The organism is Thermotoga sp. (assembly GCF_021162145.1).
In the GTDB taxonomy this organism is placed as follows: domain Bacteria; phylum Thermotogota; class Thermotogae; order Thermotogales; family Thermotogaceae; genus Thermotoga.
The window spans coordinates 57,672-111,349 of record NZ_JAGGZH010000014.1 but is presented as its reverse complement, the minus strand read 5'-3'; the positions used below and the strand labels follow the sequence as shown (position 1 = coordinate 111,349).

Annotated in this window: 45 protein-coding genes and 1 tRNA gene (1 of these 46 only partly in view); 16 read left to right on the top strand and 30 right to left on the bottom strand. The window is 48.0% G+C overall.

The window, feature by feature from the left end:
* The 5 genes from J7K79_RS01520 to J7K79_RS01500 form a co-directional block, all read right to left on the bottom strand.
* Positions 1-1,307: radical SAM protein (locus J7K79_RS01520; protein WP_296904377.1), on the bottom strand; the 1,307-nt coding region annotated here is incomplete at its 3' end.
* The gene (locus J7K79_RS01515) at positions 1,267-1,689 is read right to left on the bottom strand and encodes a thioesterase family protein (protein ID WP_296904375.1); all 423 of its coding nucleotides are present in this window, start codon (positions 1,687-1,689) and stop codon (positions 1,267-1,269) included. The genes J7K79_RS01515 and J7K79_RS01520, both read right to left, overlap by 41 nt.
* The gene (gene ftsH / locus J7K79_RS01510; RefSeq protein WP_296904373.1) at positions 1,689-3,521 is read right to left on the bottom strand and encodes an ATP-dependent zinc metalloprotease FtsH; all 1,833 of its coding nucleotides are present in this window, start codon (positions 3,519-3,521) and stop codon (positions 1,689-1,691) included. The genes J7K79_RS01515 and ftsH overlap by 1 nt, the downstream gene beginning before the upstream one ends.
* A complete protein-coding gene (tilS, locus tag J7K79_RS01505; RefSeq protein ID WP_296904371.1) occupies positions 3,508-4,776 on the bottom strand; it encodes a tRNA lysidine(34) synthetase TilS in 1,269 nt (422 codons plus the stop codon). Before tilS ends, ftsH begins: the two co-directional genes overlap by 14 nt.
* A 61-nt stretch (positions 4,777-4,837) precedes the next feature.
* A tRNA-Thr gene (locus J7K79_RS01500) sits at positions 4,838-4,913 on the bottom strand.
* Positions 4,914-5,020: 107 nt separating this feature from the next.
* On the opposite strand from J7K79_RS01500, the gene proC reads away from it, so the two are divergent.
* Both proC and J7K79_RS01490 read left to right on the top strand, forming a co-directional pair.
* On the top strand, positions 5,021-5,788 hold the full coding sequence (gene proC / locus J7K79_RS01495) for a pyrroline-5-carboxylate reductase (protein WP_296904369.1): 768 nt from the start codon (positions 5,021-5,023) through the stop codon (positions 5,786-5,788).
* Positions 5,789-6,328, top strand: a complete 540-nt coding sequence (locus J7K79_RS01490) for a GNAT family N-acetyltransferase (RefSeq protein ID WP_296904366.1) — start codon at positions 5,789-5,791, stop codon at positions 6,326-6,328.
* Here the strand turns inward: J7K79_RS01490 and J7K79_RS01485 are convergent.
* From J7K79_RS01485 to J7K79_RS01455, 7 genes are all read right to left on the bottom strand, one after another.
* Positions 6,325-10,437, bottom strand: coding sequence for a PolC-type DNA polymerase III (locus tag J7K79_RS01485; protein ID WP_296904364.1), 4,113 nt, complete (start codon positions 10,435-10,437; stop codon positions 6,325-6,327). The two genes, J7K79_RS01490 and J7K79_RS01485, sit on opposite strands and share 4 nt — an antisense overlap.
* Positions 10,424-10,921, bottom strand: coding sequence for a crossover junction endodeoxyribonuclease RuvC (gene ruvC / locus J7K79_RS01480; protein ID WP_296904362.1), 498 nt, complete (start codon positions 10,919-10,921; stop codon positions 10,424-10,426). Before ruvC ends, J7K79_RS01485 begins: the two co-directional genes overlap by 14 nt.
* Before the next feature lie 81 nt (positions 10,922-11,002).
* Positions 11,003-12,010: a tRNA preQ1(34) S-adenosylmethionine ribosyltransferase-isomerase QueA gene (gene queA / locus J7K79_RS01475; RefSeq protein WP_296904391.1), complete on the bottom strand. Its 1,008-nt coding sequence runs from the start codon at positions 12,008-12,010 to the stop codon at positions 11,003-11,005.
* A 10-nt stretch (positions 12,011-12,020) separates the two neighbouring features.
* On the bottom strand, positions 12,021-13,457 hold the full coding sequence (gene lnt / locus J7K79_RS01470; protein WP_296904360.1) for an apolipoprotein N-acyltransferase: 1,437 nt from the start codon (positions 13,455-13,457) through the stop codon (positions 12,021-12,023).
* Positions 13,450-14,601 carry a DegT/DnrJ/EryC1/StrS aminotransferase family protein gene (locus tag J7K79_RS01465; protein ID WP_296904358.1) on the bottom strand — a complete coding sequence of 384 codons (1,152 nt, stop codon included), beginning with the start codon at positions 14,599-14,601 and terminating at the stop codon, positions 13,450-13,452. The genes lnt and J7K79_RS01465 overlap by 8 nt, the downstream gene beginning before the upstream one ends.
* A gap of 19 nt (positions 14,602-14,620) precedes the next feature.
* Complete coding sequence (locus tag J7K79_RS01460; RefSeq protein ID WP_296904356.1) at positions 14,621-15,877, bottom strand: transposase; 1,257 nt, start codon at positions 15,875-15,877, stop codon at positions 14,621-14,623.
* Positions 15,878-16,058: 181 nt separating this feature from the next.
* Complete coding sequence (locus J7K79_RS01455; protein WP_296904353.1) at positions 16,059-17,441, bottom strand: DegQ family serine endoprotease; 1,383 nt, start codon at positions 17,439-17,441, stop codon at positions 16,059-16,061.
* A 116-nt stretch (positions 17,442-17,557) separates the two neighbouring features.
* Here J7K79_RS01455 and ftsY point away from each other — a divergent pair, with 116 nt between their 5' ends.
* Genes ftsY through J7K79_RS01435 form a run of 4 tightly spaced genes read left to right on the top strand, consistent with a single transcriptional unit; the run spans position 17,558 to position 21,144 of the window.
* Entirely contained in the window at positions 17,558-18,442 is an 885-nt protein-coding gene (ftsY, locus tag J7K79_RS01450; protein ID WP_296904351.1) for a signal recognition particle-docking protein FtsY, read from the top strand.
* Positions 18,439-19,092, top strand: a complete 654-nt coding sequence (locus J7K79_RS01445; protein WP_296904349.1) for a DUF2225 domain-containing protein — start codon at positions 18,439-18,441, stop codon at positions 19,090-19,092. The genes ftsY and J7K79_RS01445 overlap by 4 nt, the downstream gene beginning before the upstream one ends.
* Positions 19,068-20,726, top strand: a complete 1,659-nt coding sequence (locus tag J7K79_RS01440; protein ID WP_296904347.1) for a 3D domain-containing protein — start codon at positions 19,068-19,070, stop codon at positions 20,724-20,726. The genes J7K79_RS01445 and J7K79_RS01440 overlap by 25 nt, the downstream gene beginning before the upstream one ends.
* A gap of 10 nt (positions 20,727-20,736) precedes the next feature.
* Complete coding sequence (locus tag J7K79_RS01435; protein ID WP_296904389.1) at positions 20,737-21,144, top strand: RrF2 family transcriptional regulator; 408 nt, start codon at positions 20,737-20,739, stop codon at positions 21,142-21,144.
* 18 nt (positions 21,145-21,162) lie between these two features.
* Here the strand turns inward: J7K79_RS01435 and J7K79_RS01430 are convergent, their stop codons facing one another.
* From J7K79_RS01430 to J7K79_RS01415, 4 genes are all read right to left on the bottom strand, one after another.
* Positions 21,163-21,357 (bottom strand): hypothetical protein, encoded by a 195-nt coding sequence (locus J7K79_RS01430; RefSeq protein ID WP_296904345.1) that lies wholly within the window; start codon positions 21,355-21,357, stop codon positions 21,163-21,165.
* 242 nt (positions 21,358-21,599) lie between these two features.
* Entirely contained in the window at positions 21,600-21,794 is a 195-nt protein-coding gene (locus tag J7K79_RS01425) for a hypothetical protein (RefSeq protein WP_296904343.1), read from the bottom strand.
* Positions 21,733-23,109 carry an MFS transporter gene (locus J7K79_RS01420; RefSeq protein WP_296904341.1) on the bottom strand — a complete coding sequence of 459 codons (1,377 nt, stop codon included), beginning with the start codon at positions 23,107-23,109 and terminating at the stop codon, positions 21,733-21,735. Before J7K79_RS01420 ends, J7K79_RS01425 begins: the two co-directional genes overlap by 62 nt.
* Entirely contained in the window at positions 23,106-23,657 is a 552-nt protein-coding gene (locus J7K79_RS01415) for a hypothetical protein (RefSeq protein ID WP_296904339.1), read from the bottom strand. The genes J7K79_RS01420 and J7K79_RS01415 overlap by 4 nt, the downstream gene beginning before the upstream one ends.
* 89 nt (positions 23,658-23,746) lie before the next feature.
* On the opposite strand from J7K79_RS01415, the gene J7K79_RS01410 reads away from it, so the two are divergent.
* The 3 genes from J7K79_RS01410 (at position 23,747) to carB (ending at position 29,274) form a co-directional block, all read left to right on the top strand.
* Positions 23,747-24,292, top strand: coding sequence for a hypothetical protein (locus tag J7K79_RS01410; protein WP_296904337.1), 546 nt, complete (start codon positions 23,747-23,749; stop codon positions 24,290-24,292).
* A gap of 510 nt (positions 24,293-24,802) precedes the next feature.
* Positions 24,803-25,975 carry a glutamine-hydrolyzing carbamoyl-phosphate synthase small subunit gene (gene carA / locus J7K79_RS01405; protein WP_296904335.1) on the top strand — a complete coding sequence of 391 codons (1,173 nt, stop codon included), beginning with the start codon at positions 24,803-24,805 and terminating at the stop codon, positions 25,973-25,975.
* Complete coding sequence (gene carB, locus J7K79_RS01400; protein ID WP_296904333.1) at positions 25,975-29,274, top strand: carbamoyl-phosphate synthase large subunit; 3,300 nt, start codon at positions 25,975-25,977, stop codon at positions 29,272-29,274. The genes carA and carB overlap by 1 nt, the downstream gene beginning before the upstream one ends.
* 16 nt (positions 29,275-29,290) lie before the next feature.
* Here carB and leuB read toward each other — a convergent pair whose 3' ends face one another.
* Genes leuB through ilvB form a run of 9 tightly spaced genes read right to left on the bottom strand, consistent with a single transcriptional unit; the run spans position 29,291 to position 40,193 of the window.
* Positions 29,291-30,355, bottom strand: coding sequence for a 3-isopropylmalate dehydrogenase (gene leuB / locus J7K79_RS01395; RefSeq protein WP_296904331.1), 1,065 nt, complete (start codon positions 30,353-30,355; stop codon positions 29,291-29,293).
* A 3-nt stretch (positions 30,356-30,358) separates the two neighbouring features.
* Entirely contained in the window at positions 30,359-30,859 is a 501-nt protein-coding gene (leuD, locus tag J7K79_RS01390; protein WP_296904329.1) for a 3-isopropylmalate dehydratase small subunit, read from the bottom strand.
* Positions 30,860-30,863: 4 nt separating this feature from the next.
* Positions 30,864-32,117: a 3-isopropylmalate dehydratase large subunit gene (gene leuC / locus J7K79_RS01385; RefSeq protein WP_296904327.1), complete on the bottom strand. Its 1,254-nt coding sequence runs from the start codon at positions 32,115-32,117 to the stop codon at positions 30,864-30,866.
* Entirely contained in the window at positions 32,118-33,656 is a 1,539-nt protein-coding gene (gene leuA / locus J7K79_RS01380; RefSeq protein ID WP_296904325.1) for a 2-isopropylmalate synthase, read from the bottom strand.
* Positions 33,637-35,259: a citramalate synthase gene (gene cimA / locus J7K79_RS01375; RefSeq protein ID WP_296904323.1), complete on the bottom strand. Its 1,623-nt coding sequence runs from the start codon at positions 35,257-35,259 to the stop codon at positions 33,637-33,639. The genes leuA and cimA overlap by 20 nt, the downstream gene beginning before the upstream one ends.
* Positions 35,260-35,271: 12 nt before the next feature.
* A complete protein-coding gene (gene ilvD, locus J7K79_RS01370) occupies positions 35,272-36,936 on the bottom strand; it encodes a dihydroxy-acid dehydratase (protein ID WP_296904321.1) in 1,665 nt (554 codons plus the stop codon).
* Positions 36,926-37,936 (bottom strand): ketol-acid reductoisomerase, encoded by a 1,011-nt coding sequence (gene ilvC, locus J7K79_RS01365; protein ID WP_296904319.1) that lies wholly within the window; start codon positions 37,934-37,936, stop codon positions 36,926-36,928. Before ilvC ends, ilvD begins: the two co-directional genes overlap by 11 nt.
* Positions 37,936-38,451, bottom strand: a complete 516-nt coding sequence (gene ilvN, locus J7K79_RS01360) for an acetolactate synthase small subunit (protein WP_296904317.1) — start codon at positions 38,449-38,451, stop codon at positions 37,936-37,938. The genes ilvC and ilvN overlap by 1 nt, the downstream gene beginning before the upstream one ends.
* The gene (ilvB, locus tag J7K79_RS01355; RefSeq protein WP_366932569.1) at positions 38,448-40,193 is read right to left on the bottom strand and encodes a biosynthetic-type acetolactate synthase large subunit; all 1,746 of its coding nucleotides are present in this window, start codon (positions 40,191-40,193) and stop codon (positions 38,448-38,450) included. The genes ilvN and ilvB overlap by 4 nt, the downstream gene beginning before the upstream one ends.
* Positions 40,194-40,420: 227 nt before the next feature.
* On the opposite strand from ilvB, the gene J7K79_RS01350 reads away from it, so the two are divergent.
* The 5 genes from J7K79_RS01350 to J7K79_RS01330 are packed head-to-tail and all read left to right on the top strand — an operon-like array spanning position 40,421 to position 46,426.
* On the top strand, positions 40,421-42,583 hold the full coding sequence (locus J7K79_RS01350) for an aspartate kinase (RefSeq protein ID WP_296904315.1): 2,163 nt from the start codon (positions 40,421-40,423) through the stop codon (positions 42,581-42,583).
* Between the two features lie 5 nt (positions 42,584-42,588).
* The gene (thrC, locus tag J7K79_RS01345) at positions 42,589-43,629 is read left to right on the top strand and encodes a threonine synthase (protein ID WP_366932568.1); all 1,041 of its coding nucleotides are present in this window, start codon (positions 42,589-42,591) and stop codon (positions 43,627-43,629) included.
* Positions 43,626-44,471: a homoserine kinase gene (thrB, locus tag J7K79_RS01340; RefSeq protein WP_296904313.1), complete on the top strand. Its 846-nt coding sequence runs from the start codon at positions 43,626-43,628 to the stop codon at positions 44,469-44,471. Before thrC ends, thrB begins: the two co-directional genes overlap by 4 nt.
* Before the next feature lie 15 nt (positions 44,472-44,486).
* Positions 44,487-45,221 (top strand): ABC transporter ATP-binding protein, encoded by a 735-nt coding sequence (locus J7K79_RS01335; protein ID WP_296904311.1) that lies wholly within the window; start codon positions 44,487-44,489, stop codon positions 45,219-45,221.
* Positions 45,203-46,426 carry an ABC transporter permease gene (locus J7K79_RS01330; RefSeq protein ID WP_296904309.1) on the top strand — a complete coding sequence of 408 codons (1,224 nt, stop codon included), beginning with the start codon at positions 45,203-45,205 and terminating at the stop codon, positions 46,424-46,426. Before J7K79_RS01335 ends, J7K79_RS01330 begins: the two co-directional genes overlap by 19 nt.
* Here J7K79_RS01330 and J7K79_RS01325 read toward each other — a convergent pair.
* From J7K79_RS01325 to J7K79_RS01315, 3 genes are read right to left on the bottom strand one after another with little or no spacing between them, the layout of a single operon-like run.
* On the bottom strand, positions 46,418-47,548 hold the full coding sequence (locus tag J7K79_RS01325) for an NADP-dependent malic enzyme (protein ID WP_296904308.1): 1,131 nt from the start codon (positions 47,546-47,548) through the stop codon (positions 46,418-46,420). The genes J7K79_RS01330 and J7K79_RS01325 overlap by 9 nt on opposite strands.
* Positions 47,549-47,552: 4 nt before the next feature.
* Positions 47,553-48,047, bottom strand: coding sequence for a FumA C-terminus/TtdB family hydratase beta subunit (locus J7K79_RS01320; protein WP_296904306.1), 495 nt, complete (start codon positions 48,045-48,047; stop codon positions 47,553-47,555).
* Positions 48,037-48,855: a fumarate hydratase gene (locus tag J7K79_RS01315; protein ID WP_296904304.1), complete on the bottom strand. Its 819-nt coding sequence runs from the start codon at positions 48,853-48,855 to the stop codon at positions 48,037-48,039. The genes J7K79_RS01320 and J7K79_RS01315 overlap by 11 nt, the downstream gene beginning before the upstream one ends.
* A gap of 44 nt (positions 48,856-48,899) precedes the next feature.
* Here J7K79_RS01315 and J7K79_RS01310 point away from each other — a divergent pair, with 44 nt between their 5' ends.
* Both J7K79_RS01310 and J7K79_RS01305 read left to right on the top strand, forming a co-directional pair.
* Positions 48,900-50,168 (top strand): TrpB-like pyridoxal phosphate-dependent enzyme, encoded by a 1,269-nt coding sequence (locus J7K79_RS01310; RefSeq protein WP_296904302.1) that lies wholly within the window; start codon positions 48,900-48,902, stop codon positions 50,166-50,168.
* A 13-nt stretch (positions 50,169-50,181) separates the two neighbouring features.
* Positions 50,182-51,039, top strand: a complete 858-nt coding sequence (locus tag J7K79_RS01305; protein WP_296904301.1) for a cation diffusion facilitator family transporter — start codon at positions 50,182-50,184, stop codon at positions 51,037-51,039.
* Here J7K79_RS01305 and J7K79_RS01300 read toward each other — a convergent pair.
* The gene (locus J7K79_RS01300) at positions 51,036-53,312 is read right to left on the bottom strand and encodes an AAA family ATPase (RefSeq protein ID WP_296904299.1); all 2,277 of its coding nucleotides are present in this window, start codon (positions 53,310-53,312) and stop codon (positions 51,036-51,038) included. The genes J7K79_RS01305 and J7K79_RS01300 overlap by 4 nt on opposite strands.
* On the bottom strand, positions 53,309-53,678 hold the 3' portion of the coding sequence (locus J7K79_RS01295) for a hypothetical protein (protein ID WP_296904298.1). The gene runs 218 nt beyond the window's last position; only the last 370 of its 588 coding nucleotides appear in the window; the start codon falls outside the window, past its right edge; the stop codon is at positions 53,309-53,311. The genes J7K79_RS01300 and J7K79_RS01295 overlap by 4 nt, the downstream gene beginning before the upstream one ends.

Genomic DNA, 53,678 nt, shown 5'->3' with positions numbered 1-53,678 from the left:
CTGAAACCCCTGAGAAACTCTTTCAGAAACTTCTCTTTTTTTCTCAAAACACCAACAGGTTCCATCTTTCTCTTCTCAAAATCCGTTCCTGGTTTTGGAATGAGGGGGTTGAAACTCATGTGGATCTCCCTGTATCCCATCTGAAGAGCAAGGTCTCCTATCTTTCTGAAAGCCTTGAGGTCCTCCTCTGTTTCTTCCTCCAGACCGTATATGAAGTACATCTTTATTCTATCAAAACCGATATTTCTTGCCATCTTCAGAGCAATCTCGATCTGCTCGTCTGTTATGTCTTTCTTCAATATATCTCTGATTCTCTGAGAGCCGGCCTCCGGGGCTATTGTGAAGGACCTCTGACCCGATTCTTTCAACACTTTCAAGAGTCTATCGGAAAGACGATCGAGTCTCAGGGAGGAAACCGAGATTTTCAAGCGGTACCTTTCAACGACATCGAGAAGTTCGTCGAGCCAGGGATAATCAGTTATGGTGGCACTTATGAGCCCGTACTCTTTCCACGGAATTTTCCTCACCAGGCTTTCAAACCTGTCTGGCCTTACAAATCGGGCGGGTTTCAAGCTTTTTCCAAATATACAGAAGGCGCACCTTCTTATACAACCCCTTCCCAGCTCCACCAGCAGTTTCCCGGGGAAGACACCGGCATTTGGGACAACGGGTGTATGAGGAAGAAACTCGTTTATGTTCACACAGGTTGCTATCTCCGAGTGTTCTTTGCCCAGAGAAGGTACGTTCACCGAAGGTATTTCGACAAGTAGTTTCAGAATATCCTCTTTTCTCTCTCTGGTGAGGGCTTCCACGAACTTCTCCAGGTATTTTTCCAGCTCACCGTAGTAGACGGCATCAGCAACGGGAAGAAGAAACTCAGTGTTCAAATAGGTCACAGCACCGCCCACCACAACGAGTGGATGGTGCTCTTCTCTGTCCTTCCAGAGAAGGGGAATCCCTTTTCTCTTGAGAACATCGAGAAGGTTCAAAAAGTCGTTCTCAAAGCTCACAGAGAAGAGCCAGATAGGAAACTCGTCCAGGGGAGTTTGAGAGTCCAGGGAGTAAAACTTCTCGAACGACTCGTCGTAGAAGAACCTTTCACACCTGATGCGGGGGTGCCGGCTGAGAAGCTTTTGAACGTAATGGAAAGCGAGTCCCGAGACTGCGATTTTATAATCGTTGGGAACAATGAGGGCGACACGAATGTCGCCCTCAAGTTTCAGATTTTCAATTTGTTCTTCCTTCCTTCTGAAACCCAGGACCTTCTCATATTCCAAAAAATCCTGGGGTCTTCTCGGCTTTCTCAAGTGCTACCCTCCGCAAATAATTTCTGGAAACGATCACTCTGATAAACTCTGCCTCCAGAACTTTCTCATCTCCACTCATCACGATTCCCCTGAACTTCACCCGGTTTCCTGTAACCCCGATCACCCTCACTCCGACAGCCACCCTTGTTCCCGTGGGAATAGCTTTTACATGCCTCACACAGCTTTCCACCACAACAGCCGTGTAATCGTCGGGGAGATACCTGCTCAATAGATCGTAGGACACCTTGTGTACTATCCCCATGAGCGCGGAGGTGGAGACAAGGTGAAGATCGAGCATCATTACGTCCTCGTTCCAGGCCATTGTTTCATCGAGGGCCACATCTTCCGTGAGTCTCTTTCCCTCAAGAAAGTCAAATCCCATTATTCCACCACCTTTTCGAACTCCTCGGAAAGGATCTTCCTGAGTTCTTCTCCCTCGATGGTCTCCTTTTCCAGAAGAATTTCTACAATGTTGTCGAGTTGCTTTCTGTATTTTCTTATGATCTCTTTTGCACGCTCATAGCAGTTCGTCACGATCTTTTTCACTTCCTCATCGATTTTGCTTGCTACTTCTTCACTGTAGTTTCTGAGACGTGTGATCTCTTTTCCAAGGAAGACTTCCTGCTCTTCCTTGCCCCACGCGAGGGGGCCGAGCTCTTCGCTCATGCCGAGTTGACATACCATGTTTCTGGCAATTTCGGTTGCCCTCTCTATATCGTTGGCAGCCCCGCTCGTCACATCCCCGAAAACCACTTCTTCTGCTGCCCTTCCCCCGAGCAGAGCGGTGAGTTTGTCCAGAAGTTCGTTCCTCGTGACAAGGTACTTGTCTTCTTCTGGAAGGTGAAGAGTGTATCCGAGAGCCTTGTATCCTCTTGGGATTATCGAGATCCTGTGAACAAGCTCTCCGTTGGGCACGACAGTCGACACCACAGCGTGTCCCGCTTCATGATAAGCAATGATACGCTTTTCTTTGGGGCTGATGAGTCGCGATTTTCTGGCAGGGCCTGCTATCACCCTGTCTATCGCCTCTTCGAAATCCTTCATCGTGATCCTGTCTCTTCCTTCCCTCGCTGCAAGGAGCGCTGCTTCGTTGACGAGATTTTCCAGATCAGCACCCACAAAACCGGGGGTTCTCTTTGCAAGGATCTCCAGGTCGACATCTTCGGAAAGGGGCTTGTTCCTCGTGTGGATCTCCAGGATTTTCTTTCTCCCGAGCATGTCTGGTGGATCCACTACCACTTTCTTGTCGAACCTTCCAGGCCTCAGAAGGGCCGGGTCCAGTATATCCGGTCTGTTCGTTGCCGCCATAACTATTATGCCTTCTTTGGAATCGAAACCATCCATCTCCACAAGTAACTGGTTCAACGTTTGCTCTCTTTCGTCGTGACCTCCTCCAAGACCAGCTCCCCTGTGTCTTCCAACCGCGTCTATTTCGTCGATGAAGACAATACAGGGAGCATGAGCCTTCGCCTGTGCAAAGAGATCCCTTACCCTCGCCGCTCCAACTCCGACAAAGAGCTCCACAAAGTCAGAACCACTGATGTGGAAGAACGGAACGTTCGCCTCACCTGCAACAGCTCTCGCAAGGAGCGTTTTACCAGTACCTGGAGGTCCAACGAGTAGGATTCCCTTGGGCATTCTGGCTCCGATCTTGTTGAACCTCGAGGGGTCCTTCAAGAATTCCACCACTTCTTTCAGCTCTTCTATCGCCTCGTCTGCTCCTCCCACATCCTTGAAAGTAACCCTCTTGCTCCCAGAGGGTTTGTACATCGTTGCCTTGCTCTTTGTGAACGTGAAAGCCTGACTGTTTCTACCGGAAAGACTCCTCATTACGAACAACCAGACGACTATGAAGAGTATCGTTGGTATGAGGGTTCCCAGGACGTTTATCCAGAAAGAGCTGCTGCCGCTTCTTTCACCCGAAACTTTTATTCCTTTTGAGACGAGTTTTTCAATGAACTGAGAATCGTTCACCACCCACGGAGCGTCAACTTCGTATACTCTTCCGTCTTTGGTGTAGACTTTCAACACGCCGTTGTCTCTGATGACCACCTCAGAAACCAAACTTCTGTCATCTTCCACCATTTGTATGAAACTCGTGTAACTCAGCTTGGAAACGGGAGAGCTTTCAATGTAGAAGAACCTCGCAAGCCAGAATAGAGAGACTATTATGAGAATCGTGAACAATAGATTCCAGATACTAGACCTGTTCAAAACTCGTACCTCCTTTCACATAACCGATCGGGAATTCTAAAAGCTCCACACTCACTTCCGGTGGAAATTGGTCTGAAATAGCAATCCCAGGTATCCAGAGAACCCTATCTTTTTCATCAACAAGCAGTGGAACTCTGTCCCTATAAAACGTCGGAATTCTTTTTTCGATGAAAATGTCCTTCAGTTTTTCTTCAGAGCCATTGATTATTATTCTATCACCTCTTCTTCTGTTTCTAAACCAAAGCACACGTTTACTTCTGTGGAGGTCCACCTTTATTTTAAACCCTTCAATGTCGAAAGTGCCATTTCTCACTTCCAGCCTGTATTCCTTTTTGAAGAGAGTATTCCCCACTGCCCCGTATCCGAACGATCTCTCCACGAACACATCCTTCCAAAACTCAACTCTTTTTGATCTCAACGATCCCATCAACTTCTCGTAGTCTGGTGTCCTTCCGTAGAGGGTTTTTAGCACCCACCTTGTGACTTCGAGGAATAAAAACGGGTTCTCCGGTTCTTCGAAGACGGCAAAATCTTTGTAAAAATGGACTTTTTCTTTCACAAAATCCTGGACAGTCTCCTCAACAAAATCTCTCAACATGAAACTGATCGAAACCAATCTGTAGACGGCATCTTCCACATTTGGGTTCAGTTTTTTGAGAAGAGGAACAACTTTGTGCCTTATGAAGTTTCTGGTGTATCTGATGTCGTAGTTCGTTTCATCCACTACGAACGGGATCTTTTGTTTTCGAGCGTACTCTTCTATCTCGATTCTTTTGAACACGAGAAAGGGCCTTATGAATCTTCCTCTCCTTACTGGAATACAAGCGATTCCTAAAGGACCTGTCCCTCTTATTAGCCTGTGGAGCACAGTTTCTAAGAGGTCATTTTTATGGTGTGCAAGAGCGATTTTCGTTGCTCCGACCTTTTCTGCAGCTTTCTCAAGGAAATCGTACCTCACCTCTCTTGCCACTTCTTCCAGGGTTTTTCCAGAGCCTTTCCACAGGGCAGGAACGTCTACGACGGCTGTTTCCACAGAAACGTTCCACCGATGACAGATGTCCTCCACGAATTTTCTGTCCCTTTCCGAACTGTCTCTTATTCTGTGATCCAGGTGGGCGGCTATCGTTTCGATCTTCAGAAGGGGGGAGAGTTTCTTCAGGATGTAAAGGAGGGTCATGGAATCTATTCCACCGGAGACAGCAACAAGAACTCGATCACCCTCTTTGATCAATCGGTTCTCCCTTACGAAATACAAGAACCTTTCCTCGAATTCTTCGGAAATGTTTCACACCCCTTTGACTTCTAACAAAAAACAATGGAGCCAGCGGTGGGACTCGAACCCACAACCTGCGCATTACGAATGCGCCGCTCTGCCGATTGAGCTACGCTGGCCTCCCTCTACGTTCTATTTTACCAGCAGGTGGAAGAATTTCAAGGCCAGGGCAAGTAACAAGAGAACAATTGTATAATATTCACAAATCAGGGCTGGAGGGGAAAATATGAAAATATCCATCATCGGCGTTGGAAACATGGGTTCCATCTTCGCAGAAAAACTGTCTGAGAAGGCGGAAAAAGTACTTCTTGTTGAAAAAGTTCCAGAGAAGCTCGAACGTTTCAAAAGAAAGCCGTTCGAAACGGCTGATGTTGAAGCAGCAAAATTTTCTGATTATATTGTACTTGCTGTAAAGCCACAGGATGCCTCTGATATCTTGGATCACCTGAAAGGATACACCGGTGTTCTGATATCTATAGTTGCAGGGCTGAAGATATCGAAAATCGAAGAGCACGACATTCAAAAGGTTGCTCGCGTTATGCCAAACGTCGGTGTGAGAGTGGAAGAAGGTATTCTTGCTGTGAGCTTCAGCGAAAAAGTTCATTCTGAGGAAAGGGAAAGCGTGAAATCACTCCTTGAAAACCTGGGTCTCGTTGTTGAAATAGAAGAGGAACACTTCCCTGCAATAACCGCTCTCACAGGAAGTGGCCCAGCTTTTGTCTTTATAATGATGGAATCCTTTCTTGATGCAGCTGTAAAGATGGGGCTTTCTTTCGAAGTGGCTAAAAAACTCGTCTGCAAACTCTTTGAGGGCTCTGCAAAGCTTTTGTTTGAAACAGAAGAACATCCGGCTGTGTGGAAGCACAGAGTCTCTTCACCGGCGGGCACAACTATTGAAGGAATCGTCGCGATGGAAAGGTCTGGTGTGAGAGGGGGAATAATCGAATCTCTCCTGATATCGTACAGAAGAGCTCTGGAATTGGAGGGAAGATGAGTGTTTCCCAAAAAAGTCTTGCTCAAAGATGGGTCTGTCCTCACCATACGTGAGGCGAGTGTGTGGGATGCAAGAAAGATCGTTGAATACATGAAAGAGGTCACTTCTGAAACGGACTTTCTCATAACGAGGCCAGATGAAGTGTACGACGTTTCTACTGAAAGGAGCTACATAAAGATGTACAGAGACGATCCAAGAAAACTCATGCTTGTAGGAGTGATCGACAAAGAGATCGTTTCTGTTCTGACCTTCACGGGATTTGGTAGAAAAAGAACAAGGCACGTTGGAGAATTTGGAATAAGTGTTAAAAGAAGGTACTGGGGTCTTGGTATAGGAACAGCGATGATATCGAGTGCGATCGAATGGGCAAAAAGGAATGGTTTCAAAAGGATCCAGCTGGAAGTTTTGAGATCCAACGAAAGGGCGATAAGTTTTTACGAGAAACTTGGGTTCAAGATCGAAGGTGTGAAAAGAAAAGCCGTCCAAAGAGACGACGGCTCTTACGATGACACACTCATCATGGCGCTCTTTTTCGATTAAAAGAGAGTGAATTGTTCAGTTTCTGGAAGGTCTCTTAGAACGCCAAGACTCTTCATCAACTCAACGTGGTTCTTGTTCACTTTCGTTCTACGTACAAGATCTTCTATCGATGTGAACGGCTTTTCCTCACGTGCTCTGACGATTGATTCAGCCACGCTGTTTCCCAATCCAGGGAGTTTGTTGAATGGTATTCTCAACGCACTTCCCTCTATCAGAAACTGCTTCGCATCCGACTTGAATATATCCGGTGGAAGGAACGAAAAGCCCCTCAAAATCATTTCCAGAGCAACTTCAAGCACACTCTCTTCGTTTTTCTTCTGAGCATCCTTTCCGGTCATCATCTTCAGTTCTCTGAGGCGCCTCTTTATGGCCTCTTTCCCTTTCAGTATGAGGGTAGGATCGAACTGGTCACCTTTTATCGTGAAGTACGCCGCGTAGAACTGGAGCGGGTAGTGGACCTTAAAGTAAGCGATCCTGAAGGCCATGCTGACGTAAGCAACCGCATGCGCTTTCGGGAAGAGATACTTTATTTTCTTGCACGACTCTATGAACCATTCCGGTGCCCTCAATTTCCTCATTTCTTTCTCCATCTCCTCCGTGATACCTTTTCCTTTCCTCACGCTCTCCATGATCCTGAAAGCCAGCGATGGTTCCATTCCCCTGTGGATAAGGAAGTTCATAATGTCATCCCTACACGATATGACCTCAGAGAGCCTGGCATAGCCCAGGTTTATCCAGTCTCTTGCATTGTTCAACCACACGTCTGTTCCGTGAGAAAGCCCTGAGATTCTCACGAGTTCTGCAAAGCTTTTTGGTCTTGTTTCAACGAGCATCCCTCTTACGAACTCTGTACCGAACTCGGGGATGCCGTACGTCCCCACATCACTTCCCAGCTCCGTTGGATCCACACCGAGTGGTTTCACCGAACTGAATATGGCGAGTGTATCCGGGTCATCCATAGGAACAGTCATGGGATCAATTCCAGTGAGATCTCGAAGCATCTTGATGAAGGTCGGATCATCGTGACCGAGTGCATCGATCTTCACAAGATCATCGTGAATCGTTTCATAGGCGAAATGTGTGGTGAACACGCCCGCTTCTTTGTCGTTCGCAGGGTACTGTATCGGGGTGAAGTCGTAAACCTCTCTGTCTTTCGGTATGATCATGAGGCCCCCTGGATGTTGCCCGGTTGTCCTTTTCACCCCCGTGATCATGGAAACAAGTCTTTCCATTTCTGCCCTTCTCAGTTTTTTTCCTGTCTTTTCTTCGTAGCTTTTCACATAGCCCACGGCACTTTTTTCTGCTATGGTGTTTATCGTCCCGGCTCTGTACACGTGGTCCTTACCGAAGAGCTCTTCGACGAATTGATGTGCCCGCTCCTGATATTCTCCGGAGAAATTCAGGTCTATGTCGGGCACTTTGTCTCCCTCAAAGCCCATGAACGTCTCGAACGGTATATCGTGTCCGTCTTTCTTCAAAGAGGTTCCACACCTTGGACAGTTCTTGCTTGGAAGGTCATAACCCGCCCCATACCTGTCGTTTTCCACTATCTCAAAGTACTTACACTTGGGGCATCGGTAATGAGGAGGAAGCGGGTTCACCTCGGTGATCCCAAGAAGATGGGCAACCAGCGAAGAACCAACTGAACCTCTCGATCCAACAACGTAACCATCGCTCAAGGATTTCTGAACGAGTTCTTTTGCTATGAGATACAGAACGGCGTAACCATGGTTTATTATCGCGTCGAGCTCCCTCTCTATTCTCTTTTTGACAATGTCAGGAAGCGGGTTCCCATAGAGTTTATGAGCCCTTTCCATGGTGAGATTCCTCACGATCTCGTCGGCATTCTCTATGACGGGTGGATGAAGTTGCTTCTCAAGAGGCTGGATCTCTTCTATCATCTCAGCTATCTTGTTGGGATTTTCTATAACCACTTCTCTTGCTATTTCTTCGTCTTCGAATATTTCCATCGCTTTTTCGAACATCTCGTCTGTTGTTCTGAGATAGAGGGCAGGTTGTTTTCCGAAGTTTCTGTTCTGGGGAGCAAGGAGTGCAGAACGTCCTTTCGCATCCTCGGGATCCAGAAAGTGAACGTCTCCCGTCATAACGACCGGTTTGTTCAGCCTTCTGGCGATTCTATGGAGTTTCCTGTAGACCTCCTTGAGTCTTTCTCTGTCAACATCTTCCTCGTCCTCCTCTATAACGTCCAGAGGCATGATCTCTATGTAATCGTAGAATTTTGCTATTTCTTCGAGCTCGGAATCACTGGCTCCTTCAAGTGCTGCACGCGCGAGTTCTCCAGATACACAGGCACTCCCCACGATCAATCCTTCTCGTTTTTCGATCAACTCGCTCTTCAGAATTCTTGGAACGCTGTGGAAGTACTTCGTGTAGGAATCGGAGACCAGTTTGTAGAGATTTCTCAGCCCTGTTTTGTTCTGAACGAGTATCGTACAGTGATAGGGTTTTTGCGCAGTGAAATCCACAGAACCTTTCAGTTTCTCCATATCAGATAGCTCTGTAATACCGATCTTTTTCATCATCTCCACGAATCTGAGAAACACCTGGGCAGTGACTCTCGCGTCGTCCAGTGCCCTGTGATGGCGAAATGGACCAAGGCCAAGCTTTTTCACAACAGAATCAAGAGAGTAACTCTTCAACCTCAGAAGGGATTTAGCGAGGGCAAGGGTGTCAACGTAAGGTTTTTCCCAATCTTTCTTGAGCACCTTTTTGATCCAGAGCCTCAAAAACCTGTAGTCGAAGTTCGCGTTGTGGGCAACGAGGATGGAATCCTCTAGGAACTCAAGAAACTCTGGTAGGATCTCTTCAATGCTTCTTTCTCCTTCAAGCATCTCCTGAGTGATACCCGTGATCTCAGAACTCTTTCCGGAAAGGGCTTTGGAAGGTTTTATGAGTGTATGGTACTCATCGACGATCCGCCCTTCTTTTATCTTCACCGCTCCTATCTCGACGATCTCGTCCACCTGAAGATCAAGACCGGTTGTCTCGAAGTCGAGAACGACGAAGGTAACATCTTCAAATGTTGCACTACCAGAGAAGTTCCTCAAAATAGGTTCCACATCGCTCACAAGGTAGGCCTCTATTCCAAATATGGGTTTTATCCCGACTTTCTTTGCAGCGTCGTAGAAATAAGGGATCGCCTGAACGTTTCCATGGTCTGTGATTGCTACAGCTGGAAAGCCCCATTCCTTTGCACGATTGATGTACTCTTCAACATCCATTATTGCATCGAGATCACTGAACTTGGTGTGGGCGTGCAGTTCCACCCTCTTCACAGGAGCGTTGTCCATTCTTTTCTCTTCAGGGAGTTTCGTCAACCCCCTCACGTAGAGAACGGGCTCTCCGTTTTCCTGGAACAGATCTCCTGTTGCGACGACGACATCACCTATTGCTACGTTCTTTTCTATCTCTTCAATGCCACTGAAAGCTTTACAGATAAGAGAGTCCTCTCCGTCTGTGAGGTAGAGTAGAAGAACCGTTTTTCTGCCGTCCACCTTCTCCATCTTGAAGACCTTTCCCTTTATAGAGGTCTTTTTGTTGTACTCAAACACTTTCGAAGGAGTGAAGACGATCTTTCTTGGTTTCTGCCCGAACACATGGTTTTTGCTTTCGACCTTCACTTCCTCGCCTTCTGGTTCCTTCTCATTTTTCGCTGACTCTGTCTGTAAGGGATTTTTCTTCAAAAAGTCCTCGGACGGTTCAACGACTTCCAGCATGATCTGTGTGCCAGTGGGGAGAATCTCATCCAAGCCCTTCTTCATGCTTCTGAGTTTTGCAGCAATTCTTTCGCGGGCAAAGTCACCCAGAACTTTCAATATGAGTCTGTTTCCCTCAAAGGCAACATCCTTTATGTAGGGAACATTCCCATTCAGGATGGAAAGGATTTTTTCCTTCAGATCCCAGGTCGTGCCGCGATGGCGTCCGTTCACAACAACTCGAAATTTCGTTTCTCTTTCCAGAGACCGAGCGAGCTCTTCTATTTCGTCGGAGTAGTTTTCAACGGATATGGTCACAACGCCGGAGTCAGGATCAATCTCCAGGCTCTTCAAAGAGATGTTTTTCCATCGCAGGTTTTCAATCTTTCCCATGTGTTACCCTCCTCATTCTGCTCTGAAGGGCGTGACACCATGCAATGGCAAGGGCATCTGCAGCATCATCGGGTTGGGGAAGTTTTGAAAGTCCAAGAAAGCGCTTTACGTTCTCCTGGATCTGCTTTTTGCTCGCTTTTCCATACCCCGTCAGAGAAATTTTCACCTCATTCGGGGCGTACTCGAAGACGGGAACGTTCTTTTCCTCCAGAGCGAGGAAAATCACCCCACGCGCTTCTCCAACACCTATAGCCGTGGTAACGTTTTTGACGAAGAACAGCTTTTCCAAAGCACACTCATCGGGAGAGAACGTGTCCAGGATCCTTACAAACTCTTCGTATATTTGCTTCAATCTCTTCCCACGGGGAAGATCTTTGGAAGTTTCTATCACCCCATGAAAGACATGGGATATTCTGTTTCCAGAGATCTCGATGACACCTATTCCGACTATTCCATATCCGGGATCAACACCGAGGATTCTCAACCGCCTAACCTCCATTATACTGCTCACATATTTTCGGTTTTTATACCTTCCGTTTAAGAGAAAGTCGTGTTTTCCAAATCGCTACAAAATCAGCATCGCATCGCCGAAAGAGAAGAATCTGTATCTCTTTCTCACCGCTTCCCTGTAGGCTTCCATGATGAAGTCTTTTCCAGCGAACGCCGCAACCAGCATGAGAAGGGTTGAGCGAGGAAGATGAAAGTTCGTGATCAGTGCATCGACCATCCTGAATTCGAAAGGTGGGTATATGAAAAGATCCGTCTTTCCTGCGTATTCCTCCTGCTCAGGAAGTCGAGCTATCGTCTCCAGAGTCCTCACGGTCGTGGTTCCAACCGCCACAACTTTTTTCCCTCTTTTCTTCGTTTCCCTAATCTTCTTGACGGTTTCTTTTGGCACCCGGTAGTATTCTTCGTGCATTCTGTGTTTTTCCACTTCTTCTACCTTCACAGGTCTGAAGGTTCCTATTCCAACGTGAAGAACAACCTCTGCAAACTCAACTCCCTTTTCTTTCAGCCTTTCAATCAACTCCTGTGTGAAGTGAAGGCCAGCGGTCGGTGCCGCAACGGATCCATCTTCTCTCGCGTAGACAGTTTGATATCTGTCCAGTGGAACTTCCTTCTTTATGTAGGGGGGAAGCGGGGGTTTTCCTTTTTCGAGAATGAATCTGTCGTTTTTTGGTTGAAACTCCAGGATTCTTGTTCCATCTTCGCCTCTTTCAAGACAGGTTGCTGATAGTTCCTCGTCCACCAGCAATTCGGTTCCTTTTTTCACTTTCTGGCCGGGCTTCACAAGACATCGCCAGACACCTTCTTTCAGTCGATCAAGAAGGAGTATTTCTATGCGCGCACCTGTTTTCTTTCTCGCGTAGAGGCGCGCAGGAATCACCCTTGAAACATTCAGAACAAGAAGGTCACCAGGCTCCAGATATTCCACTATTTCACGGAATATCCGGTGCACTATCCTTTTCGTTTCTCTGTAAAGAACCATGAGGCGTGAGGAGTCACGTGGTTCTGCCGGCTCCTGTGCGATGAGCTCCGATGGAAGTTCGTAGTCGAACTCCGAGACCTTCACAATCATCACCTCACAGCTTTGCCAGTATCCAGGTGAGTCCTCCAAGGAGAATCGAGAGGTAGAAGAACCAATCTCCGAATCTCACGTAGAAAGTCTCTTCTTTCCTCGGCTTTACACGAAAGAGTCCCAGAGACTTTTTTTCCATCGGAAGCACTCTGAGGATTCTACCGTACTCATCTATCAATCCAGTAATGCCCGTGTTTGCAACTTGAAGGAATTGTCTTCTCGTTTCGACAGCCCTGAAGACTCCCTGAACAAAGTGGTTCAACAGTGCCACCCTGTAATGAAACCAGCCGTCGTTCGTTACGGTCACAAGGAACTCGCTGCCGTTCTTTACAAATTTGCGTGACACCTCCGGAAAATAACTCTCAAAACAGATCCCGATGGAAAACGTGGGACTCCCATTTACGCTGAAGACAGAAAATTCTTCACCAGGTTCATAATAGGAAAGTCCTCTCAAAAAGCTGAAAATTCCAAAGACTTTCGGATACGGGAGCGTCTCCACGAACGGAAAGAGTTTCACCTTCGAGTACACTCTTTTGAACGTTCCGTTCTCCAGTAAGAAAACACTGTTTTTTTCACCGGCTGGAAAACCAATGATGATCGTGTTTTTCTTCGAAATCTCTCTCAAGTTGCTCGAAACGGGCGAGTATCTGACGTCTTCCAGGAAGAACGCCTCGGGGGTAATCACAACCTGACCTTCTCTTCCTTTCAACATCTCTTCAAGAAGCTTCAGCATTTCCCTGCTTGATGTGGAGTATTTCAAAGAAGGGGAAATGCTGGGTTGAAGAGCCACTATTTCGAACGTTCCGCTCTCCGGAAGCGGAAGAAGATGCACTATCGTGGCGTTAAAAATGTACAGGAAAGTGATCACCGTGAAAATGACGGATGTTTTTCTTCTCTTTAACAGCTCGTAGAAAAGGGCGTTCAGAAAGACTATCAGAAAAACAAGCCCCAACGTCCCCGTGATGGAGATAACCTGGATAAGACCAAGGTGCCTGAACAGAGCATCGGAGATCCTCCCCCCCGTGAACCCCAGTTCACCGATCCCGCGAATGTATTCAAAGATCGTGTAGATGGATGCAAGATATAGCGGTCTCAAGAAAGTTCCACGTGGTGCAAAGTGAGAAAAGAACCCGAAACCGAAAAACGGAGCAGCTTCTATGACGCCCATCAAGAAAAACACCACAACACCAAGCCACGACGGGTACCTTCCAAAAACAAGGGGAAGATTTTCCGTCAGGGTTGGAAGAACCCAAAAGAAAGTGATCAGAACATGTGTGAAGAAGTAAAAAAAGGAAAGGAACGCTTTTTTCCAGATTCCCCCCCGCTCCATAGCGAAGAAAAGAGGTACCATGGAAAACCAGATCAAAGCTCCGGATAGGAACCCGGGCATCGACAGAGAAGTAAGAATGCCCGACAGAACACTGAGGAGAAAGCTAGCCAACTTTCTCCACCGCCTCCCTGAGGGTTTCCACCACACATTTTTGTTCGTCGGGAGATATCCTCGTGAAGAAAGGAAGAGCGAGTGTCTTTCCAGACTCTTCTTCCGTTACAGGCAAAAGACCTTTCATTTTTCCAAACGTCTTCTCGTAAAAGGGTTGAAGATGAACGGGATGGAAGTAATTTCTCACCTGTACACCCCTCTTTTCCATGTATTTCATGACACGATCTCTGTTGGGACCGTCCAACCTGATCACGTAAACGAACCAGCTCATCCTGGTCACGTAGTCCTCGACAGCTGGAATTTGAACCCATGAGGTGCCTTTCAACATCCTCGAGTATCTGTTCGCCGCCTCTGAACGTTTCTCCAATATCTCGTCGATTCTCTTCATTTGCGAGCAACCCAGCGCTGCGGACATTTCATCGATCCTGTAATTGTAGCCAAATCTCACGTGATGCAGCCATTTTTCATCTTCTCCCCTTCCTTGATTGCTCATGCTCTTTACAAGGGAAAAGATTTGCTCGCTGTCCGTCACAACGACACCGCCTTCACCGGTGGTGATCTGTTTGTTCGGATAGAAAGCGAAAGCCCCTGCCATACCGAAAGTTCCTATCTTTTTTCCTTTGTATTCTGAGCCGAGTGCCTCACATGAGTCTTCCATCACGATGATTCCGTATCTGTGGCAGATTTCCAGCACTCCGTCCCAGTCGAGAGGATGGCCAAACACATCCACTGCCATAAAGAATTGAGGGACACCCTTTATATAAACATCTCCTTGTTTGAATCCTTTCAGACACCTTCCGATGGCGTCTTCAAGTGTCTCGGGAGAGACGTTCAAAGTCTTTCTGTCCACATCCACAAAGACGGGAATTGCCCTTTTCATGAGAATGACGTTCACGGAAGCTATGAAGGTGAAAGAGGGTACAAGAACAAGATCTCCCTCACCAACGTTCAGGCTCTCCAGTATGAGATGGAGGGCAGCGGTTCCACTACTGACGGGCCACCCGTATTTTGCTCCTACATATCGAGCCACGACTTCGCCAAATTGCCTGGTGTAATTTCCCAGACTCAACCTGCCACTTTTCAGGACCTCCACGACTCTTTCTATATCTTCTTCTGTTATATCCGGTCTGGAAAGTGGTATCATCGCTCCCACCTCGCTTCTGTCAGCTACTCTCCCTCTGAAGTAGGAAAGCTTGCTCGACCTCAAAAGAGGGAGCAACAGGCTGGCTGACAAGCAGCTCTCTGAGGTGTTCAGAATGGTCTTTGGCAGATATCCTCAAGGCTATGTTGATTGCTCCAACTATGTCAGCGTGCTCTTCATAACCACAGTTTTGACATACAAACGCTTCACCATGGTTAGGACGATTCTCTTTTGATACATGACCACATACCGGACAGGTTTGAGATGTGTATGCTGGATCGACTTTCTCTGCATCCTCTCCAGAATACAGCATCGATTTGTACTCAATCTTTTGCTGAAGACTGGCAAAAGGCCACGGCTCTGCCTGACGTCTTGCCTCTTTGTCTTTGCCACGATAGGTGATGCGGTTTGACCAAATCTTGGTCAGATCCTCTAAGACGAACCTGGTATGGGGGTGTCTTTCGATAAGCTGTTTTACCACGATGTGCAGGACATTTTCAGTGAACCGTTTCTCTCGTCTGCTAAGCTTAGATAACTTTCGCTTAGCAGAACGAGTGCCTTTTGACATCAGCTCAGAGCGCAGATGCTGATAGTGTTGTTTTCTTCGTTTGAACTCTTCAGAAAGATCGACAAGATACCTGTCGCCCTTTGTGGGCGCAACCGCGACGATGTGCCGCTCTCCGATGTCCACGACGATCTCCTGTGGTTTGTGCTCTTCAACCTCAATGGTCACAGGAACTATTAAAAAGAATGTTTTGGACGATTTGTCGTAGCTCAATATGGGATCTCCGATCTTTCCCTGTTTCAGATGCTCATAGTGTCTGTTCCAGCCGTACATTCGAATCCACTTGATACGTCCTTCTGGTGTGCTGAGAGAAACATACCAGTTGTTATCTATCAGTTTGAATGAGGCGGTGCGGTTTCGTGTGTACCTGACAGTCAGGGCTTTGCGTTGTGGCGGCTTGTTCCAGAATTTCTTCACGGCTTTCGAATCTGGTTTTCTTCGTTTTAGCCCCTTAAGCTGTGTCCAGAGCGTTTGATAAATGGCAATAGCTTCTCGTTCGACGTTAATGGCAAATTGCGAAGGCAAATTGAATTCGCTTTGAGTTGTTTTGTAGTACAGGTTATGCAGTTTTCTGAGATTAGTTGTTTTGTCTTTGAGATTATTTGCTAGCACAAAATTGATGGCTTGAGTGTAAGCCTTTGCTAGATTGAGCAATGATTGTTTTTGCTCCTTCAAGAGTTCCAATTTAAACTTGCAGGAGAGGGTTACTTTCACAGGTTTGTGGCCTCCTCAGTCATATATTAACAAAAAAAGAAGTGAACTGAGCCGTTTCCTCCCAACACCCTGAAGGATGTGGAGCTCCACGGCTCGAGTTTCCTGTGATATCAAAAAAATCCCCCTCCAGTGGAGGGGGAACCACCGCAGGGGGCTTTATTGACATTGAGGGGAGGTTTCTCTATCTCTGATAGATGAAGCTCACGAACACCCTCGCACCATTCCTGTAGATGTACAAAGCAACGTAGTCGCCCCTCTTTATTTTCGAGGCAGCTTTCTTGAGATCTTCCACTGAATTTATATCATACTTTCTTCCGTTTATGTACACCGCAACGATAATGTCTCCTTTCCGGATACCAAACCTTCCACCGCTTTCCCTTACTATGACTCCATGGACCTCCTCCGGGATCGAGTAGGTTTCTCTGTCTGCCGGTGTAATGTTGGCCACCGTGATACCGAGAATGCCTATCGTCTCTTCACCTGTTGCTGTTGTCTTTTCTGCTTCAGAAGAAGCACCAAACGTTACCTGAACCTTCATGATCTTTCCCTTTCTCTCTATGGTGAGAACGGCGGTGTCTCCTGGTTTGTAAGTGTGTATGATGGAAACCAGCTCTTCGTGACTCCTCACATCCTGGTCATCGACCTTGAGGATCACGTCTCCTTCTTTGAGGCCAGCCTTTTCAGCAGGCGATCCCTTCTGCAAACTCGTTATGAGAGCTCCGCTCGTGGATTTGAGGCCGAGCGCTTTTGCCGTTTCTTCCGTGAGGGTCATGACAGTTACACCAAGGTAGGCCTTCTCAACTTTTTTCTGAGTGAGTATGGTGTTGAGAAACTTCTTCACCATGTTTATGGGTATGGCAAACCCAAGGTTCACAGCTTCCTGGGGATTGACTATGGCGGTGTTTATTCCAATTACTTCACCGTGGATGTTCAAGAGAGGGCCTCCGCTGTTTCCAGGATTTATCGCAGCGTCTGTCTGGATGAGTCCCACGTAATACCCGCTTCCATCGGGTTTTGGTATCTTTCTGTTCGTGGCGCTGACCACACCCACAGTCACCGTGTGCTGGAATCCAAGGGGATTTCCTATCGCTATTGCCCACTCACCGATCTTCACCTTGTCGGAATCACCGAACTCCAGATACGGGAACTCTCTGTTTGAAGCCCTGATCTTTATAACTGCTATATCCAGTTCTTCATCGCCACCTATGTATTCCGCGTCGTATTTGCTTCCATCCAGGAGAGTCACAGTGATGTTGTCAGCACTTCCAACCACGTGGTAATTGGTGAGAACGTAGCCTTCCGAGTTGAAAATGAACCCCGAACCGATGCTGGAAACCTGTCTTTCAAAACCTGGAGGGAGTTCTCCAAACCACTTCTTGAAGAAGTCTTCAAAATAGGGATCGAAGAAAGATGTTCTCACCGTTTTCGTTACATCTATCTTCACAACAGCCGGTGCACACGCTTCCACAACTTTCACGATAGGACTTTCGTAATCGGGATTGACGTACGGAAAAACACTGGAGAGAAGGACTATCGATGCGATGATTACAAGCAATCTCTTCATTTTTTCATCCCTCCTTCGGTGAGGTTTCCGGTTTCTTAGACACACGTCTTCTCCGGGCGGTTCAAAAACGTGTGGTATGCTTAATACTGATGGAAAAAAACCGGGAGGTAGAAAAGATGAGACTCTTTGACTTCCTGAAAAGGGGCCTTCAGAAAACGAAGGATACGTTCTTTGGAAAGGTGGTGAACCTTCTCAAAGGAAAGAAACTGAACGATGAAACCCGCGAAGAACTCGAAGAACTTCTCATTCAGGCAGACGTTGGCATCGAAACAACGGAGTACATCCTGGAAAGGCTCGAGGAAAAGGATGGAGACGCCTTAGAAGCTTTGAGAGAAACGCTCCTTGAGATCCTGAGCTTCGATACCAGCGTGAACGAACCGAACAAGCCCCCCTTCGTGATAACCGTGGTCGGTGTGAACGGAACAGGGAAGACCACCTCCTGTGCAAAGCTCGCCAAGATCTTTTCCGATCAGAAAAAGAGCGTTGTGCTGGCGGCGGCCGATACCTTCAGGGCTGCTGCCATAGAACAGCTCAAACTCTGGGGAGAGCGCGTCAGTGCCACGGTGATAGCTCACTCTGAAGGCTCGGATCCGGCCGCGGTTGCCTTTGATGCCGTCTCCCATGCTCTTGCCAGAAACAAAGACGTGGTGATAATAGACACCGCCGGAAGGCTTCACACAAAGAAAAATCTCATGGAGGAGTTGAAGAAGATACACAGGGTAGTGAGAAAAAAGGTACCTGATGCACCTCATGAAACTCTCCTCGTGATCGACGCCACTACGGGTCAAAACGGACTGGTCCAGGCGAAAGTGTTCAAAGATGCGGTGAATGTCACGGGAATCATCCTCACCAAACTTGATGGCACTGCAAAGGGTGGAATTGCCCTTGCTATAGCGAAAGAGCTGAGAATTCCTATAAAATTTGTGGGGGTCGGTGAAAAAGAAGACGACTTGAAACCGTTCGACCCACACACATTCGTGGAGGTGCTTCTCTCCGAATGAGGACGTTCTGGGAAAAGGAGTTTACGTGCCCTCTCTGCGGGAACAGGTTCAAGAAAAAGATGGTCTTTTTCGACGCAGTAAGAATCAAGTCAAGAGATATCGATCTGAAGCCGAACTTCGAAACTGTGAATCCGTTTCTGTATGAAGTGGTGACGTGTCCGAATTGTTACTTTTCCGCGTTCGGCAAAGATTTCGAATCTATCAGAGTAAAAGGTGAAGAAACGGAGAGGAGACTTAAAAAGCTGCTTGAAGAAGCCAAAAAGAAGGTCAAATTGAAGGACGAGGAAACGCATACAGAAGCGATAAAACGGTATGCCCTGAGTGGGATTGTGTACTCTGTTCTGAATCAAAGAAAGAAGGTGGCACTCTCCTATCTCAAAATCGCCTGGCTTTTCAGAGAAATAGGAAGGCCTGAGGACGAAAAGCACTACCTTGAGCGAGCCTTAAGAGAGTTTGAAAATCACTTCAAATACGACCACTACGAAGAGTCAGACGAGCCCATGATACTCTTTTACCTGGGGGTGCTGAATCAACTCCTTGGCAACAGGAAGGAAGCCGCAAGATGGTACGAGGTTCTCCTCAGGAAGCACAGGGAATCTGTGTACGCGAAAGTGGGGAGAGAAAGATGGCAAGACTTAAGAAGGTCATGATTTTCCTTCTGATACTGATACTTCTTGGAGCGTGTGTGCCCTCTGAATGGAAGGAAAAACTGAACAGAATGGAGGAGCAGATCAGACAGATCAACGCCCACATGGATCTTCTGGAGAAAAAGATCGACGATCTTGAAGCTAGAATCAAAACTCAGGATTCCTCCCAAAAGGAAATAGAGTTGTTGAAGAGAGAGATGGAGTACCTGAAGGAAGATCTCTCTTCTCTGCAGGAAGAGTTTCGCACCGGAGTGGATGAACTCAAAAGTAGCTACTACACAATTTCCATGAAGCTCCCCACCATAGAAGAGGCAGCCTCCCTGCTGTCTGAATTGGAAGATCTGAAAACGAAGGTCTCAGAACTCGAGAGGAAGATGGACATAGCCACCCTTGGAAATTCTTCAACGCCCTCGGAAGATCTCAAGCACATCCTTCTTGATCTGGAAGAGAGAGTTTCTTCACTGGAGAGGGGCTCTTCACGTGTGGACGAGATAGAGAAAAGGTTGGAAAGCTCGGAAAAGCTTCTCTCGAAAGTGGCTCTGCGCGTGCTGTCACAAAGCGAAACCAAAGCAACGATCGTGTACACCACAAGTGACGAAATCAAAAATCGCATCGAGCAGATAGAAAAGAAAGTCTCACAGCTGGAAAGTGGCCAAAAGAATCTGGAGCAGATAGTACGGGAGATGAGAAATACCCCCCAGCTTGTGGATATGAATCCAGAGATATACACCCAGCAGCTGAAGAGATATCTGGACGAGTTCAGAAGACTGGTCAGAAGTTACGAGATAGCTCGAATTCTTGGAATCGAAGAAGGGTACGTCTTCATCAGAGTGGAACGGGGAGACACCCTCGCAAAGATCAGCGATGCCTTCAACCTGGGACCTGACGGAGTGGAGAAGATCATGAAACTCAACGGGATAGAGGATCCCAGGAAACTCATAGCAGGACAGATCATAAAGGTCCCTGTAACGAATTTGAGGGCGAGTTTTCCGGTGGGTGAGAAACCAGATCCGAAGATCGTGGTCGCTGGCTTTGGATTGAAATCGGACGGTTCGTTCTCTTCGGGAGTTGTGCTGGAAAGCTCTGGTCAGAAAGTAAAAGCCGCGCTACCGGGAAGAGTAAAGAGCGTGAAGAATGGAACGGTCGTTGTGTACCACGGGAACGACGTGGAGACCGTGTACAGGAATCTCTCCATGGTGACAGTCAACGTCGGTGACTGGGTGAGTGCAGGAGACACAATCGGATACGGGGGCAGCAACGTAGAATTTGAGCTCTACGTGGAAGGTGAGCCGAAAGATCCCATGTTTTTGTTCTTTTCGAACATGGGAGAATTCGAGATCAGCTTCTACACAGAGTGGGAAGATGGAAAACTTCCAGAGCATCCTGCCTTCAGGCTCACAAAATCCGGGAAAATACCAGAGGAATGGAGAACGGTGGCAGCCGATACGACAATATTCCCACTGGGGTCTGTCCTTTACATTCCCGAACTCAGAAACACACCGAGCGGGGGAATCTTCGTCGTGGAGGACATAGGGGGGGTGATAAAGGGAAAAAAGATCGACGTCTATCTCGACAGTATAAGGGAAGCTCTTCACAACCGGAAGATCACGTCGAGGGTTTTCGTCTGGAGGGATTGACGTGTTCACAATGAAAAGTGAGTACGCCCTGAGACTTATGATTGTGCTGGCAAAAGAGTACGGCCGTTACCTTTCCGTGACGGAGATTTTGAACAGGACAAGGGAATCCGTTCCCCGGGAATTTGCTGAAAAGATTCTTTACATTCTGAGAAGGGCAGGAATGGTGAAGACAAAAAGGGGTAAAAGCGGCGGGTACATGCTTGCACGCCCTCCAAAGGAGATAAGAGTGTCCGATATCATCTTCCTCCTGGACAGGAAAGCCAAAGTGTTCTTCGATATGCCGGGTTGCCCGGACGAGTTGAATTGTGTCATCAGATCGCTGTGGAAGAGAGTGGAAAATGAAATAGAGAGAGTGCTCGGTAGTGTCACTCTGGAAGATCTCGTGAAAGAACAGGAAGAGAAGTTGAAACAGATGTGAAGCCCGCCTTATGCGGGCTCATTTTACCTTCAAACTGAGTTTTTCTTCAAAAAAGACCTTCTTTCCTTCCGCTTCGAACTCTTTGATGCCGGTTCTTTTTGCGTACTCCCTCAGAACTTCTTCGATTTCTCTCTTCTCTGCCCTGAGTTCCTTCATGAGGTTTCTGATTTCCACATACCTCTTCACAAGCTGCTCAATCGTAGGATTCTCCATCATCTACACCTCCCTGCAGATCGGAAGTTGCCCCATCGAGTGCAGATACTCTCCATTTTATTTTAACCTGAACACGCGAACATTCACACCTCAACACAAACTCTGCCATCTATCAGAAAGTCTAACCTGCTACCAAACTTCTTCTCCTGGGGTATTTCGGAACCGGGAAAACCTCTTCGAGAATTTGCCTTGCAACAGCGTTATGGTAACCAGAGAGGGTGGAGACAAACTCTCCTTTGTGTTCAACTTTCCACACCATCCACAAGAACGAGTCCCGTAAACTTGCTTTTTCGCTTCAAAAAGATTCCTTCCATATCACTCGAGATCTCTGATACCGAAGAACCCCATCCGATCGTCATGCCGCTTGTCCTGTCTTCAACCTTGTTCGTCAGAATCACTCTTCCTTCTTTTAGATCTTTCAACAATCTTTCGTACACGCTCACCACCTCTTCTCAGCAAATAAGATACGTACGTTTTCTCGAAGACCCTGTACACCGGTTTTCTCAGTGTAACAAACACCGTGTTGAATACGAATTCTCTGAGCGGAATGTATTTTTTCACTTTCACCCTCCTCAGTAGCAAGACCGAAGAAAGCCTGAAAACAGCAGCCATCAGAAAAAGGATCTGAAGACCAAAAACCTCGAAACCATGCACCTTTACATACACTCCCGAGAGAAACTTTGCGGTGAGGCCTCCCACGAACGAACCTGCAAGACTTCCAAGGCTGGCAGCTGAGGCGTTTACCCCGAAGAAGATGGGATCGGATTCGAAAGCAACCTCCATGGGAAGCACAGTGAGAGAAAGGTTTATCGCCGACCAGGCCACAGCCGAGAGCACAGCATCGACGATCAGAAGATGAAAGTAAGTAGCACCGTTCATGAAAAACCATACTCCGGAAACAAAGGCAGCAAGGGCGATTCCGAACTCTGCCACGGTTCTGTGCCCAACTCTGTCAGAAACTTTTCTCCATATTCTGTATCCCAACACGGCAACGAAGTTGTTCATGATCATCATATAGCTTATGTAAGTGTAACTTATACCGAGGTTCTTCAAAAGATGATAATGATAGAAAGCACTGGAAAAGGTTACCGCCATGTTCCAGTAGAGTGTGAAGAAAACAAGCTTCATGAAGTTGTTGTCCTTTAAAATCACCTTCATGGGAATCCCGCTTCCGGACATTTTCATGGGAACATCCGGGATCTTGTTCATAAACAGTATCGAGAGAATCGTTCCAGCAACAGAGATGAGAAGAACCATCTCGAAACCATGAGAAAAATTGTCCACGAGTAACGAGTACAGATATATGATGAAAGCGTTACCAAGGGAGAGGAACATGTTCCTCGTACCGAAAGCCTTTCCCCTCTCCCCGGCGGGTATCAGATCTCTCATCCATGATGCCCACGTGCTACCGGAAAATGCGGCAAAGAACTGCGAGATGGCAAGAGTAACGATGAACACCAGCGGAATCTTCTTGCCAAGCAGAATGAACACCAGAAGAGATGCGAACGCAAATCTGCTGAGACCGTTGAACACGTTTACAAGGAGTCTTCTCTTTTTGTATCTCCGGACAAAGAAGGTGGCAAAAAGCTGGAAAAACTGCATCATGGGAGGAATGGCAGCAGTCAGACTCAGAAGGAATTCATCCAGGTTGAAAAACATAGCAAGTCCCGTGAAGATGGGACCCTGAGTGAGCAAGATGTAGAACAGCGAAAAGAAACCTTCGAGCGTGAAGAAGAGGTATATTTTTTTCATCCTTTAGGATGCCAGAATATGTGACCAGTCCTTTTCTTGTAGAGAATCTTTGCCATCACATAGCTTCCAAGAAGATTGAAGATGAGATCCAGCATTGTATCGTCGAGACCCTTCTGTGTGTGATACCCTGGCACCACCTTGTCTGTGATGAATTCTGCAATCTCCCAAAGAAGGCCCGAGAAAGTTCCCAGAAGAAACGCCATCAATATCGCTCCGGGAATCTGGTCCCAGTATCTGGACCCTCTCGTCAAAATCTGATAAAAAAAGTACGTTATAACAAAAGATCCGTAAAAGTGAAGACACTTGTCCCAGAAGGGAATCTTTTCGTAGAAGTTCAGAAACTGTCCCAACACAGAATGAAGAAATATAGATGAAGAAAGCATCAATTTCGTTTTCTCGGGTATCTCCTGATGTGTGACTCTCTCATACACGTAAGGAGAGAATCCTCCCAACCAGAATATGAAATAACCTACCATCTCGACAATCTTGGCACGGATCAAAGAGAAAATGGCCGGGATTCCCAGAGCGAGTATCAATATCTTGTTCAACACCCTTTCGTTGGTTTTTTCTACTCTCGTATCGATTATCTTCTCATCACCTCCATGCGCTATTATATTTCATGAAGGGAGCGAAAAACTTGAAGTATCTGTTACTCTTTCTGGCGACGTTTCTTTTCGACAACTCGGGTACACCCCTTCCTATTCTAGCAGCGTCCACGCTGATTTCTGCAGGGAAGATGCGGACGCTTCTGGCTTTCCCGGTGATCTATCTGGGGCTTTTGAGCTGGGATTCTCTCACTTTTTTTGCAGGAAAGGCGTTGAAACCACTTTTTTCTAAACTCAAGTGGAAGGTCTTTCAGAAAATCCTGAAGGAGTTTTTGAACGTTTATATTTCCACAGAGAAGATTCTGGTTCCATTCTGCAAATTCGTTCCGTGGGTGGGAAAGTTCACACCGTTTCTTGCAGGATACATAGGAAGGAGACTCGAAACACTTCTTGTGATATGGGTCGGAGACTTATTCTACGAGAGCGTGTTCTTTTTCTCCGCACTGATGGCAGGAAGAGTGTTCTTCAAATACTCGAAGTTGTTCGGCATCGTTCTTTTTGCGGTGATGATGGTTCTCTATGCTGTGTGGAAGAAGAGAGCCAAAAAGGTCGTCAATCGCTCTAAAAATTCGATATAGCAAAAAGTGTGCCCGATGGTGCTTTATCTCATTCTCACCTTAGAAATTTCGAGACGAACGGCGAGGTTTCTCCGCGTCTCATGAAGTGTCTGGAAGACCTTCTCCCAGGAACTCAGAAAACCAGGACTCGTGTTCGATCTCTTCGTTCAAAATGGCAAGAGACAGTTCGCAAGTTCTGGGGTCTTTACCCGCTGTCAAGTTACATAGTGTCCATCACTCATGCTCGTGTGTATATGAAAATCGCACAGAAGCCATTCCTTTTCATCTTTCACCAACCTTACCTCGAGCTGATGCTCAGCTTTCTGAAGACTATTTATTCATCTTACCCTGTTATCCTACACCCTGCTTCACCACGAAGAATGTACCCTGTAAATCTTGCATGGAAATTCTCAGATATTAAATGTTTATTCCTAATTAAAACCCCGTGACTTTCCTTTAACTTAAAGTAAAGAAAGTAGGCCAAGCATCCACCCACGGTTATAATCTTTGAGAAAGGGAAGGAGGTGCAACATGAAAGCACTCCTTGCTTTGGAAGACGGATCGTTTTTTTTTGGACAGAGCCTGGGAGCAGAAGGTGAGACCTTCGGTGAACTGGTTTTCAACACGGGAATGACGGGATATCAGGAAGTTCTCACCGATCCCTCCTACACGGGCCAGATCGTTGTGATGACCTACCCCGAGATAGGAATCTACGGCGTGAACGAGGAAGACGTGGAATCGGATGGAATAAAAGTTGCGGGATTCGTTGTTTACAGGAGTGTGAGCGTTCCTTCCAGCTGGAGAGCCACCATGTCCTTCCCAGATTATCTGAAAAAACACAACATCGTTGCCATTGAAGGAGTTGACACGAGGGCCCTCACAAGAAAGATCCGCGTGAAAGGAGCAATGAAAGGTGCCATATCTACTGTGGATCTGGATCCAGACTCTCTGGTTAAACGTGTGAGGGAAAGTCCCGGCATAGTAGGAAGGGACCTGGCAGGGCTTGTTTCTCCAAAAGAAACCATCGTGGAAAACGAAGAGGGAGAATTTTCGGTTGTTGTCCTGGACTCTGGGGTGAAATGGGGTATCCTCAGAGACCTGAAGAGAGTGGGAGCACGGGTGATGAGGGTACCTTACGGTGTGGACGCAGACGACATCAAAAAGCTCAACCCAGATGGAGTTCTCATTTCCAACGGTCCAGGAGATCCCGCCGCCCTCCTGAAAACTGTGCGTTTGATAAAAGATCTTCTGAAAGAGGAGATCCCCCTCGCGGGAATTTGTCTTGGACATCAGCTCCTTGGTCTTGCAATAGGCGGCAGAACGTACAAGATGAAGTTCGGCCACAGAGGAATCAACCATCCTGTGAAAGATTTGAGGACGGGGCGCGTTCTGATCACCACTCACAACCACGGTTTTGCGGTGAATCCGAAGAGCTTTGGACTGCCGGAACTTGGAAGCGAAGATCAGGATGCGAACGTTCTCACCAAGAACCTTCAGAAGATATCTGTCCTCGAGGGAACCAGTCCACAAGGAGTGAGGGTTGAAGTCACCCACATCTCACTGAACGATGGCACTTTAGAGGGAATAAGGCTGGTTGATTATCCAGCCTTTTCTGTTCAATATCATCCCGAAGCCTCCCCCGGTCCCCACGATGCGAAATGCTTCTTCGACGAGTTCAAACGCCTCATAAAGGAGGTAAGGTAATGCCGAGAAGAGACGACATAAAGAGGATCCTCGTCATAGGGTCCGGTCCGATCATGATCGGTCAGGCTGCCGAGTTCGATTACTCCGGAACACAGGCCCTCAAGGCCTTGAAGAGCACAGGGTACGAGGTGGTCATCGTCAACTCCAACTCTGCAACCATAATGACCGATCCGGAGTTCTCGGATGCCGTCTACATAGAACCGTTGACGGTTGAGTTTCTGGAGGAGATCATAAAGAAAGAAAGGCCGGACGCCCTGCTTCCCACCCTAGGAGGACAAACTGCCTTGAACCTTGCCGTGGAACTTGCCGAAAGGGGTATACTCGACAGGTACGGGGTACAGCTGATAGGCGCAAAGCTGGAATCCATCAAAAAGGCCGAAGACAGAGAGCTGTTCAAAGAGACCATGAGGAAAGCAGGGCTCGAAGTGTTGAAGAGCAGGCTCGTAAACAACCTGGCAGATGCCGTGGATACGGCAAAAGAATTTGGATATCCTGTCATCGTAAGACCGAGCTTTACGCTGGGGGGAACGGGTGGAGGAGTTGCTTTCAATGAGGAAGAACTGAGAGAGATCGTCACAAAAGGTCTCATCGAAAGTCCAGTCCACACCGTCCTCATAGAAGAGTCCGTTATCGGATGGAAAGAGTACGAACTCGAAGTGGTGAGGGATGGTGCGGGAAATTTCATCGTCGTTTGTTCGATAGAAAACCTTGACCCGATGGGCATACATACAGGGGACTCCATCACGGTTGCTCCTTCTCAGACCCTCACGGACGTTGAGTACCAGAGGATGAGGGATGCGGCTTACAAAGTCATCAATGCGATCGGTATAGAAACGGGTGGCTCGAACATCCAGTTCGCTGTAGATCCAAAGACAGGAAGAATGGTCGTCATAGAGATGAATCCGAGGGTTTCGAGATCGTCCGCCCTGGCGTCGAAGGCAACGGGATACCCCATAGCAAAGATCGCAGCCCTTCTTGCCGTTGGATTCACCCTCGATGAGATACCTAACTACATCACAGGAAAGACGATGGCTGCCTTTGAACCCTCCATAGACTACGTCGTGGTGAAGATACCAAGGTTCCAGCTGGAAAAGTTTCCCGGGACAGATCCAAGACTCAACACCCAGATGAAATCCGTCGGCGAGGTTATGGCGATAGGAAGGACTTTTAAAGAGGCATTGGGAAAGGCGTTGAGATCACTCGAGCTCGATGCCACACCAGATCTCGACCTGGATCACATAAGAGAACACCTTGCAAATCCAGCCCCGGAGAGGATCTCATACATCTTCGCCGCGTTCAGAAGCGGCATGGACGAGGAAGAGGTGCATGAACTCACGAAAATAGACAGATGGTTCCTCAGAGAAATGAAGGCATGTATCGAACTCGAAAAGGAGCTGAAGAAAAAGAGATTCGATGTTGAGATCCTCAGGAAGGCAAAGCAGTGGGGGTACTCCGACAAGGAAATTGCAAAGATCTGGCAGGTTTCTGAGAAAGAAGTGAGGAAGATGAGAGAAAAAAACAAAATCTTTCCCGTCTACAAGATGGTGGATACCTGTGCAGCGGAGTTCGAAGCACAGACCCCTTACTACTACTCCACGTACAGCGGAACAGAGAACGAAGCCATCCCGACCGAGAGAGAGAAGATCATGATCCTCGGATCTGGCCCCAACAGAATAGGTCAGGGTATAGAGTTCGATTATACGAACGTTCACGGTGTGTGGGCGTTCCAAGAAGAGGGATACGAGGCGATCATGGTGAATTCCAACCCAGAAACCGTTTCGACAGATTACGACACCTCCGACAGGCTCTATTTCGAACCTCTCACGGTTGAAGACGTTCTGGAGATAGTGAGGAATGAGAAACCCAAGGGTGTTGTGGTGGCATTCGGCGGACAGACTCCCCTGAGGATAGCAAGACACCTTGTGGAAGAGGGAGTGAACATAATAGGAACGAGTTTCGAGTCGATAGAGATCGCAGAAGACAGGGAAAAATTTGCAAGGCTCCTCAAACAAATAGGACTGAAGTGCCCACCATTCGGGACAGCGACGTCCGTGGAAGAAGCGCTGAAGGTAGCAGAAAGTCTCGGGTATCCAGTGCTGGTGCGGCCAAGCTACGTTCTTGGAGGAAGGGCCATGGCAATCGTTGACACACCACAGGAACTGGAAAGGTACGTGAGGGAAGCGGCTGTTGTCTCGCCGGGATATCCCATATTGGTAGACAAATTTTTGGAGGATGCGATAGAACTCGACGTGGATGTCGTGTCTGATGGAAAGTACGTATGGATAGCGGGATTGATGGAGCAGATCGAAGAGGCGGGAGTCCATTCTGGAGACTCGGCATGCGTTCTTCCACCCGTGAGTCTGTCGGAAAAACTCGTGGATGATATAGAGAAAACCGTTTACAAGCTGGTGAAAACACTGAAGATAGTGGGTGTTGCAAACATACAGATGGCGGTGAAAGACGATGAGATCTACATAATAGAAGCAAATCCGCGGGCATCAAGGACGGTTCCATTCGTAAGCAAGGCGATTGGGATCCCCGTGGCAAGGATTGCTGCCAGAATCATGGTGGGGAGGTCCCTTCCAGAGCTTCTTTCCGAGTACTTCCCGTATCCAACAAGACCGAAAGCGAGTGCTGTCAATCTGGGAGAGAGTGAGATCCTTCCAACGCCGTGGCCGAGGATGTTCTCCGTGAAGGAAGTGGTGATACCGTTCCACAAGTTCCCAGGCACGGACGTTCTGCTCGGCCCGGAAATGCGCTCCACGGGAGAGGTCATGGGAATAGGAGAAGATTTTGCAGAGGCCTTCGCAAAGGCCCAGATAGCAGCCGGAAATCCTCTGCCAACAAGTGGCGCTATCCTTGCAACGATCGCAGACAAGGACAAGAGGGATGCGATTCCCCTGCTTGCACACCTTGCAGATATGGGCTTTGAGATCTACGCTACAAGGGGTACCGCAAAGGCTTTGAAGTCACATGGTGTAGAAGTCAAGGTCGTTCCAAAGGTAGGTGAAGGAAGGCCGGACGTGATCGACCTCCTGGAGCAAGGAAGAATCTCCCTCGTTGTGATCACCCAATCCAGTGATGAACCCTCTCTCGTTGCAGTTTCGCATGGAAAAGATCCCTTCAGGATAGAAGGAAGAAGAACGGTAGGATACATGATAAGAACCACGGCCTTGAAGAGAAAAATCCCATACTTGACAACGGTGGAAGCACTCAGAGCAGCGGTGTCGGCGATCAGGAAAATGAAGAAGGGTTCGGTTGTGAAGGTAAGAAAACTCACCGATACATGGAAAGTGTGAAGGGCCTTCCGGCCCTTCACCATATTTCTTCCAGTTTCTTACATATGAGATCCCCCATTTGAGAAGTGGAAACGGCTTTTTCCGGATCCTCTGCTATATCCCTTGTTCTGTATCCCTCTTCGATCACCATCTCGACGGCCTTTTCTATCTTTCTTGCCTCATCCACCATACCGAAGGAAAACTCGAGCATCATGGCAAGAGACAGAATCTGGGCTATGGGATTTGCCACGTTCTTTCCCGCAATGTCAGGCGCAGAACCACCTGCCGGTTCGTAAAGATTTTTGTCACCAAAGGAAGCTGATGGGAGAAGACCAAGAGACCCTGGAAGCGCGGCACTCTCATCTGAGAGTATGTCACCGAACATGTTCGTCGTGAGGATCACATCGAACTGTGAAGGTCTCAGTATGAGCTGCATCGCGGCGTTGTCCACATACATGTGAGAAAGTTCAACGTCCGGATAATCTTCTGCAACCTCACTCACCACTTTCCTCCAGAGCATCGAGCTGTAAAGGACATTCGCTTTGTCAACGGAGGTGACCTTTTTTCTTCTGTTTCTTGCGATTTCGAAAGCTGTCCTTGCAATGTATTCCACGGTCTTTCTGTCGTAGATCATGGTGTCAAAGCCTTTCTCTTCATCGATACCCCGCGGCTTCCCGTAGTACACACCGTAGGAAAGCTCTCTCACAGTAACAAGATCAACACCCGCTTCGATCACCCTTTCCTTTAGAGGAGAAATGGACACAAGGGACCTGTAAACTTTTATCGGTCTGATGTTCGCGTAAAGGTTGAGCATCTTTCTCAGGGCGAGAAGTCCACCTATCTCCGGCCTCTTCTCCGGCGGAAGATTATCCCATTTTGGACCTCCAACGCTTCCGAGGAAGATGGCATCTGCCTCCATGCAGATCCTTCTGGTTTCCTCCGGGAGGGGATCACCGAACTTGTCTATGGCTTCCCCTCCGATGTGACCGAAAATCTTTTCGAAGGTCTTTCCAGTCTTTTTTTCCACAACTTCCAGCACTTTCAGTGCTTCTCTCATAACTTCAGGACCTATACCGTCTCCTGGTAGAATGGCTATCTTCATCGATCACTCCCCCACTTCCTTCAAACAGTATTCGAGCCAGCCACCCGCGTCTATGATCCTCATGAGAAACTCTGGATAGGGTCTTATTTTGTACTCCTTTTCCTTCGTGAGGTTCCTCACGACACCGTTTTCCAGGTCCACCTCCGCTGTGTCTCCTTCCTCGAACTCGTCGGCCTCCTTCAGTTCGACAATGGGAAGGCCAATGTTTATGGCGTTTCTGAAGAATATCCTGGCAAAAGACTTGGCTATAACGCAGGAGATACCGGCAGCTTTTATGGCAACCGGTGCATGCTCCCTTGAGGAACCACAGCCGAAGTTCTCACCAGCGACGATGATACCTCCCTTTATATCGTCACGCCTTCCAAAGCCCGGTCTCACGTCTTCCATGCAGTACTTTGCAAGCTCCTGAGGGTCGGAGGTGTTCAGATACCTTGCAGGTATGATCTCGTCTGTGTTCACATTGTCGCCAAAAACAAACACCTTCCCTTTTATCTTCATTCCCATCACCTCACAGTTTTCTTGGATCCGCTATGTATCCCTTCACTGCACTGGCTGCGGCAACAGCGGGAGACGCAAGAAAAACCTTGCTGTTTGGATGCCCCATCCTTCCCACGAAGTTCCTATTGGTTGTGGAGATAGCGATCTCTCCTTCCGCAAGAACCCCCATGTGTCCCCCAAGACAGGGTCCACACGTTGGAGTGGAAACAGCACAACCAGCATCGAGGAAAACATCGATCAGCCCCTCCTTCAGGGCCTGCTTATAGACTCTCTGAGAGCCAGGTATGATGATACACCGCACGTTTGGAGCAACGGTTCTCCCTTTCAGGATCTGTGCCGCGAGCCTGAGGTCTTCTATCCTTCCGTTGGTACAGCTTCCTATCACCACCTGATCTATCTTGATACGATCCTTTTCTGTCTCAGAGATATCCTTTGCATTGGACGGAAGGAAGGGATAGGCAACCTGAGGTTCGAGTTCGGAAAGATCCATCTCCACTTCCTTTACGTATTTTGCATCCTCGTCTGGGTACATCTCTTCGACCTCTATGCCTCTTTCTTTCTCGTAAGCGATGGTGATCTCATCTACCGGGAAGAGCCCAGTTTTTCCTCCCGCCTCTATAGCCATGTTCGATACGGTGAACCTTCCTTCCATAGAGATCTCTTTCACCCCAGGTCCCGAGAATTCTATGACCTTGTAGTTCGCTCCATCCACTCCGAGGATGGATATGAGTTTCAAAACAAGGTCTTTGGCGGTCACCATCTCGTTGAACTTTCCACGGAGCATCACTTTTATACTCTCTGGGACGCGCAACCACACTTTCCCAATGAGGTAGAAACCCGCTACGTCCGTGGAACCAACACCCGTGGCAAAGGCTCCCAAAGCTCCATAGGTGCACGTGTGGGAGTCTGCCCCCACGACGAGATCGCCCGACTTCACGAGTCCCTCCTCGGGAAGCAAAACATGTTCAATGCCCATTCTTCCTATCTCAAAGAACTTCTCTATCCCCTGTTCTCGGGCGAATTCTCTCATCATCTTCACCTGCATGGCGGATTTTATGTCTTTGTTCGGTGTGAAGTGGTCCGGGACGAGAACCACCCTGTCTGGGTACCTAACCTTCTTTCCACCGTACTCCTTGAACTTCCTGATGGCAAGGGGGGCGGTTATGTCGTTCGCAAGGGCAACATCTGGCTCCAGGAGTAGAAACTCACCTGGTTCAACCTTCCTTCCAGCTTTCCCGGAGAGAATTTTTTCCGCAAGGGTCATTCATTCAACACCTCCGCTTTTTCTCAAAAGACCCTTTGCTATGAGATATTTGTTTATCGCGTTTATGTAGGCGATGGCGGAAGCCTCGACTATGTCTGTGGAAACACCTCTTCCACTGTAAAGCTCACCATCTATCTTCAGGGTCAGTTTCACCTCTCCCTGGGCGTTCTTTCCCGTTCCCACTGCCTGGATTATGTACTCTTCGAGCTTCGGCTGAAGCCCGAGAGCTTTGTCGATCGCCTTGAATATGGCGTCCACAGGACCGTTGCCCGTCTCTGCTGCCTCTCTCTTTTCGTTTCTGACCTGAAGCACTACGGCTGCCGTGGGAAGCAGTGTGTTTCCAGTGTGAACGTGGAAATGAACGAGTTTGTACCCATTCAAAGGTTCCTTCAGGACTTCGGAGACAATGGAGAAGAGATCGTCGTCGTACACCTCTTTCTTTCTATCGGCCAGTTCCGTGAACTTCTCGAACACCTTCTGGAAGGTCTCATCGTCGAGCTTGATGCCGTAAGTTTCCAGCTTCTTTCTGAGAGCGTGTTTTCCGGAGTGCCTTCCGAGGACCAGTGTTTCTGAGGACCTTCCGATGTCCGAAGGTTTCATGATCTCGTAGGTCTCCCTGTGTTTCAAAACACCATCCTGGTGTATTCCAGACTCGTGGAGGAAAACGTTCTCACCCACTATGGGTTTGTTCCTCGCCGGTATGAGACCTGTTATGTGAGTGAGAAGCCTGGAAGCGGGGTATATCAGTTCTGTTCTTATACCGGTTTCGTACGAGAGCTTGTCTTTTCTCACCTTCAGGGTCATCACAAACTCTTCCAGAGAACAGTTACCAGCCCTCTCTCCTATCCCGTTCAGTGTTACCTCCACTTGAGTTGCACCGTTCTGAACAGCAGCCAGTGAGTTTGCTACGGCAAGCCCAAGATCGTTGTGACAGTGAACGGAAAGATCCACGTCTTTTATTCCGGGTACACCCTCTTTCAGGGTTTTTATGAGTTCTCCAAACTCATCTGGAAGGGCGTATCCCACGGTGTCCGGGACGTTGATCGTTGTTGCACCGGCCTCGATCGCCGTTTTGTAGACCTCTATCAAAAAGGGTATCTCCGTTCTGGTAGCGTCCTCCGCCGAGAACTCCACGAGATCGAAGAACTGTTTGGCATAGGCAACGTATCTTCTCACCCTCTCGAGGATCTCTTCTTTTTCCATCTTCAACTTGTACTTTCTATGGATCGGAGATGTTGCTATGAAAACATGTATCATACGCTTGTCCTTCTGGCGATCTTTCAAGGCTTCGTGCACAACGTCTATGTCTTTCTCTACACACCTTGCAAGCCCAACCACGATGGGTTTCTGGACAGTAGTAGCCACCTTTTTTACAGCCTCGAACTGAACAGGTGAAGAGACAGGAAATCCCGCCTCTATGAGATCGACACCGAGGTCCTCCAGCATGAGAGCTACCTCAACCTTCTCTTCAACGGACATGGAAGCCCCAGGGGACTGCTCTCCATCCCTCAAGGTGGTATCAAATATCTTTATCCTCATCTTTTTTCATCTCCTCTTCATCCTTGTGGAGTTTGTACTCCAAGGATTCAAGAAGGGCCGTCCAAGAGGCCTCTATGATGTTCGGGGAAACACCTACAGTTCCCCATCTCTTTTTTCCATCGCTGGACTCTATGAGGACCCTTGTTGTCGCTTTGGTGCCTGCCTGTTCGTTGAGGATTCTGACCTTGTAGTCGGTAAGTTTCGTGTTCTTCAAGGACGGGTAGAACTTCTCCAGAGCCTTTCTCACTGCCTTGTCCAATGCCTCGACAGGCCCTTCTCCCTCAGCTGCAGTGTGTTCGAGGGGTTCCTTATGACCCATTCTCTTCGCTACTTCATCCGGCACTCTAACCTTCACCGTTGCTTCAGAGAAACTCTTTTCGTCCTTGTTCTTCACGGTCATGACAGTGAATCCGAGGAATTCGAAGTACTTCTTTCTTCTTCCAAGCATCTCCCTCACGAGAAGCTCAAAGGATGCCTCTGCTCCCTCAAAATGATATCCCTGAGCTTCGAGTTCTTTTATCTTTTTGAGGATCTCCTTGACCTTGGGTGAAGAGCTGTCTACCTTGAATCCCATCTCCTTCACCTTTTCGATGACGTTGCTTCGGCCTGAGAGCTCCGAGATGGAAATGATCCTCCTGTTCCCAACCAGTTCTGGGCTGATGTGTTCGTAGGTTCTCGAATCGCGCTTTATGGCAGAGACATGTACCCCTCCTTTGTGAGCGAAGGCGTAATCTCCAACGTAGGGCATGTTCTCTATGTGCGGCCTTCCAGAAAGTTCTGCTACAAGATGTGCAACATCGAAGAGTTTTTTCAGATTCTCCTTCGGTATGGCTTCCAGACCCATTTTGAGGACAAGATTCGGTATCACAGAACAGAGATTCGCGTTTCCACACCTTTCTCCAAGACCGTTTATGGTTCCCTGAACATGAACCGCTCCCTTCCTCACAGCGGCAAGGGTGTTCGCCACCGCCACATCGGAATCGTTGTGGGCGTGTATTCCAATGGGAGTTTTTACATGCCTTTTCACCTCTTCAATGATCTCCTCGATTTCGTGCGGAAGGGTACCTCCGTTCGTGTCAGCGAGAACGAGACAATCCGCCCCAGCTTCTTCGGCCACTTTGAGAGTTTTGAGAGCGTATTCTCTATTCGCCTTGTATCCGTCGAAGAAGTGTTCCGCGTCGTATACCACCTCGTCGGCGAATCTCTTCAAATAAAAAATCGTGTCGTATATCATCTTGAGGTTCTCTTCAAGAGTTGTTCGAAGGGCTTTCTCCACGTGAAGATCCCAGCTCTTACCGAATATCGTGTAAACTGGTGTTTCAGCTTTTATGAGCGTTTGTATATTTGGATCTTCTTCTATCCTCGTGTTCGGTCTTCTTGTGGAACTGAAAGCTGCCACTTTTAAATTCTTGAAACGCATGTTCTTCACGGCTTCAAAAAACGCTATGTCTTTCGGATTTGAGCCGGGCCAGCCCCCTTCGAGGTAATGAACGCCGAGGTCGTCCAGAGCCTCGGCAATTCTGATCTTGTCCTCCAGGGAAAAGGAAACACCGAAAGCCTGTGCCCCATCCCTCAAGGTGGTATCGTACACCTTTATACTCAAGAGACCACCTCCTCAGGGCTTTCTGAACGCAGCCCCTTTGCTGGCAGATTGGACGAAAAAGGCATATCTTCTCAAGTAATCGCTGTTCACATCTTTCACTTTTGGCACAAACTCTTTCATTCTTCCTTTGAACTCTTCTTCCGGTATCAACAGGTTTATTGTTCTCTTCTCAAAATCTATCTCGATAAGGTCCCCATCTCTCACGATACCAATGGGCCCGCCTTCTGCCGCTTCGGGAGACACGTGACCGATGACGGCTCCGTGAGAACCTCCGGAGAACCTTCCATCCGTGATGAGAGCCACATCCTCTGCAAGGCCCATCCCAACGATCGCGGAGGTGGGAGAGAGCATTTCTCTCATACCGGGACCACCTTTGGGACCTTCGTAGCGGATCACCACCACGTCACCTTTCTTGATCTTTCCACCAAGGATCGCCTTCGTTGCCTCTTCTCCATCTTCGAACACAACGGCAGGACCCACGTGGCGCATCATCTTTTCAGGAACCCCAGAGAGTTTGACAACCGCCCCTTCCGGTGCGAGGTTTCCAAAGAGTATACCAAGACCACCTTCCCTGTGGTATGGGTTGTTAAACGGCCTGATCACATCTTCGTTCATGATCCTTGCCTCTTTGACAAGATCCCCTATCTTTCTCTGGTAGATGGTCATGGCATCTTCCTTCAGAAGGCCGTTCTCCTGGAGGCGTTTCATCACAGCGTAGATGCCTCCAGCCTCGTCAAGATCCTGTATGTGGTAGGGACCAACGGGAGAGATGTTACAAATGTGAGGCACCTTTCGACCGAGTTCATCGAAGAGCCTTATATCGAAGTCTATTTCGAAGCTCTCCGCGATCGCCTTCAGGTGAAGGACGGTGTTCGTCGATCCTCCCGTCGCGAGATCGACCATGATGGCGTTCATGAGAGAATCCTGCGTAACGATATCCCGGGGTTTGATGCCTTTTTTTACAAGATCCACAACGAGCATTCCGGCTTCTTTCGCTATTCGCAGCCTTCTTGCGTGAACGGCGGGCACTGTTCCGTTACCCTTCGGGGCGATCCCCATGGCTTCTGCGAGTGAGTTCATCGTGTTGGCGGTAAACAATCCCGAACAGGAGCCGGCACCCGGACATGCAAAATCCTCGATCGCCTTGAGTGTCTCCTCGTCGACCTTTCCTACCTTGTACCCACCAACCGCCTCGAAGACGGTGATGAGATCTATGTCCCTCCCAGCGTACCGACCGGCGAGCATGGGACCACCCGATACCAGGACGGATGGGATGTTCAACCTTCCCATCGCCATGATCATCCCGGGGGTGATCTTGTCACAGTTCGGAACGAACACCAGACCATCGAAGGGAAAACCGTTGACAACGATCTCTATGGAGTCAGCTATGAGCTCTCTAGAAGGGAGGGAGAACTTCATCCCCCTGTGGTCCATCGCTATCCCGTCGCAGATTCCAATGGTTGAAAAAACGAAGGGCACCCCTCCTGCCATCCTCACTCCTGCTTTCACCGCTTCGACAATACGATCAAGATGTACGTGGCCAGGGATGATATCGTTCGCTGATGAGACAATGCCTATGAACGGTCGCTTCATCTCCTCGTCCGTTATACCGAGCGCCTTCAAAAGGGACCTGTGTGGAGCCCTTTCCAACCCCTTCTTTATCACATCACTCCTCATCTGCGTTCCTCTCCTTGAGCCATGGCATCATCTTTCTGAGCTCTTTTCCAACCTTCTCTATGAGGTGCTCGGACTCTTTCTTTCTCATGGTGTAGAAGAAAGGCCTTCCTGCCTGGTTTTCAAGTATCCAGTCCTTGGCAAACTTACCTGTCTGTATGTCTCTGAGCATCTGCTTCATGTTTTCCCTGACCTCTTTGGTTACGATCTTTTCCTGGCTGATGTAATCACCGTATTCGGCGGTGTTGCTGACAGAGTACCTCATGAAACTGAGGCCACCTTCGTAAATGAGATCCACGATGAGTTTGAGCTCGTTCAGACATTCAAAGTAAGCGATTTCAGGCTGATAACCCGCTTCCACGAGTGTTTCAAAACCAGCCTTTATGAGAGCGGTCACCCCTCCACAGAGCACTGCCTGTTCACCGAAGAGGTCCGTTTCAGTTTCTTCCCTGAAGGTCGTCTCTATCACACCGGCCCTGGTCACACCGATTCCCTTGGCATAGGCGAGGGCGAGCTCCTTTGCCTTACCGGTGTAGTCCTGGTAAACTGCAACGAGTGCGGGAACCCCTCTTCCTTCGACATACTCTCTTCTCACAATGTGGCCCGGGCTCTTCGGTGCGATCATGGTCACATCGACGCTCTTCGGCGGGATGATTTGATGATAATGTACGTTGAAACCGTGGGCGAACATCAGCATCTTTCCTTCGGTGAGGTGTTTTTCTATATACTTCTTGTACACCTCCGGCTGATGCTCGTCCGGTATGAGCATCATTATGATATCCGCTTCTTTCGCCGCTTCTTCGATGGTTTTCACGGTGAGACCCTGAGCCTCTGCTTTCTTCCAGCTTTTGCTTCCTTCTCTCAGGCCCACAATGACGTTCAGGCCGCTGTCCTTCAGATTCAGGGCGTGCGCATGCCCCTGACTTCCATAACCTATGATGGCTATCTTCTTGCTCTTGATCAAGTTGAGATCGGCATCCTTGTCGTAATAGATAACCGCCATCAGAATCCCTCCCTTTCTTTTGCGTTCCATCTGTTCATTGCGACGATACCCGTTCTTGCAATCTCTTCCACCTGTTTCTCCGGCAGGAGGTTTATGAAGGCTTCTACCTTGCTTCTTGCACCGGTTATCTCTATGATCGCTCCTTCTTTCGATACGTCTATGATCTTCCCCCTGAATATTTCAACGAGCTGGAACAACTCCTGTTTGTCATCTCCGAATTTTACCTTGATGAGAGCCATCTCCCTTTCCACACGGTTCCCTGGGAGAGGATCTATAGGAGTCACCTTGACCACCTCGACAAGCTTGTAGGCTTGCTTTTCTATCTGCTCTATCGTTCTGTCATCTCCTCTCACCATGATCACGAGCCTAGAAAGTCCCGGTGTCTCCGACTCTCCAACGGTGATACTGCTGATGTTGAAACCTCTTCTTGCAAACAGATTTGCAACCTTTCTCATAACACCAGGTTTGTTGTGAACAAGCATAGAAACAAGGTGATCATGAGTCTGATTCATCATCTTTCATCACCTCTCCTGTTTTCATCGATAACCTTCATCACCTGCTTCACGAAGGAGTCATCGTAAGATGCTTCGACGAGAGGCGCTCCCACATCTCCTCCTGGCGGGACCATCGGGAGCACGTTTTCAGCAGGATCGACAACGGCGTGTATGAGCATGGGTCTCCTCGATCTCGCGAGTTCTTCCACCGCCTTGTCCACTTGATCTGGTTTCTCTATCTTCATTGCCTTTATACCGACAGCCTCTGCTATCCTCGCAAAGTCTGGGTTATCAGACAGAACCGTGGCGGAGTATCTGCAGTTGAAGAAGAGTTGTTGCCATTGTCTTACCATTCCCAGAGCCTTGTTGTCCATCACTATGATCTTCACCGGGAGGTTGTATCTTCTGATCGTCATGAGTTCCTGGATGTTCATCTGGAAACCACCGTCACCAGCGAAGATCACGACTTCCCTGTCTGGAGCACCTATCTTCGCTCCTATCCCCGCCGGTAGCGCGTATCCCATCGTTCCAAGCCCTCCAGAGCACAAGAAAGATCTTTGATGTTTGAACTTGTAATACTGTGCAACCCACATCTGATTCTGCCCCACGTCTGCCACGACTATTGTATCGTCCGGAAAGACCTCGTTCACTTTCTCCACGATGTACTGAGGTTTTATGAGTTTTCCATCTCTTTCGTACGTCAACGGATACTTTTTCTTTACCTCTTGAAGCTCTTCGATCCATTCGGAGAAATCTGTGTCTAGATCGTATTTCAAGAACTCCTCAAGAACGTTTCTCAGGTCTCCAACGATCGGTACATCCACTGAAACGTTCTTTCCTATCTCGGCGGGATCTATGTCAACATGAACAATTTTGGCGTTCTTTGCGAAAGTACGTGGATTTCCGAGGATCCTGTCACTGAACCTTACACCGAGTGCGATGATGAGATCAGCGTTGGCCACGGCGTAGTTTCCGTAGTACGCACCGTGCATCCCTATTCCATCGTAGTAGAGTCTTTCGTCGGATGGATTCACTCCACGTCCCATTAACGTGCTGACTGCGGGCACCCTGAACTTGTCTACGAACTGATTCACCAGATTCATCGTACCCGAGAGGTTCGCACCACCACCGACGATAACAATGGGACGCTTCGATTCCTTCAACAGTTCCATCACCTTCTTTATCTGTCTGGGATGACCCTTCACGGTAGGTTTGTAACCCAGGATTTCTATTTCATCGGGATAATTGAACTCTCCCTCTGCTGTTTGAACATCCTTTGGAAAGTCGAGAAGTACAGGACCCGGCCTTCCCGTTGTAGCAACGTAGAAAGCTTCCTTTATCGCGTAGGGAAGCTCTTCTATGCTGGTGGCAAGGTGGTTGTGTTTTGTGATGGGCATTGTGATGCCAGTGACATCAACCTCTTGGAAAGCATCTGTTCCAATGAAGGAGGTTGGAACCTGTCCTGTGATCACAACGAGTGGTATGGAATCCATGTAGGCGGTGGCGATTCCCGTCACGGTGTTAGTCGCTCCGGGTCCGGAGGTGACTATGACGACACCCGGCTTTCCAGTGACCCTCGCATAGCCGTCTGCTGCGTGTGTGGCTCCTTGTTCGTGTCTGAAAAGGTAGAAATTTATCTTGTCTTCATAATTGCAGAGCTCGTCGTAGACGTTGATGATGGCCCCTCCTGGTATACCAAAAATCGTATCCACACCTTCTCTCAAAAAAGCTTCAAACAACATCCTGGAACCTCTCATCTTCACGTGGATCACTCCTCTCGAATATTGAATGATTATACCGAAATCTTGGAATAACGAATCATGGGGGGTTTTTTAGGAATAGTATCATCACGTGCTTCACAATGTCAAGTTGTCGAGTCGAATTTTTTAGTAGCGGTAGCATTATCATCATGAAAATGTAAAATTCAGGATAACCTGAGAACATATCGATCGTTTAAAATGTTCACAAATTCTATCGAGGAGTGAGAAAGGTGAGGGTGGGAATCGCGGGACTTGGAACCGTTGGTGGGAGCATATACAGAATACTGAAAGAAAGAGGTGATGAGATAGAAAGAAGGGTCGGTGAGAGGTTCATCGTATCAAAGGTAATAAATCGTTCCCCCAAAAAGTACGAGAGGTACAACGTGCCAAAGGAAGAAATAGCGTTTGATTTCGATGACCTGATTTTGAACAGCGACGTGGTAGTGGAAGCCATAGGCGGAACGGATGTGGCCGTGGATCTTGTTCGGCGAGCCTTGGAACTCGGAAGGATCGTTGTCACTCCGAACAAGAACCTCATCTCAGAATACGGAAACGAATTCATCGATTACATAAAGAAAAGAAGGCTCTTTTTCGAAGCTTCCGTTGGAGGAGGCATTCCCATCATCTCCCTCCTTCAGGATTATCTGATCTTTCAGAAGGTGACCAAGATCCGTGGAATCATGAACGGAACGACCAACTACATACTCACGGAGATGAGCAAGGGAAGATCTTTCGATGAGGTGCTAAGAGAAGCCCAGAAGCTCGGATACGCCGAAGCCGATCCAACCAACGACATCGAAGGCTATGACATCGCATACAAAGTTTCCGTTCTGGCAGGTGTGGTGACAGGAAGATTTCCAGGTATACACAACGTGAAGTTCGAGGGAATAACAAAGCTCGCACCGGAATACCTGAATGAAGTTCTGAAATCTGGAAAGAAACTCAAGCTGATCGGAGAGCTCGACTTTTCGTCGAACAGGTACGAGGTACGCTTGAGGGAGGTAACACCTGAGGATCCCTTCTTCAACGTCGATGGTGTAGACAACGCTATAGAGGTTTCAACGGACCTGGCTGGTGACTTTCTTCTGAAGGGAAGGGGTGCCGGAGGATATCCCACGGCCAGTGCCGTGATAGCAGATCTGTTCAGAGTGGCAAAGTACAAGGTGTTCGGTGGTGCGGAGAAATTCTCGGTTGTGGTAATGAAGTTCGGTGGTGCAGCCATCTCCGGCGTGGAAAGGCTGGAGAAGGTTGCGGAGAAGGTCATCAAAAGAAAAAAGAGCGGTGTGAAGCCTGTCGTGGTGCTATCTGCAATGGGTGATACCACGGATCGTTTGGTAGACCTTGCAAAGACAATAGATGAAAATCCCGATCCGAGGGAGCTCGATCTTCTCCTGTCAACGGGAGAGATTCAGAGCGCTGCCCTGATGAGTATCGCCCTCAGAAAAAGAGGTTACAAAGCGATATCGTTCACCGGAAATCAATTGAAGATCATCACTGACAAAAGGTATGGCTCTGCGAGAATAATAGACATCAACACGGACATCATCTCGAGGTATCTGAAACAGGGTTTCATACCGGTCATCGCGGGGTTTCAGGGTATAACGGAGACAGGAGACATAACCACCCTCGGAAGGGGTGGATCGGATCTCACGGCGATCGCACTTGCGTACTCTCTGGGTGCAGATCTGTGCGAACTTTACAAAGACGTGGATGGGGTCTACACAGCAGACCCCAAGATCGTGAAGAATGCTCGTGTTATCAAAGAGTTGTCCTGGGAAGAGATGATAGAACTTTCCAGGCATGGAGCACAGGTTCTACAGGCAAGAGCAGCAGAGTTCGCGAGGAAGTACGGAGTCAAGGTGCTGATAAAGAACGCCTACAGGGAAACGAAGGGCACTCTCATATGGGAGGGGACAAAGATGGAAAACCCGATCGTTAGAGCCGTCACGTTCGAGGCCGATATGGCGAAGGTGGTACTGAAGGACGTTCCCGACAAACCAGGGGTCGCCGCAAGGATCATGAGGACTCTCTCTCAGATGGACGTGAACATAGACATGATCATACAGGGAATGAAGAGTGGAGAGTACAACACGGTAGCGTTCATCGTACCAGAATCCCAGCTTGAGAAACTCGATCTCGATCTTTTGAGAACCAGAAGTGAGGCCAAAGACGTTATAATCGAAAAGGAACTGGCAAAGGTTTCCATCGTTGGTGTGAATCTCACTTCTTCACCGGAGATCTCCGCTACTCTTTTCGAAACACTCGCCAACGAGGGCATCAACATCGATATGATCAGTGCTTCAAGCAGCAGGATCTCTGTGATCATAGATGGCAGGTACGTGGAAGACGCCGTCAAGGCGATCCACAGCAGATTCGAACTGGACAGGGAGTGAGAGAATTGGGTGTGCTCGAAAAGTACAAGAAATTCCTCCCGGTGACTGATAAAACCCCTATGATCTCACTGAACGAGGGGAACACTCCTCTCATTCCCCTTGTGAACATGAGCAGGGAACTCGGAATAAAAGTCTACGTGAAGTATGAAGGAGCGAATCCAACGGGATCTTTCAAAGACAGAGGAATGGTCGTTGCGGTGGCCAAAGCTCTGGAAGAAGGAGCTAAAGCTATCATGTGTGCTTCAACGGGCAACACCTCTGCTTCAGCTGCCGCCTACGCCGCAAGAACAGGGATAAAGGCGATCGTTCTGATACCGGAGGGAAAGATCGCCTTAGGAAAACTTGCCCAGGCAATGATATACGGTGCCGTCGTACTGCAGGTGAAAGGCAACTTCGACAAGTGTCTGGAGCTGGTGAAGGAGGTTACCTCCAAGTACCCCATCACACTTGTGAACAGTATCAACCCTTACAGACTCGAAGGACAGAAGACGGCTGCTTTCGAGATCGTTGATGATCTCGGCGACGCACCAGACTATCATTTCATTCCCGTGGGGAACGCGGGAAACATCTCCGCTTACTGGATGGGTTACAAGGAGTACTATCAACACGGCCTCTCCTCGAAACTTCCGAAGATGATGGGATTCCAGGCAGAAGGAGCAGCTCCAATAGTCCGGGGGCATCCTATTGAAAACCCGGAGACGATCGCCACCGCCATAAGGATAGGAAATCCCGCCAACTGGGAAAAGGCAGTTCAGGCTCGCGATGAATCAGGTGGAGATATCGGCATGGTGAGCGACGATGAAATACTGAAGGCACAGAGACTTCTGGCTCAAAAGGAAGGTATCTTCTGTGAACCCGCATCTGCCGCGTCGATAGCAGGGCTTCTGAAGAAGCACGAACAGGGTCTCTTCAAAGGTGGAGAAACTGTGGTGTGTACCCTTACCGGAAATGGGCTCAAAGATCCGAACGTTGTTATCTCACAGCTGGAGCCTCCAAGGACAATAGAAGGGAAGATAGATGAGATCCTGGAGGTACTGGATCTATGAAAATAATGGTTCCTGCCACAACAACGAATCTGGGAGCAGGATTCGATGTCTTTGGTCTCGCTCTTGATCTTTTCAACGAGGTATTTTTTTCTTTTGACACCGACAAAACTTTTATCGAAAGCACTGGAAAGTACGCCCCGGATCTCGAAAGCTACGATTTGTTCTTTGAAGTCTTCGAGTTTTTTGAGAAGAAAACGGGTTACAGAGTGCCCCCTGTCAAAATAAGGCAGGTTTGCAACATACCGGTTTCCAGTGGTCTTGGTTCCAGTGCTGCCGTGATCGTCTCCGCACTTTACATAGCAAACGTGGGAACGAAAGCGAACCTCTCGCAGCGGGATCTCATGAAACTCGCCGTAGAGCTCGAAGGACACCCAGACAACGTTGTACCAGCTTTCGTGGGAGGACTCGTTGTCTGCTATCAGGATGGAGACGTCTTCGATTTCGAAAGGTTCGAGTTGGACTTTGAACTCACCTTCCTTGTACCCAATTTTTCACTCTGTACAAACAACATGAGGAGAGTTCTTCCTAAAGAGGTTTCATTCGAAGATGCTGTCTTCAACATCAAAAATTCCTGCCAATTCCTAGCGAAGATCGCCTCCGGTAAACTGGACGATGCCTTCAAGTACGTGGAAGATCGCCTTCACCAGTCGTACAGGATAAACCAGTACGAAGAGATGAAAGAGTTCGTGAGGGCAGTTGTTTCGAAAAAACCGAGTTACTGGTTCGTGAGTGGATCCGGTCCCTCCATCTGTACGGATGTGAAAGATGTCGAAGGTATACCCTACCTGAGGGATGTACTGAGGTTAAAGGTAAACAACAGAGGTTTGATAATATCGAAATAGAGGGGGATTCGTTTCATGGGGGTAGTTGTCGTAAAAGATCTCAGAAGAAACATAGGCAAAAAAGAAATTCTGAAAGGTATTTCCTTTGAGATCGAAGAAAGAGAGATCTTCGGACTCATAGGACCGAACGGAGCTGGAAAGACCACCACCCTCAGGATCCTCTCCACCCTCATAAAACCCACCTCGGGAAGAGTCTCTATCTTTGGAAAAGACGTGATCAAAGAGCCCCATGAAGTCAGAAAGTTGATCAGTTACCTTCCCGAAGAAGCAGGTGCCTACAAGAATATGAGAGGAATTGAATACTTGAGGTTCGTAGCAGGCTTTTACGCGAAAAACTCTAGAGAGATGAACGCTATGATCGAGAAAGCGGTTGAGATCTCAGGATTAGAAGACAGGGTGAAAGATAAGATCTCCACCTACAGCAAAGGAATGGTCAGGAAACTCCTCATAGCAAGAGCGTTGATGGTGAATCCACGTCTAGCCATACTGGATGAGCCCACCTCTGGACTCGACGTGCTGAACGCGAGAGAAGTTAGAAAGATCTTGAAACTGGCGGTTCAAGAAGGACTTACCATCCTTCTTTCTTCACACAACATGCTTGAGGTAGAGTTTCTCTGCGATCGAATAGCGTTGATCCACAACGGAAAGATCGTGGAGACGGGAACTGTTGAAGAACTCAAGGAAAGGTACAAAGCACAGAATGTGGAAGAGGTCTTCGAGGAGGTGGTCAGGTGTTTGGTAGACTCTTAAAGAAAGAAATAAAAGAACTTCTCAGTGTGGGGACCATCGTTTTCGTTGTGATCGTTTCAGTTCTTTACGGCTCGCTGGGTAACGTGTTCGAAGGTACGATCAAGGAAGTGACCAAAAAACCTAAGATAGCAATTGTAGAACATGACAGGGGTGAGCTTGCAAAATTTGTGGTTCAGGAACTGAGCAGAGCAGCAGAGATCGTTTACGCTGGAGACGATCTGGATGAGGCGAAAAAGACTCTCGAAGAAAAGAAAGCTTCGGCGATTTTCTTGATACCGGAAGGATTTTCAAGTGATCTGGAAAGTTTCAAACAAACACGAATAGAGGTACTGTGGTATTTGAGAGGGACCGGTCTTTCCGATACGATCCCAACTGCGGCGGTTTACTCACTCCTTGAGAATCTGAAAACCAGGATCTCAGCGTTCCTTTTGAGGGATGAGAAAAAAACACGATTCCTGATTAGCCCGTTCACCGTCGTTCAGCATACGTACTTGAGAAACATGTTCTTTGAGAATCGCTCTCCAGACTCGATCGTGAACATCTTTTATTCTCAGAACATCACGATTCCACTCCTGATCATGATACTCATCATCATGTCCGGTTCATCCCTCATCTCTTCGCTCGCTCTGGAAAAAGAAAACAAAACGCTCGAAACACTCCTCACCATGCCCATAAGAAGAGAGTATATCGTTCTCGCCAAAATCGTCGGTAGTGCCATTGTGGGATTGATTCTTGCAGGAATATACATGATCGGTTTCTACAGCTATCTGAACTCCTTCTCACAGGGGATTCAGAGGACTGTGGTAAGCTTCAGCATCATCGATTTTGCTCTGATTGGTTTGAGCCTGCTTCTTGCCATACTGGCCGGGCTTTCACTGTGCATGTTCTTTGGAATCATGGCAAAAGACTACAGGAGCAGTCAGTTCTTTACTTTTCCCATTTCGATTCTTGCCCTTGTTCCCATGATAGCGAACATGATCAAAGATTTCTCTAACCTTCCGGGTGTTCTGAAGGTGATCATCTTCACCATTCCCTTTTCCCATCCCATTATGGCACCGAAGATGGTGCTGTACGGGGACTACGGATTGATCGTATGGGGACTCGTGTACCTGATAGGGTTCTCTCTCGCGATGATGTGGCTTGCCTTCAGAACGTTCAACTCGGATTACGCAATCTTGGGATGGCAGGGGAAACGCTCACGATGAGTTTTTAACGGCGTGATAAACGTTCTGATGCACCCTTTCATCGAACGCCTCTGGAATGATCCTGTCTGGATGCGGTTCGCACGAGTTTGCAATCGCTTCAACTGCAGAGAAGAGCATGTTTTTCGTGATTCTCGACCTCCTCTCCATCGCTCCCTTCATGATCCCGGGAAAGGCAAGAAGATTGTTCACCTGGTTCGGATGGTCTGATCTTCCCGTTGCGACAATGAAGGCACCTGCTTCCTTTGCAAGGAGCGGGTTTATTTCAGGAATAGGATTTGCAAGGGCGAAAACAACGGGTTTTTTGTTCATCTTCTTTATCCACTCCGGTTTCACGATATTTCCCCTCGAGACACCTATGAAAAAGTCCGCCCCTGCCAGGGCCACTTCCAGATCACCGGACAGCCCCTCGGGATTTGTAAGACGTGCGATCTCCAGGTGGTACTCATTCAGGCAAGTCTCCGGATTTTCTTCGTTCAGGATGCCATTTCTGTCAACTGCCACAATGTTTCTCACACCAAGATCCAGAAGGAACCTGACGATGTTGTATCCCGCGGCCCCGATCCCGCTCACGACTACCTTCACTTCTTCTGCCCTTTTTCCCACGAGCTTCAGCGCGTTGAGAAAGGCCGCAGACACAACAACAGCCGTTCCTTGCTGATCGTCGTGGAAAACGGGGATGTCCATCTCCTCGGAGAGACGCTCCAGGATTTTGAAACACTTCGGTGCAGCTATGTCTTCGAGGTTTATTCCTCCAAAACTCGGCTCGAGACTCTTCACAATTTCGATGATCTTTCCTTCACTGGTTTCGGAAAGACAAATGGGAAAGGCATCCAGATTCGCAAAGGCTTTGAAAAGAAACGCCTTGCCCTCCATCACAGGAAGAGCCCCGTAAGGACCTATGTTTCCGAGCCCAAGAACAGCGCTTCCATCCGAAACGACTGCAACCGTGTTCCATCTGGAGGTGTAGACGTAGGTGTTCTCTGGATTTTCAGTACAGGCTCTTGCAACTTCAGCAACTCCTGGGGTGTAGAGAAGAGAAAGGATTTCCTTATCTGTTTTTTCAACGGGAAGAGAGATCCTTATCTTTCCCCTCAAAATCCTGTGTATCTCCAGAGGATTCATCTTCTCACTCCTTGAAGATCGAGTTGCCTTCACTGTCTATTGCCACAACGAGGGGAAACCCTTCCACTTCTATTTCATAAACAGCTTCGGGTCCGAGATCTTCGAACGCAAGCACTCTGGCATTTTTCACTCTCTTCGAAAGGGCCGCGGCCGTTCCACTGGGTGTTACAAAGTAGACCCTTTTCCACTTCTTACAGGCTTCGTTCGCTTTCCTTGATCTTTTTCCCTTTCCCACCGTTGCAATGACCCCAAGTTCAAAAAGTATCTCCAGGTAGTCGTCCATTCTGGCGCTCGTGGTAGGACCTATGGCACCCATGGGCTTTCCCTGAGGGGTCCTGGCAGGTCCCGCGTAGAACACTATCTGCCCTTCAAGGTTCACAGGCAGTTTCTTTCTCTTCTCCAGGAGTTCCTTCAGTCTCTTCTGGGCCTGATCTCTCATGACGATGAGTTTCCCAGAGTAGCGTATTTCCTGGCCGGCTTTCAGTTCTTCAACCTTCAACGACCACTTTCCCCTTTCTGCAAAGGTAACAGTCCACCGAGACGGCAACGGGCAAGGTAGCGATGTGGGTTGGAAAATGTTCTACATGAACAGAATAGACGGTTATTCCCTTTCCCAATCCCTGGAATCCTATTCCAAGGAGGTTCAGTTCGTTTTCGAGTTCTCTTTCGAGCTCAGCGTACCTTGGATCTTCGTTTCTTTCCCCGAAACTTCTGGTGAGAGCAAGTTTTGAAAGAAGGACCGCCTTGTCCGCCGAACCACCTATTCCAACTCCAACGTGGAGGGGTGGACAGGCTTTCGCACCGTTTTCTCTGATGTGTTCCTCCACAATCTCTTTTATCCTTTCCAAACCAGAGGTTGGGGTCAGCATTCGCAACATCGTGAGATTTTCGCTGCCCCCACCCTTCACGAGGAATCTGATCTCAAGCCTCTTTCCCTCCACCTGAAAGAGATGAACAACGGTGGGAGTGTTGGTCTCTGTGTTGATCCTATCGAACAGGGGATCGGAAACAACAGAACATCTGAAAGGGTACTCTGTATAGACCTCTTCGACCGCTCTGTTCAGCGTTCGTTCGATGGGTTCTTCCAACCTGATCTCGTGTCCCAGTAAAACAAAGAACTCCACCATTCCTGTGTCCTGACAGAGTGGAAGGTTTTCTTCTTTGGAAATGCGGTAGTTTTCCTTTATTATATCAGAAAAGGGACCTTCGTACTTCTCGAGGATCTCTCTGACCTCTTCGTTTATCTTCACGTTGGCCTCAACGATGGCTTTCTTCACTTTCTCGAGAACAGTGTGTGCTCTGATCACTCTTTTCACCTCAAAGGAGATTATATCATCGAAGGAGGGAGAATATGAGAGTTGTTGTGAACTTGAAACCGAGTGAAATACCGAGGCACTGGTACAATGTGCTCGCAGACCTGCCGTTCAAACTGGATCCACCTCTGGATCCAGAAACAAGGGGACCAGTTTCACCGGAAAAGCTCTCCGTGATATTTCCAATGAGTTTGATCGAACAGGAGATGTCTGACAAACGTTTCATTGAAATCCCAGAAGCCGTTCTGAAAGAGTACGCGGTCTACAGACCCACACCATTGATCAGGGCCACTTTTCTGGAAGAGTACCTTCAAACACCTGCAAGGATTTACTACAAGCACGAAGGTGTGAGTCCCACCGGTAGTCACAAACCCAACACGGCCATTGCACAGGCCTATTACAACAAAATAGAAGGTGTGAAAAGATTGGTCACAGAGACAGGGGCGGGACAATGGGGTAGCGCTCTCTCGTACGCTGGAGCCAAGTTCGGACTGGAAGTGAAGGTCTTCATGGTCAAGGTGAGTTATCATCAAAAGCCCATGAGGAAGTACATGATGAATCTGTTCGGAGGGAAAGTAACACCAAGTCCCAGTGAAGAGACCAACTTTGGAAGAAGACTTTTGAAAGAAAACCCTGAAAACCCTGGAAGTCTGGGCATCGCTATCAGTGAAGCGCTTGAAGTGACCGTGTCGAACCCGGATACGAAGTATTCACTCGGAAGTGTTCTGAACCATGTTCTACTTCATCAAACAGTGATAGGACTGGAGATAAAAAAGCAACTTGAACTCCTCGGAGAAAAGCCCGATGTGATTCTGGGATGTCATGGAGGAGGATCCAACTTCGGTGGAACGATTCTTCCCTTCATACCAGAAAAACTTTCGGGAAGGGATATCAGATTCGTTGCCTGTGAACCAGTTGCCTGCCCCTCCTTGACCAAGGGAAAGTACGATTACGATTTCGGCGATACGGCAGGACTTACTCCCTTGCTCAAGATGTACACACTTGGAAAGGACTTCATCCCTCCGAAAATACACGCAGGTGGTCTCAGATATCATGGATCCGCACCCATAATAGCAAGGCTTGTGAAGGAAGGACTGGTGGAAGCCAGAGCTTTCGATCAGAAGGAAGCGTTCGAAGCAGCGAAACTCTTTGCAAGACTGGAGGGGATAATTCCCGCTCCAGAATCTGCTCACGCCATAGCAGGGGCGATAAGAGAAGCAAAAAAAGCGAAAGATGAAGGAAAAGAACGAGTGATAGTATTCACACTGAGTGGTCACGGACTGCTGGATCTTACAGCGTACGCGTGAGGAGGGGTTCTGTTTGAAAAAGAAACTCCTCTTTTCCGTGTGGCTGAACTCTCTCATCACCATCGCCGAAGTGATAGGAGGACTTATGTCCGGGAGTCTTGCCCTTCTGGGGGACTCCCTCCACAACTTCTCCGACACTATGAGCCTTCTTGCGAGCTTCATAGCCATAAAGATCGGTGAAAGGTCGAAAAACGAGAAGTACACGTTCGGTTACAGGAGAAGCGAAATAATTGTGGCCTTTCTGAATTCCATATCCGTGGTGATAATATCGATACTGATAGTTGTGGAGTCGGTGAGAAGATTGCTGCACCCTACCGTGGTTCACGCGACGGTTCTTCTCTACGTTTCACTGGTGGGGCTTGCTGCCAACCTCTTTTCGGTTTTTCTCCTCCATGAACACAGTAGAGAAAGCATGAACATTCGATCCGCCTACCTCCATCTCATAGCGGATACGTTGTCCTCCATCCTCGTTGTCGCCGGCGCCGTGCTGATGAAGGCCTGGGAGATGTACTGGCTGGATCCTGTGATCGCTGCCGGCATCACGGTGTACATGCTCAAAGAAGCGTACGAGTTACTGAGAGAATCTCTGGAGGTCTTGATGGAAGCATCCCCGAATCTGAGCTTTGAGAGCATAAAAAGGGAGATAGAAGAAATAGAAGGTGTGAAGAATGCGCACCATTTTCATGCCTGGAGAGTCGGAGAAAAGGAAATTCACTTTGAATGTCATGTGGAAGTGGTGGAAAACATGGAATTGAAAGATGCCCAAAGGATTATCGATGAAATCGAAGCACGATTGAGAGAGCACGGTGTCACCCATGTAACCGTTCAGCTGGAATGTGATCGCTGCCAAGGGAGGATGATCTGCAGTTAGAGGCTGAAGACGGGCTTCTCCCTGAGAAGTCTTCGATCACTCGTGAACAATATCACCTGTCTTGTTTCAGCTATCTCCTTCAGTCTCGTCCAGAGAAGTTCTATTTTGTTGTCGTCCAGATCGACAAAGGTGTTATCTATCACAAGAGGAAGATCCATTTTCAAAACACGTGCCACAAAATCCTTCACATGAAACGCCAGAATCTTCAGAGCAGATGTGTTCAGGACTTTTACCACAGGCTTTTCCTGTGGGACGTTGATCGCAACTGTCAGCTGAGGAGAAACGCTGAAGATCATTGACTCACCGAAAAATTCTCTGTAGACTCTACTCAGCTCTGTTGAAAACTCCTTCGTGTAGCTCATCACAAACTCATCGTACTTTTCTCTGAGCCTGCCCTTGAAGGCAGGTATATTTTCGATTGCCTTTTCTATCAAATCGAGTTCCAGTTGCTTTCTTATGAGCTGCTCCGTCAGATCGTACGGTTCTTCAAGAAAGGGAATTTCCAGAGCTTCTAACTCTTTCTGGATATTGTTCACCTTTTCTTCGAGTTTTCTCATCCTTTGATTCGATTCCATCGATTCAACGTTCTCTCTTTGTTCGACGAGTTTCTTCAGCGTGTTTTGAAGATCTTTCTTCTCATCTTTCAGTTCCAGAAGTAACTCTCTCATCTTCAGTTGTTTCAAAAGCTCTTCAACACCTTCCACACCGATCTCGTTCAACACTCTCTCGAACTCGTCTTCCTGCTTCTTTAAGTACTCTATGAGTTCCTCCAGATTTCTTCTTTTTTCGGCGAGGGAAGAAGTAAGGGAGTCTTTCATTATGAGAAGCTCTCTTATCTGATTTTCCACGTTTTCAAGGGCTTTTCCTGGATCACTCCCATATTTTGTGAGAAAAGGAGCGATCTCGAACATCCTCGAATTCATCCGCTTTTTCAGCGCATCTTCCAGCTCATTGGGATCTTCAACACCTGTTACTTCCTTCAATTGTTTCAACACCTGATTTCTTTTCTCCATCAACTTCCTCTTCTGAGAGGAAGTGATGACGAATTCGTTAACCAGATCCTGGAGCACTCTTTTCACTCTGAAGTAGCTCCATATGGAAAGGAAAGCACCGGCAACACCGGCAAATGTCAGGTAAATGAACGGATTTCTCGATGCCAAAAAGATGAAAACAGCAGATACTACCGAAAACGTCAAAAACACACTGACAAGGATCTTGAACACAGAAAGTGACCTGTCCACTCTCTTCATTCTATCTCCCGTTTTCTCCAACCGTTCGTTGACAGCGCTTACCTGCCTTTCTATTTCTTCCAGGGGTCTTTTCAGGCGATCCGAGATTTCGTTCATCTTCACCCTGTGTTCATTCTCAACGAGGTTCATCTGAAGCCTCAAGTTTTCCAGCTTCAACCTGAGTTCTTCAAAACCCTTGCAGGAGAAGTCCTTCAAAATATCCTCTATCTTTTTTCTTGTCTCATCGTATCTTTTTTCTAGCTCTTCTATCTCCCTTCCGAGCTGGTTTCGTCTTTCTCTCAGATAATTCAGCTTCTGAAACAGCTCATAAGCTTGTTCCAGATTCTCCTTCGATGAAACAGCTTGACTCTCGATTTCCCTCAGCTTGGTTTCGACGTCTGAAAGTCTTTTTCCTATCTCCTCGAGTCGGGAGTCGATCGACTGAAGTTGCTGCCTTTTTTCTTCTTCTAATCTTCTTCTTTCCTCATCAAGGAGCCTTTTCTTCTCCAGTAATTCTTCCTCGAGCTTTTTCTTTCTCTCCATCAACAAAAGAACTGTTTTTCTCTTTTCTTTCCATTCCTCAACGGCCGCCTCCAGCTTCGCTATCTCGTTCTTCAACACCCTTTCCTTTTCCATCAGGCCCGAAAAGCTCTCGTTCATCACACGCTCCATTTCTCTTGCACGAGGAAGCTTCTTGTAACTTTCCAGAACAAGAGAAGAAACCTTCCGGGATCCTTCGAGAGTGCTATCCACGTGCTCCGGCAGGAAAGAAGTAAAGAGAAAGGTCTCTGGATCGATCGTTCCCAGCCCGAAACCTATCGTTCCTTCATCGGTCTCCAGGCGTCCACCGAATCTTTTCGAATACCAGGGTCTGTAATCTTCAAGCTCCGGTAGATCCCCCGTAAGGCAGTACCTGATGAAGTTCGCAAGGGTGGTCTTACCCGCAGCATTTCCACCGAAAACGATGTTCAATCCGTCTTTGAAACTCAAAGAAAGATTTTCGAACTTTCCAAATCCCTCAATATGTATCCGTTTGATCTTCATAATTCTTCCCTCACCTCGGCTTCTTCCAGAAGAAGGGCATCCAGCTTTGACCAGTTTCGCTTCTTCAACTCCCTTCCCACAAACCGAACGTTCTTTCTACCCTTCACCTTCTCGTACTCGTGATCCCACAGGATCCCTTTCAAAACAATCAGGGAGTCTTCAGGAAGATCCATCAAATCTTCGTAAACTTCCATCTTTAGAAATTTCACTTTGAAGTGTGAAAGATCGAAACGATTGAATCTTTCCCCATCATACAGAAAACACTCGCATTTCTCATTGAGAGGTGAGGAAGAGAAATCGGGAAAAGAAACGGGAAATTCCCGTTCCACCGGGGCATCCAGGTATTCTACTATTTCGTCGAGTACA

Coding starts and splice junctions, on each gene's coding strand:
- ilvD (WP_296904321.1), bottom strand. CDS start 36,936: ATGAGGAGTGATGTGATAAAGAAGGGGTTGGAAAGGGCTCCACACAGG.
- thrB (WP_296904313.1), top strand. CDS start 43,626: ATGAAAATAATGGTTCCTGCCACAACAACGAATCTGGGAGCAGGATTC.
- leuA (WP_296904325.1), bottom strand. CDS start 33,656: ATGAGGATAAAGATATTTGATACCACCTTGAGGGATGGAGAGCAGTCC.
- J7K79_RS01455 (WP_296904353.1), bottom strand. CDS start 17,441: ATGAAGAGATTGCTTGTAATCATCGCATCGATAGTCCTTCTCTCCAGT.
- J7K79_RS01485 (WP_296904364.1), bottom strand. CDS start 10,437: ATGGGAAAGATTGAAAACCTGCGATGGAAAAACATCTCTTTGAAGAGC.
- J7K79_RS01325 (WP_296904308.1), bottom strand. CDS start 47,548: ATGAATCCTCTGGAGATACACAGGATTTTGAGGGGAAAGATAAGGATC.
- J7K79_RS01430 (WP_296904345.1), bottom strand. CDS start 21,357: ATGGAGAATCCTACGATTGAGCAGCTTGTGAAGAGGTATGTGGAAATC.
- J7K79_RS01465 (WP_296904358.1), bottom strand. CDS start 14,601: ATGATACCACTTTCCAGACCGGATATAACAGAAGAAGATATAGAAAGA.
- carB (WP_296904333.1), top strand. CDS start 25,975: ATGCCGAGAAGAGACGACATAAAGAGGATCCTCGTCATAGGGTCCGGT.
- leuD (WP_296904329.1), bottom strand. CDS start 30,859: ATGGGAATGAAGATAAAAGGGAAGGTGTTTGTTTTTGGCGACAATGTG.
- leuC (WP_296904327.1), bottom strand. CDS start 32,117: ATGACCCTTGCGGAAAAAATTCTCTCCGGGAAAGCTGGAAGGAAGGTT.
- J7K79_RS01300 (WP_296904299.1), bottom strand. CDS start 53,312: ATGAAGATCAAACGGATACATATTGAGGGATTTGGAAAGTTCGAAAAT.
- ilvN (WP_296904317.1), bottom strand. CDS start 38,451: ATGATGAATCAGACTCATGATCACCTTGTTTCTATGCTTGTTCACAAC.
- J7K79_RS01310 (WP_296904302.1), top strand. CDS start 48,900: ATGAGAGTTGTTGTGAACTTGAAACCGAGTGAAATACCGAGGCACTGG.
- J7K79_RS01420 (WP_296904341.1), bottom strand. CDS start 23,109: ATGAAAAAAATATACCTCTTCTTCACGCTCGAAGGTTTCTTTTCGCTG.
- J7K79_RS01515 (WP_296904375.1), bottom strand. CDS start 1,689: ATGGGATTTGACTTTCTTGAGGGAAAGAGACTCACGGAAGATGTGGCC.
- ftsY (WP_296904351.1), top strand. CDS start 17,558: ATGAGACTCTTTGACTTCCTGAAAAGGGGCCTTCAGAAAACGAAGGAT.
- ilvC (WP_296904319.1), bottom strand. CDS start 37,936: ATGGCGGTTATCTATTACGACAAGGATGCCGATCTCAACTTGATCAAG.
- J7K79_RS01440 (WP_296904347.1), top strand. CDS start 19,068: ATGGCAAGACTTAAGAAGGTCATGATTTTCCTTCTGATACTGATACTT.
- carA (WP_296904335.1), top strand. CDS start 24,803: ATGAAAGCACTCCTTGCTTTGGAAGACGGATCGTTTTTTTTTGGACAG.
- leuB (WP_296904331.1), bottom strand. CDS start 30,355: ATGAAGATAGCCATTCTACCAGGAGACGGTATAGGTCCTGAAGTTATG.
- J7K79_RS01335 (WP_296904311.1), top strand. CDS start 44,487: ATGGGGGTAGTTGTCGTAAAAGATCTCAGAAGAAACATAGGCAAAAAA.
- J7K79_RS01445 (WP_296904349.1), top strand. CDS start 18,439: ATGAGGACGTTCTGGGAAAAGGAGTTTACGTGCCCTCTCTGCGGGAAC.
- proC (WP_296904369.1), top strand. CDS start 5,021: ATGAAAATATCCATCATCGGCGTTGGAAACATGGGTTCCATCTTCGCA.
- J7K79_RS01435 (WP_296904389.1), top strand. CDS start 20,737: ATGAAAAGTGAGTACGCCCTGAGACTTATGATTGTGCTGGCAAAAGAG.